Raw genomic sequence first — 56,675 nt, 5'->3', positions numbered from 1 at the left:
CCACAGCTGCTCGCCCGCGCCGCCGGCCAGATGGGCCAGGACGTAGTCGACCAGCAGTGACAAGAAGATGCCGAGGACGATGGCGAGCTGTTGCAGCGACCCGAGCCGGCCGCGGATGTTGGCGGGGGAAGTTTCGGCGATATAGGCGGGCGCGATCACCGAGGCCACGCCGACGCCGAGCCCGCCGATGACGCGGCCGAGCACCAGCACCCACAGGTCGGGGGCGAAGGCTGTGCCGATCGCGCTGATAAGGAACAGCAGGGCGGCGATCTTCATGACCTTGATGCGGCCGATGCGGTCGGCGATGCGCCCCGCTGTCATGGCACCGGCTGCGGCGCCGAGCAGGGCCGAGGCGACGGCGAAGCCGAGCGCGGCGTCGGCGACATCGAATTCGTCCTGAATCGCGGCGACGGCGCCGTTGATCACGGCGCTGTCGTAGCCGAACAGCAAACCGCCGAGCGCCGCTACCGACGCGATGCGGACGACCTGCCCATTACTGGCGGAGTCGCCGTCCGGTAGGTCCGGCCGGTTGGTTGTCGCGCCACCCTCATGCATCGGTCCGATCCTCTCCGCGGCGAGACGTGTGCCTCGCGGGTCAACCGTGAACGCAGGTCACGGCAGGCCATCCGAATGGAACTGTGTACAGGCGGAACTCTCTGCCGATTGTTGCACTCCCGCAGGCGCACCGGCCGTCACGCGCGCCGCGCCCGGGCGAGCCGTCGTCGTATTCGACCGGCCGAATTCGGGTAAAGCGGGCAACGAGGCCCGGATTGCCGGGCCCTTGCGAAGGAAAGGCGAACGATGACGCTACGGAGGAAGGCCTGCGCCACGGCGCTCGCCGTGGTCGCGCTCGGCACGCTCGCGGCAGGATGTGCCGAGGCGGAGAAGGCGGTCAACAAGGGTGGGGACACCCCGTGCAGTGAATTCACCGCGCAGGACACGGACAAGAAGCGCACCACCGTCACCAAGTTCCTCGAGCAGGAACGCGGCGAGGACGCGCAGATCGATCAGAACACCATCGACCTGTCGATCGGCGCGATCGACCTGATGTGCAGTGCCCAGGCCAACCCGGACACGCCCATCAAGGAGGCCGATCTCACGGGTGCGCTGGTCCCGAAGTAGCCGGATGCGGCACAACGCCGGGGCCGCAGTGTGATTCAGGAACGATGGCGCTGCTCGTAGGCGGCCCGGTCGGCATCGGCGCGACGACGAAGCGCTGCGAAGGCGAGTTCGGGATCGAACCCGTGGCTGACCAGCCGGTGCCTGCGATAGACATACACCAGTGCGACGGTGAAGTAGATCAGCGGCAGATACAGCAGCGCCATCATCGACAACCCGATCCACAGCGGCCCCGGCGTCAACAGGAACAGGCACAGCAGCGGCATCACCGGAACCAGGATGCGCAGCAGATAGCGCCGCGTCGCGCCGGGGCCGGTGAGGTCGGCCAGCACCCAGTCCGACATCGACGGCGGCAGGGTGGCGCCGCCGATGTAGCGCAGGCGCTGCCAGAGGTTCGGGGTGGTCATCGGTTCTGCCTCGATTCCTCGGCGCGGCGTGCGGCCGTGTTCACCCGGCCGAGCACATCACGCAGTTCTTCCAGTTCGGCCAGGCTCACGCCGAGTCGTTGCACCACCGCGGGCGGGATGCGTTCGGCCTCGCTGCGCAGTGCGCGCCCGGCCGCGGTGAGGTCGATCAGGAGGGTTCGTTCGTTGTTCGGGTCGCGGCGGCGGGTGATGAGCCCGGCGGACTCGAGCCGTTTGAGCAGCGGTGACAGCGTGGCCGAGTCGAGCTGGACGGCATCGGCGACGGCTTTGACCGACATCGGCGTCTGGCCCCACAGCGCGAGCATCACCAGGTACTGCGGATGGGTCAGACCCATCGGCTCGAGCAGCGGTCGGTAGACGGCAAGGACCGAGCGGTTGGCCACGGCGAGGGCGAAACACACCTGTCGATCCAGCCGCAGCGGGTCGTCGATCTCGGTCACGCAGCCAGGTTAGCCCATGAACAGTTAGTGCACAAAGTGTCTGTTGTTTGGCTCACTCACCTGCGGGTACCGTCCCAGCACGCTCGTTCACGCCGGTGGAGGAGGATCGCCGTGGGTAGGCCCGCACAGGTACCGACCGTCGGAGTCGAAGAGGAGTTCCTGCTCACCGACCCCGTCAGCGGTGCGCCCGCACCGAAGAACACCGAGGTCGCCGCCACCGCCGAGAAGGCGGGCATCGATCTGCAGCTCGAGCTGACAAGTTGTCAGGTGGAGACCAGCACCGGCGTGCACACCGACATCGGTGAGCTGCTCACCGAACTGCGCACTTCCCGTCGGCGGGTCGCCGAATGCGCCGCACAGCACGACGCCTCCCTGCTCGCCGTCGCCGTGCCGCCGACGGTTCCCGAGGGGTACCCGGTCACCGATACACCGCGCTATCAGCGCATCGCCCGCACCTTCGGCATGATCGCCCAGGAGCAGGGGCTGTGCGGGTGCCATGTGCACGTCGGGGTGCCCGACCGGGCGACGGCGGTGCAGGTGAGCAACCATGTGCGTCCGTGGTTGCCGGTGCTGCTCTCGCTCACCGCGAATTCGGCGATCTACCGTGGGCGCGAGACCGGGTACGCAAGCTGGCGCAGCATTCTGTGGCGGCGCTGGCCGAGCGCCGGTCCACCACCGTATTTCTCCTCGCTGGACGAGTACGAGGCGATCGTGGCCATGATGCTCGCCAGCGGAAGCATCCTCGACAACAAGATGGTGTATTGGGACATCCGCCCCTCGGAATCCTTTCCGACCGTGGAGGTCCGGGTGAGTGACGTGCCCGCCACCGCGGAGGAATCGGCGCTGCTCGCCGCGTTGATCCGGGGGATCGTCAGCACCGCGCTCGATGCGATCGAGCGCGACGATCCCGCCACGGCCGTGCCGAGCGAGGTGCTGCGCGCCGCGTACTGGAACGCCGCACACTCCGGCTTCTTCGGTGACGGGCTCGACCCGATCGAGGGCCGGGTGCTGCCGCATCGCGAACTGCTCGCCGAACTCATCGATCGCATCGGACCCGCGTTGCGCGAGGCGGGGGACTTCGATTTCGTCACGGGAGCGGTCGCGGCCCTGGTCGAGCGCGGGAACGGCGCTTTTCGTCAGATGCGTGCTCTACGCTCGCGACACGAAATAGCCGATGTGGTCACAGAATCGGCGAAAGCCACTTTGGAAGGATGCCCATGAGCCGCCACGTGCAGATCACCTTCGACGCGCACGACCCACGAGCGCTGTCGATCTTCTGGCGCGAAGTGCTCGGTTACGTGCACCCCGGCCCGCCCGGTGTCGAACTCCCGGCGGGTGCCGACCCGCTCGCCGCGTGGGACGAGTTCCTCACCCGCATCGGAGTGCCTGCCGAGGAACACAATTCGCGCGCGGCGATCGAGGACCCCGACGGGGAAGGCCCGCGCGTGTTCTTCCAGCGGGTGCCCGAGGACAAGGTGGCCAAGAACCGCGTCCACCTCGACGTGCGGGCCGCGCCCGGCCTCCAGGGCGAGCAGCGCATGACCGCCCTGGAAGCCGAATGCGAGCGCCTCGTCGCCCTCGGAGCCACCCGCCTGCGGCGTTTCGAGCCGGAACCACCCATGAGCGCCGGGTTCATCGTGCTGGCCGATCCCGAGGGCAACGAGTTCTGCCTGGACTGACCTGCTCAGACCAGATCGCGGGGAATGCGGCGGTGCCAGTTCTGTGAGTACACCCGGTTGCGCAGCGAGCGCGGATCGGCGGGGGAGTCCTCCAGTTCGTAGGCGTCGAGCTGGGCATCGATGACGAATTCGTCGGCGGTGCAGCGCAAGACGGTGTCGGTGACCACCTCGGTTCGCCACTCGTCGCGTTCGAGGCGGCGCACTGTGCGGGTCTGTCCGCGCACGGAGGTGACGTCGTTGTCCTGGAAGCTGAACCATTCCGTGGTCGCGCGGCGCACCGAGGTCCCGATGTCGTCGAGCACGATCGTGCCCTGGTCGTTCTCGATCTCCAGGGTCGACACCCCACTGGCCAGGTCGCGCTCGACCTTCCAATGGTGTTGTCCCGGTTCGACATGCGTCGCGGGCGCGGCCGGCGCGGCCTCCGGTTCCTCGAAGGGGCGAAGGGTCGCGTCCTCGGCGCGCGGCGCGCGTTGCGGCAGGGTCAGTGTGCTCGCTCCGGTATTGATCGTGAGCATCACCGGTTCCGGCGACGGCCAGGCCAACGGCCAGTACGACGACGACACCGAAAGCCGGATCCGGTGCCCGGGCGGGAAGGAATGCGCGATCCCGTTGAGCGGCAGGTGAACCCGATAGGTGCGCCCCGGTTCGAGCGGACGTGGTTCGGCGCTGCCGTCGCGGTGGGTGAGGTTGAGCAGGCCGTAGGTGACCCGGGTCGCCTCGCCGTTGGGTGCCACGTCCGAGAGCCGGGCGGCCAGCATCGCGTTCGGGCGGTCCGCCGAGACCTCGAGGTCCAGGGTCGGCAGACCGAGGATCTCGCACGACTCGTCGAGGGCCTCGGTCTCGAATACCAGGGAGCCGCCGTCCTCGTCGCGCTGGTCCGACGGCAGGTCCGGAGTCGCGGCGTAGGACGCCCACTTGCCCGCGAACATGCCGACACTCAGCGGCGACTGCAGGCGCAGGTGACGCGTGGGTGCCGGCTCCTCGCCGAGGGCGTAGCGGCCGAGAACGAACCGGCGCGGTTCGATATTCGGTGAGGGCCAGGTCGGCTCGCCCACCCAGCGGCCGGGGCGGTCTTCATAAGACGGGTGCGGGGACACGCTGTCCTGCAACCACACTCGCAGCATCGGTTCGTCCATGATGGCGGTGTCGCGGCCCTTGAGCCAGTGATCCCACCACCGCACCATCTCCTGCAGGAACCCGATGGCCGGACCGGGTACGCCCAGATGCGGATACTTGTGCCCCCACGGGCCGATCAACCCCAGGCGCGGTACATCGAGGTGCTCGAGCAGGCGGAAGATCGCATTGGTGTACCCGTCGGCCCAGCCGCCGACGGCGAGCACCGGACACTGCACAGCGCTGTAGTCCTCGTTCACCGAGGCGCGCTTCCAATAGTCGTCGCGGCGTTGGTGTTCCAGCCACTGCTCGATCCACAACCCGCTGCCCGAGAGACGTTCGTGCCACATCTCGCGCCACCGGTCACCGACGATCGCCGGGTCCGGCGGGAGGCTGTTGAAAGCGAACATCACCGTCGCCTCGGACAGGTTGTCCGACAGCAGGCACCCGCCCATGTAGTGCATGTTGTCGACGTAGAGATCCTCCGTCGCCGACGCGCTGACGACGGCTTTGAGCGCGGGCGGCCGGTGCGCGGCGACCTGGAGGCTGTTGAAACCGCCCCACGAGATGCCCATCATGCCGACGTTGCCGTCGCACCAGGGCTGTTCGGCCAGCCACGCGATGACGTCGCAGGCGTCGTCGTGCTCGGCGGGCAGGTACTCGTCGTAGAGCACACCGTCGGAGTCGCCGCTGCCGCGCAGATCCACCCGCACCGACACATACCCGTGGCCGGCGAGGTAGGGGTGGTTCAGCGCGTCACGACCGCGGGTCAGGTCCCGCTTGCGGTAGGGGATGTACTCGAACACCGCGGGCAGCGGTTCCTCGGTGACCGGTCGCCAGATGCGCGCCGCCAGCCGGGCGCCGTCGCGCATCGGGATGAAAACGTTCTCGGTGACCCGTACCTCGTACGGGAACGACTCGACCGTGTGCACTCAATCGACCTCCTCGAATTCGAACGGCAGTGCCTCGAGACAGTCCTGGTAGCGCTGCTCCAACTCGTCGTGGTCGGCGGCGCCGAGATAAAGGGTGGCCAGTTTGTAGCGGTAGGGGTCCTGGTTGGGCAGCTCCGAGAGCCGCTCGCCCGCAGCCACGTCGATGGTCACCACCGTGTCGGGGAACCTGCGGCGCAGGGCCTCGATCTGTGATTCGTCGGGGACGCGGGTGACGACACCGTCCTCGTAGCGCGGCACCATGCACTGTGCGGCGACCGCGAAACGCCCCTTGCTGTGGGGCATTTCGGGGGTGCGCCCGAGCGCGACGTCGATGGCGACGGCGTGGTTGGAGGTGCCGTCGACCTTGACGAACAGGTCGCTGTGCGACTGCGAGATGCGGGTGTTCACCTCGATCAACCACAACTTCCCGGTGTCGGCGTCCCACATGAACTCGGAGTTGAAGCAGCCGTTGTCGTAACCGACGTGGCGCAGATAGCGTTCGGTGACCTCGATCATGGTGTCGCGCACCGACTCCGGCACTGTGCGCGCCGGGTAGTCCAGGTGCGCGAAGCTGTGCCCGGTGGCGTCCTTGCGCATGTCGAACACGCCGTGCACCCGGTACTCACCGCCTGCCACCGACCCCTCGGGCGCTGCCTGGGTGCCGGTGACGATCTGCTCGGCCAGGCAGGTGCGGCCCCCGGCCACGCGCACGTCCTCCGGCACCGTCACCCGGGCGAGGGCCTGGTCGAACGGGTCGGCGATGCGGCCGATCTCGGCGCGGATGGTCTCGGTCGCCGCCGCGAATTCCTCGGGGTCGTGCACCTCGAAACCCAGTTGGGAGGAGTGGGCCTTCACGGGCTTGACCCAGAACGGGAAATCGAGATCGATGCTGTCGAGGGCGTTCGGGTCGAAGGGGTCGAACGCGCAGAAATTCGGCACGCATTCGGGCACGGACTCGCGTTGCAACACCCGGCTCCACAGTTTGTGCTCCGAGCGCAGCACACTCTCGAGGCTGGGCGCGGGCAGGCCACGTTCCGCGGCGAGGATGGGCACGATCACGCTCGTGGGGAAATCCCAGTGGGCGATGATGGCGTCCACCGAGCCGTCGAAGGCATCCAGTTCGGTGCGGGCCCGGTCGAGCAACTCGTCGAAATCGAACTCCTCGGCCTTGACCAGCGAGTCGTAGTCGAGCAGTCCGTGCAGTCGCAGACCGCCGGGAATCTCGACCGTGCTGATGTCGGCTCGCTGCAATTCGGTCAGACCAGGTACGAAAACATTCTTCGTCATTGGTGGCGTCTAACCGGAACGGGCGGTCCGAAACAGGGTGTGACCCGGCGATCACCGGTCGTTTCCCGGCGGCGGTTCAGGGAACGCGCGAGCAGTGAGATGTGCACGGCGAGGACAGGTGGTCGGTGGATGACGGAAGTGACGATCGGTGTACTTGCCGACCCCGACCTGCCCACACGGCTCGCCCGCTCGCTACGCGACGACCTCCCGGCGGAACTCGCCCGGGTCGTCGGCGAACAGGTCGAGTGGCGGGTACTCGTCAACGATGATCCGTTCGAGGCGATGTATCCCGACAGCGTCCACCTGATCGACAAGGCCCGCGAATACGTCCGGGAAACCACCTGGGACCTGGCGTTGTGTGTTACCGACCTGCCGTTGCGTGACGGGCGGGCGGTGGTGGTCGCCGATATCGACCCGGCCCATCAGGTCGCCCTCATCTCGCTGCCCGCACTCGGTGGGATGCGGCTGCGGCAGCGGTTGCGTGAGCTCGCGGTGCGGATCGTCGAAGTTCTGCGCTCGCGACGCTCAGGCGCGCTTACCCGACCGAACGCGCGTGGGCTGCGAGTGGTGGAGCGGGGCGGCGAATTGCGGTTGGTACGGGCCGTGCGGTTCGGCTCGCTGTTCCTGCTGGCAGGGATGGTGCGCGCGAACCGGCCGTGGCAGCTGGTCGTCGGGTTGTCCTCGGCGCTGGCCGGTGCGATGGCCGGAACGGCGTTCGGGGTGCTGTACTCCTCGATCTGGTTGCTGGCAACGGCGATGGGGCCGCTGCGCTTGACGGGAATCACGGTGTCGGCGCTGGTTGCCTTGTCGGCGTGGATCATTGCCGGGCACGGGCTGTGGGAGCGACGGATGCACGGCCGGGACGATCGGTATCTGGCATTGCGCAACGCAGGAACCGTGAGCACCGTCGCCGTCGGCACGATCGTGTTCTTCCTCGCGCTGTACTCGATCACCCTGGTGGCGGTGGCCGTCGTCATCCCGCCGGACTACCTGACCAGCACTCTCGGCCGTCCGTGTGGCCCCTCCGACTACCTGACGATCGCCCTGATGGCGACGGTGCTCGGCACGGTGGCAGGCGCGGTCGGCTCCGGCCTCGAAGACGATGTGACCGTGCGCAAAGCCACCTATGGCTACCGCGAACAAGAGCGTCGCCGGGTCGCCGAAGACCAGCGTCGAGCCCAGGAGCCATAGGGACCCAGCATGATCGGGGCCGTTTCGGATCACGGGGCGTCCTGGGCGGCTCACCGGCTTCATCGGTGGGGGCACCGGATATCCTCGATACCGGTGGTGGTGAAGGGGCGCCCACCGGGACGGAGCGCTGGTCGATGGGCGTCAGGGCAGTGGCACGACGGCTGATCGTTGCCGTTGCGGCGGTGGTCGTCGTCGCGGCGTGTGCGAACGAGCAGGCGAGTGCGCCGACTTCACCGATCGCCTCCTCGAGCGCGCCGAGCCGGTCCGAGGGCGTGCCTGATCTCGGAGTGCCCGAAGTGGTCGCGCAGGGCATCGAGGTGCCGTGGGGACTGGCCTTCCTCTCCGACGGGGCCGCGCTGGTGGCCGAACGGGACTCCGGGCGGATTCTGCGGGTGGTACCGGGTCGCACTCCTGAGCTGTTCTCCGAGGTGCCGGGGGTGGTGGCGCGCGGGGAAGGCGGCCTGCTCGGTCTCGCTGTGCGCGATGACTACGTGTACGCCTACTTCACCGCGGCCGACGACAATCGCATCGTCCGATTCCGGCCGGGTGGGCCGGTGGAGGTGGTGTTCCGCGGAATCGCCAAGGCGGGCAACCACAATGGCGGGCGCATCGCGTTCGGGCCCGACGGAATGCTGTATGTCGGCACCGGGGATGCCGGGCAGTCGTCGCTGTCGCAGGATCCCGGCAGTCCGAACGGCAAGATTCTGCGGCTGACAGCCGAGGGTGCGCCCGCGCCGGGAAACCCGACGCCCGGTTCACCGGTGCTGAGCATGGGGCACCGCAATGTGCAGGGGTTGGCCTGGGACCGGACCGGCACGCTGTACGCGGCGGAGTTCGGGCAGAACCGCCTCGACGAGATCAACCGCATCGAGCCCGGCCGCGACTATGGGTGGCCAGACGTCGAAGGCGCAGGCGGCGCCGACCGGGGCTTCACCGATCCGCTGCTCACCTGGTCGACCGACGAGGCCTCACCATCGGGCGTCGCCATCGCGGGCGACACCCTCTACGTTGCCGCCCTGCGCGGCGAAAGGCTCTGGACGGCAACCCTTTCCGGTGCAGCTCTGACCGCACCCCGGGACTACCTGCGTGACACCTACGGCCGCCTGCGCACAGTCGCTGTCGACCCCGACGGCGCCCTCTGGCTCACCACCTCCAACACCGACGGCCGCGGCGACCTCCGTGACGGTGACGATCGGATCCTGCGCTTCCGGGCCCGCTGAGCGACCCATCGATATTTCGATGTCCGATATCGGCAAGCCTATTGGTCAACGGATGCGGCCCGGCCTACCTTCGGGTGGCGGAACCGTTCGACAGGCGGTCTCCCCACCCAGCCCGAAGGAGCTTCGATGGCTAAATTTCTGTTCGTGATGACCGGCGCGGATCACTGGACCCTGGCCGACGGCACCGAGCACCCCACCGGCTACTGGGCCGAGGAATTCGTGGCGCCCTACGAGGCCTTCACGGAGGCCGGCCACCAGATCGTGGTCGCCACCCCGGGTGGTGTCGTGCCGCCCGTCGACACGGGCAGCCTCGAAGCGGAGGTCAACGGCGGCGCCGCCGGTGCGCAACGCGTCAGGGAGGTGATCGAGGGCGCGAAGGAACTGCGCGATCCGGTGCGACTGGAAGATGTCGACCTGGCCGAATTCGATGCCGTCTACTATCCGGGCGGCCACGGGCCGATGGAAGACCTTGCGGTGAACAAGGATTCGGGCGCACTCCTCAACGCCGCCCTCGCCTCGGGCAAGCCGCTGGCGGTCGTCTGCCACGCACCCGCCGCGCTGCTGGCCACCACCGGTGACGCGGGCGTCTCGCCGTTCGCCGGGTACCGCCTCACCGGCTTCAGCAATGCCGAGGAGTCCCAGGCCGGCCTCGCCGACAAGGCGAAATGGTTGCTCGAGGACCGCCTCGTCGCGCTCGGTGCCGACTACACCTCGGGCGAACCGTGGGCGCCGCACGTCGTCACCGATCGCAACCTCTTCACCGGTCAGAACCCCGCCTCCTCGGCCCCGCTGGCCGCCGCGGTCCTCAAAGCTCTCGCCTGAACTCGGTGCGGCCGTGGACGACTCGTCCACGGCCGCGTTTCAGTCCGCGGCGGCGACGGTGACGTCCCAGCGGGCCCGCGACGACATCACCTCGGCCCGGTGCCGCACCGACCATTCGGCGACCACATCGAGGACCGTGAGCAAGCTGCGTCCGACCGGTGTCAGGGTGTACTCCACCTGCACCGGCACCGTCGGATAGATCCGGCGGGCCACCAGGCCGTCGCGTTCGAGACGGCGCAGGGTCACGGTGAGCATGCGCTGGGAGATGCCGGGCACGCTGCGGTGCAGTTGCAGAAAGCGCCGTGCCCCGCCGATCAGCTCGGTGATCACCAGTACCGACCACTTGTCGCCGATCCGGTTCAGCACGTCGCGCACCTCGCACGCCGCGTGGCGCAGATCCGGTGCACACCGGTCGGCGACCAGCATCGTGCCCCCGCCGGTCCGATCGAAATCGTCGTGTCGAAGCATCCAATGTTCCTAACCTCGGGCTGTATCGCACCAGCTTGACGCCGCGAACAGCCCGGAACAACGACGATCTTCTCGCCGCAGCGGTAAGCCGGGCTTACCGATAGGAGGCGGTCTCGGCTGCGGTCGCAGCCTCGAGTACGAGTTCGGTGAACCGGTCCGGATGGATCAGGGGCAGATAGTGTCCGGCACCGGCGACTACGGTCAGGCGGCCGTCGCGGCACTGCCGCAGGAATCGGCGTTCCTGCACGCGGAAGTGATCGTGGCGGCCGTTGACCAGCGATATCGGCCCCGTATAGGAGCCGAGGGCGGCGAGCACGTCGAAGTCGCTGAGTTCGTCGACGACATCGGGGATGGCCTCGGTCGCTATACCCGCAGCTTCGACGGCGCGGGCGACGGCCGGTGGAAGGACGCGGTCGAACACGCGTGAGCTCGCCCGGTGGCCACCGTCGGGCTGCCGCGAAAGCACTCGATGCATCACGGTGAACGGTGTCATCAGAGTTCGCGTGGGCACGCACGTCGAACCCGCGACCACGAGCCCCGCCACCTTCGCCGGAGCCATTTCCGCAGTGGCGATGCCGACGTACCCACCCAGCGAATGTCCGACAACCAGGGCACGCCCGCCGACGGAATCTATTGCCTCGCAGACGGTGTCGGCAGATCCGGCGACGGTGAACCGTTCGCCGCGCCTGTGCCCGTGGCCGGGCAGGTCGACGGCTGTGACAGGTCGCACCCCGCCGACCCGGTCGGCGACCAAAGTCCAGGCCGCCCCGCTCATCCGGATTCCATGGACGAAAACCACCGGTAGACGATCCGGCATAGCTACCCTCCTCAAATATTGCAACGCAACGTTGCGTTGCAAATGTACCTCGACTGTAGGGGCAACGCAACGTTGCGTTGTATTGTTGGGTGGGTGACGACCTCGGGCCCCCGAAAAGCCGAAACCATCTACCACTGTGCTCTGGAGTTGCTGGCCCGAGACGGCTATGACGACCTGACGATGGAGGCGGTCGCCCGGCAGTCCGGCGTCAATAAGACAACGCTCTACCGCTGGTGGCCGTCGAAGGACGCGCTGCTCGCCGCGGCGCTGACTGTGGCCGCGCCCCTGCGCATTTCGATTCCCGACACCGGCAGCTTCGAGGGCGACCTCACCGCGCTCGGGCTCGAGATCGGCCGGCTGCTGACCGCCGAGGACACCTCGCCCATCGTCACAGCGGTCCTGTCCGCATCGGCCTCACGTCCCGAGCTCGCCTCGGTCGGTCATCGCTTCTTCAGTGATCGGCTCGAACGCGAGCAGGTGATTTTCGACCGCGCCGTCGCACGGGGTGAAATCCCGGCCGGACTGGATCCGGCGCTCGTCGTCGACCTGCTCGCGGGTTCGCTGTGGACGCATCTCGTGCTGCGCGGTGAAGGGTTCAGCGAGTCGTATGTGCGCACGGTGGTGGGTGTCATCATGCACGGAACACGCTCGCGTACAGCGTGATCGGCCTGCTTACCGGCCGGTGCGCAGCCGCACGTGTGCTGTATCGCCCTCGGCCAGCTCTTCGGCCCGCAGGACCGGCTTCTTCATGGGCAGGATGTACGTGCCGCGCTTCTTGTCCGGGAACACCGATGTCGACCAGGTGGTCGCGCCGACCGACACCGTGACCGGGACGGCGCCGAAACCGGGTCCGGTGCGGGGATGCCGGTCGGCGATATCGTCCGCGACCGGCTCGGGGAGCGCGACGAAATGCCAGGTGGCGCCTGGTGCCTGCCAGACCTCGGCGGCGAATTCGTACTCCCACGGCTGCATGCGCGCAGGATAGCGCCGGGCGCCGACAGGTTCCGGTCGGCAACGGTGTTGTTGCGGGTTCGACTCGGTGTGGACCCCGGGGAGGGTCGTGGTGTGGGAGCCGGGCGGCGGCGAAGTACTGTCTCGGGCGTTCATCAGCCCAGCAGGAACGACAGAGGAGACGAATGTTCACCCGATATCGTCTGACCGGAGCCGTTGTTCTCGCCACCGCGTCGATCGGGCTCGTCCCGTTCGCCGCACCGGGCATCGCCGCGCCACCCGGTGCGAACCAGGCGGAGCCGATCATCACCTGCACCCAGAACGGCACCGTCACCTGGGCGGGCGACGGGCTCGGGGAGAAGCCGACCCGTGTCGAATGGTCGGCTACCACCGAGTTCACCGACTGTGCCGGGTCCGCCGTCGACGAGGGTGGGCTGTACCCGGTGAGCATGGAGGAGCAGGGCACCGAGGTGGCCTCCTGCGAGGGGAAGGTGACCGTCCACGAGGGCACGGGCACCATCACCTGGTCCGACGGCAGCACGAGCACCACCAGCAGCAAAGCCGCGGGCAACCAGGCCAAGTCCAAGGGCGGTGGCCCGGCCACCTTCCCGATCACCATCGACTCCGGCACGCTCGCCGGGCACTCCGCGACCGACGACAACACGGTGACCACCGAACAAACCTGTCCCGGGGTCACCGAGGCGGCGCTGACCGGCACGTTCACCGTGAGCTGAGACCGCGAGCGTCGCCGGGAATCCTCCGGCGGCGCTCGTCCGTCAGTGGGGTCCGGCGACGATGTCGGCCCACTCGCTCACCAGGTGCCATGCTGTCGCCACGTGTTCGAGGCGGGTCGCGCAGCCCCCGATCGCCACGCGGAGAGCGAACTGCCCGCGAACCACGGTGTGCGACAACAGGACCTGGCCCGTCGCGTTGACAGCGTCCAGCAGGGCCCGGTTGACCTCGTCGGCGGCGCGCAGGCGGAAACAGATCAGCGACAGCGGATGCGGCGCGAGCACGTCGAACCGGGCGTCGGCCTCGACCCACGCCGCGAACCGCTGCGCCGCGGACACGCTGTAGCGAATGTGCTCGCGCAAACCGGACGCGCCGTACCAGCGGATCACCGCCCACAACTTCAGTGCCCGGAACCGGCGGCCCACCGGCAGTTGCCAATCCCGGTAGTCCACCACTGCGCCGGATTCGGTCGCGCTGTTGCGCAGGTATTCCGGCAGTACCGACAGCACGTCCGTCAGCGCCGAGTGGTCGGCGAGGTAGCAGGCGTCGAATTCCAAGGCGGTGAGCAACCATTTGTGCGGATTGGTCGCGTAGGAATCGGCGAAGTCCGCTACGCCGTCGTTGATCCAGCGCAGCTCCGGGCACATCGCGGCCACGCCCGCGTACGCCGCGTCCACATGCAACCAGGCGCCGAATTCGCGACAGACCGGGCCGATGAGGGGAACCGGGTCGACGGCGCCCGTGGAAGTGGTGCCGACCGTCGCCATCACCAGGACGGGTATCCGGCCGGCCGCGGCGTCGTGTGCCATCGCCGTACGCAGCGCCATCGGGTCCATCGACAGATCCGCGCGGGTGTCGACGAAGCGGATGGCGCTGGAGCCGAGACCCGTTATCCGCGTCGCCTTTTCGAAACCGCAGTTCGCTTCGGTCGAGGTGTAGACGACGTAGCGGCCACGCTCGACACCCGCGCGGGCGACCGCTCCGCGCGACGCCCGCTGTAGGGCGGCCAGCAGGGCGATCAGCATCGCGGTGCTCGCACCGTCCTGCACCACACCGCCACCGCCGCCTGCGAAGGTGAAACGCTCGGGTAGCCCGATCAGGCCGGCCAGCCAGTCGAGAACGAGCTGTTCCAGCTCGGTGCACGCCGGTGCGGTCTGCCAGAGCATGCCTTGCATACCGAGACCGGAGATCAGCAGCTCGGCCAGCGCCGACGGGCCCGACGCGCCGCTCGGGTAGTAGGCGAGGAAGCCGGGATGCTGCCACTGTGTCGAGCCCGGCACGACGATCCGATCCATGTCGGCGAGCAGTGCCTCGAACGGTTCGCCGATCTCGGGCGGCTCGGCAGGCAGTTGCGCGCGGACCTCACCGGGTACGACGTTCGACCGCACCGGCCGCGACTCCACCCGCTCCCAGTAGTCGGCCACCCAGTCCACCACGGCCCGGCCGTGGGCCCGGAATTGGGCAGCCGTCATATGCGGGGGAACGGGTGCGAGGACATGCTGGTGTGCTGGAGCAACGCGCGGGGTGGTCGCCACCGATCAGAGGGTAGAGGCCCGCCGCGCCGATCCGCCGCGCGGCGAGGCGTGTCGGCGCAGGTGACGCGGCGCTGAAACGGGTTCTCGTCCGGAAACCCGGGGATCCGGTCTCGTTCAACGGGTGAGTTGAGACACGAAAGTGGTTGTCGGGCAACAGGATTGCTACACTCCTGCCTGGTGGAGCGAGCGGCGGGGACCGCAGACCTCGACGCTCTCTCCACCTCCGATTGTGCTCCCCGGTCAGGGCGCTTTCGTATCGCTCCCGCCCTGTGCGCAGGTCGATGGAATGCCGGTGTTTCGGTGGTTGCCGTCTGGGCAAGCGCACACCATGGCAACTGACGAGCAAAATGGCACCACCCCGTCGCCTGCGAGTGCGGCCGCGGACTTGGTCACCGTCGACATGGTGCGAGATCTGCTCGGCGCCGACGACGCGCAAGCCTGCCTGGTTCTCGAAGGTGGACGGGTACGGGTCGCCCCGGGATCGGAGGACCAGCAGAGCGGGATGGTCGTCGTCAGCCGGGCGGAGGTTCAGCGGCGGCTCGGCGCGCACCCGGACCCGACCGCACTGACCGAACAGGCCGCCCTGCTGGACAGCGAAGTCCGCCTGCTGGGCGCCTGATCGCTGTCGACGGACGCCGGGGATCTGGTCCTCGCCCGCGCGGCGCCGGTGCCCGGCGGATCGGTTCTCAGGCCCGGTACATGCCGTCGATCTCATCGGCGAATCGCTCGGCGACCACGTGCCGCTTCACCTTGAGCGTGGCGGTGAGTTCGCCCGACTCCTCGGTCAGGTCGCGGTCGAGGACGACGAACTTCTTGATGGATTCGGCGTGGGAGACGGTGCTGTTGGCGTCGTCGATCGCCTGCTGCACCTCGGCGAGCAGCGCCGGATCCGTCCGCAGATCGGCGACGGTCGCCTCGGCCGGCCGATCGGCCGCTTCCTTCCATCCGGTGAACGTCTCCGGGTCGATGGTGATGAGCGCGGTGATGAACGAGCGACCGTCGCCGACCACTACGGCCTGCGAGATCAACGCGTGCGAACGGATGCGGTCCTCCATCGGGCCGGGGGAGACGTTCTTGCCGCCCGCTGTGACGAGGAGGTCCTTCTTGCGACCGGTGATCGACAGGAACCCGTCGTCGTCGATGGCGCCGAGGTCGCCGGTGCGCAACCACCCGTCGGGCAGCGCGGCGGCGGTAGCTTCCTCGCCGCGCCAGTACCCGGCGAACACGACGCCACCGGACACCTCGATCTCCCCGTCCTCGGCGATGCGAACGGCGTTGCCGCCCAACGGTTGTCCCACCGTGCCGATCTTCACCGCGCCCGACACGTTCACACAGTGCGCGGCGGTGGATTCGGTCAGGCCGTAGCCCTCGTAGACCGGGACACCGACGCCCCGGAAGAAGTGCCCGAGCCTGGGCGTCAACGCGCCGCCGCCGGAGATGACGAACTCGCAGTCACCACCGAGGGCGGCTCGCAGCGGGGTGTACACCAGCCGGTCGCACAGTGCGTACTCGGCACGCAGCAGCAGCGATGGTCTGCGCGCGAATCCGCCGGTGTGGTCGAGGTTTTCACTCCACCGCACCGCGGTCTGCTCGGCGAACCGGAACACGGCCGCCTTGACCTTGCCGCCGTCGCGGGCCTTCTTCTCCGCGCCGTCGCGCACCTTCTCGAACACCCGAGGCACGCCGAGGATGGTGTGCGGGCGGAAGCGGGTGAACTGCCCGGTGATGGTCTTGAAGTCCGCCCAGTGCGCCTGGGTCATCCCGCCCTCGAACGCGGCCAGCGACACCGCCCTGGCCAGCACGTGCGCGAGCGGCAGGAAAGTGAGCATCCGCTGCCCAGGGCGGGCCACCTCACCGATGCTCGCGGTCAGGATGCCGCGCACTTCCGACAGGAAGTTGCGATGGGTGAGCATGCAACCTTTGGGGCGACCGGTGGTGCCGGAGGTGTACACCAGCGAGGCGAGGCCGTCGGCGCGCAGCCCGTCGAGCCGTTCCCGCAGGCAGTCGTCGGAGCGGTCGGAGCCCTCGGCGATCAGCAGGGTTTCGGCGCCGTCGTCGATGACCAGGGACCGGCGCAGCGTTGCCGGTGCGTTCGCGAGCAGATCTTTGTGCCGGGCGGTCTCCACGATGGCGAGCGCCGCACCGGAATCCTCGAGGATCCACCGCACCTGCTCGGCCGACGACGAGTCGTAGACGGGAACGGTCACCGCACCGGCGGCCCAGATCGCGAAGTCGAACAGGGTCCACTCGAAGCGCGTCGCCGACGCGAGAACCACCCGGTCGCCTGCCTGAATACCGTTGGCGATCAGGCCTTTCGCGACGGCGGACACCAGCCGCGCGAACTCGTCCGCGGCGACGTCGACCCAGTGATCCCCGACGGGACGGGAGAACAGCACCCGCTGCGGGAACTGGTCGGCCTGGGTGTAGACCGAGCCGACGATGGTCTCGTTCTCGGCGATGGTGAACGTGGCCGGCGTGGTGAACTCACGCATGCTCGCCTCCAAGGGGCTGGTCGGGTCGCTGGAATCGTCGTAAGGCGTGCGCGAAGTCGGTGATGTCGGCGGCGGTCCAGTCGCTCATCCGCTCCTCGAGCAGCATGAGGTCGTGTTCGATCGCGGCTCGATGTGCCCGGCGGCCCGACGCGGTGAGCGTCAACGGGTAGCCCGCACGGGAATTTCCGTCGCCCGCCGCCACCCAGCCCGCGTCGACGCAGGTCCGCAGCTGTCGTGACACCGTCGAGCGGTGCACGCCGAACGCTTCGGCCAGCTCGGTGGCACGACAGCCCGGATTCCGTTCGATGTAGGACAACGCCGACCGCTGGGCGAACGACGGTATCCCCTCCGACGCGGGCCGCGCCGCGATGGCTTCGCGGACGATCTGCGTGAGCGCGTCGTGCACCGCGACGAGCTCGGGCGACCATCCACCCGACTGGTGTTGCATGGCGCAACTATATCCCCGGCCGGTGGCTGCCTGTTCGCGGCCCCGGTGTGCATTCCCGATCGATTCTGGGAACGCCGGCGCCGGTGGCCGGAGTACCGGATCATGACTCACGGTGGGCGGCGCGCCGGAGTAGCCGGAGTACTGCCCGTTCCACGATTGCTCGGCGCTCGCTGTCGGTGCCCGCGCGGGCGGCTCTGTCCAGCGCTCGGGAGATCGTGACTCCGTCGGTATACGATTCACCGACCCTCGGGTCGATATAGGAGGCGCGGGCCACGGCGGGCGTATTGCCCAGCGCCGCAGCGACTTCGGCGATCACGGCGCGTTCGGTCCGCTTGCGCGCACGCTCGGAGGTCGGGGGTTCGGCGTGTGCGAAACCCTCGGCGGCCAGCACGGTGGCCTGCCAGGTCCGTAGGTCCTTGACGGTGCAGTCCGTTTCGGTGAGCGCTTTGAAACGGGCGTTGATGTCGTCGGCATGCAGTTCTCGGTAGCCGTTCTTGTCGCGGTAGACCAGTAGCCGGGGCGAATCCGCGCGACTACGCCGCAGGGAAGCAACCGCGCGGGCCAGATCGGCGTCGTGAATCCGGACGCGACGACGCAAGCCGCCCTTGGCGACATAGTCGAACAGCATCTGCTCGCCCTCGACGCGCCCCTGTTCGCGCAGCAGGGTGGCGACGCCACGGGTGCCGTTCTCCTCGGCGTACTCCTCGCCGCCGACCCGGAACACGCCGAGGTCGATCAACCCGATGGCCACGGCCTCGACCCGGTGCCGGTGCAGGCCGGAGCGGCGCACATCGGCGGTCAGCCGGTCGCGCAGCGGAGGCAGACGACCGGCCAGATCGAGGACGCGATCGAACTTCTCCTCGTCGCGCTCCCGTCGCCACTGCTCGTGATACAGGTATTGGCGGCGGCCGGCGGCATCGACACCGACCGCCTGGATATGACCGTTGGCATGCGGGCAGATCCACACCTTGCGCCATGCGGGCGGAATCACCAGGCCGTTGATCCGCTCGAGCAGGTCTTCGTCCGAGACTTGTTCACCGTCGGTGGTCAGGTAGGAGAAACCACGACCCCGGGTGACTCGCCGGATCCCGGGGCCGTAGGGAGTGCTTCGCCGTAAGCGCACGAAACCTCCTGTTCGCTGCCACCGGGTCGGGTCAGGACATCGACGTGTTCAGGATCGGCGCGTCGGGCCGGGATTCCACGCGGAATTCGAGGCCGAAGTTGTCGAGGGTGAGCGGCAAGGGTGTCGACGGATCGAGACGTGGGGTCGAGGTCAGCTCGAACCGCGCCGCGCGCAGCATTTCCCCGAGCAACGTACTGGTGACGAACAGCACCAGGTCCTGCCCGGGGCAGGCGGCGGGTCCGGCGCTGAACGGCACCAACTGCGGGTAGTCCTTCGCACGGCCGTCCAACCAGATGTCGGGAACGAAATCGTCGGCGAACGGAAGCGACCGCTGGTCACGGTGGAACGCGACGGCAGCGATCAGCAGCGCCGCACCGGCCTCGGTGGTGAAACGCTCCTCACCGTCGTGCCAGACGGTGTCCTCGGTGACGTCGCGCAGGATGAGCGGCGTCGTCGGCCACAGCCGCACCGATTCCAGGACACACGCCCGGAGATAGGGGAGCGTGGCCGGGGTCGTGGCGTTCTGTGCCTCGGCGACGGCCGCGGCGCACTGTTCGGGATGGGTGGCCAGCAATGCCACCGTGCGACTCAGTGCCATCCCCGCCGCATCGAAGGCGAACAGCCAATGCGGTACCTGGCCGACGGGATCCGTTGCACCGGAGGCGGATACATCGGTGAGCGCGCCGAGGAGGCTGTCTTCCTCCGCGGATTCGGCATAGCGGTAGAGGCTCTCGGAGAACTTCTCGCCCGAGCGCCGGCGTTGTGGCACGAGAAATGACCAGTTGGCCGCCGAACGCAGCTGCCACAGTCGATCGGTGATGTCGTGGTCCTCGCGCGCAGAGGAGCCGAGGACCAGCCGACGGACCAGCCGCCACCACGCGGTGGTGAACTGTGCGGCGTCCAGCGTGCCGGTCGAGGAGGCCGCCGTCAGCATCCGGGCCGCTTCGTCGGCGACGACCTCGGCGAACGGGGTCGCCAGCCGGTGCAGCGGACGGCCGGTCTCGAGCGCGGCTTCGTTCACCGCCCGGCGCTCCTCGCGGATCGGGCCCTCCGAGATCAGGACACCGTGCGGCTGGAATTGGCGCAATGCGGCGCGCTTCTCCCGATTCGCCGGATCGAACGGTGACGGTGCTTGCGCCAGCACCCTGCCCACATCGGCGGGATCGGTCACCACGACCACCCGTCGACCGGGCAATACCAATTCCACCGGCCCCGAACCGAATTCGTCACGCAGCGAAGACATCCGCCGGACGGCACGACTGTCCGCCTGCGTGCGTTCCAGTATCCCCATCATCCGGCGGCGACGGGCGATGACGCCCGCGGCGAATCCGGCGAACCCCAGGTCCGCCAGCGTCGCCGCCGCGCGGACACCTTTCAACCGATGACCCGGCATGTGACCTCCTGAGCAGCGGAATGCCGGCGTCGGTGTGCCGGCACGCGAGCTACTTGCGGTCATTCCACGCGAAGGACCGTCTAAACGACCCGCCCGATTCCGGGTGGAAACCGGGTACTACGCACGTGAGCCGAAGAACTCCGCTCTCGCGGCGTCGACACGTGCCTGTGCCTGGGCGGCGCCCTGGAAACTGACCGCGGCCGAACCGCCGCCTGCTAGCCCGAGGGCCAGCAGACCGCCGATCACCGAGAGAAGGTTCGGGTCGGGGAGGAGACCGGTGTCGCTGGTGGGTGTGACGTCGTGGGCGGGGACCGCCGGACCGCCGCCGGGTGCGGGAGCAGCGGGAGGATCGGCTGCTCCACCGGGGGCGGGTGCGGGGGCCGAGTCACCGCCGGAACCTGATCCGGCAGGTGGTGCGCCACCACCCCCTGGTGCGCCACCACCGGGCCCGCCGGCGCCGGGAGCGCCGCCGGATTCGCCCGCGTTCGGCTCAGGAGCCTCCGGCTGGGCAGGTGCGGGAGCGTCCGGGGCAGGGGCCGCAGGGGCGGATTGCGGGGCAGGGGCTTGTGGTTCAGGCGGATTCTCGGGGTTGTTGCCTTGGTTGCCGCCGCCGTTGCCTTGGTTGCCGTTCCCGTTGCCGGGGTTCGGGTTGCCGTTGTTGCCTTGGTTCCCGCCGCCATTGCCTTGATTGCCGTTTCCGCTACCGGGGTCCGGGTTGCCGTTGTTGCCTTGGTTCCCGCCCTCGTTGCCTTGATTACCGTTACCAGGGTCGGAGTTGCCCTGGTTGCCGCCTCCGTTGCCCTGGTTACCGTTGCCGCTTCCCGGGTCCGAGTTCCCGTTGCCTCCGCCGTTTCCGTGGTCTCCGGGTTCGGCGACGAACCGGATCGCGGGGCTGTCGGGAAATCGCGAGGTGTCCGTAGGGCCGAGCCCCGCGACGGCGACCTGGCCCCCGGGCGACGGTGTGGGCTGGGCAGCCGCGAGCCCGCAGTAGCCGAGGAGCCCGAGAACACCCGCGGCCCCGGCTGCCACCGCGGTTCGTCTCATCCGACCGGCTGCCACTTGCCCTCCGTCCCGTCGCCCAAAGCCCACCACACACCATTGCGGTCGGATTCAGAGGGCCTGGCGTTACTGCTCCGACCGTCGATCGCTCCCGAGCCGACGATCGTCGACGCCGCCGAACGGGCGTCGGACCATCGGCGCGCTAGTAGGCGAAAGACAGCGGTTCGACAGGTTCGGCGCGGTGTTTGCCGCCACCGCTGCCGTCGTCGGGGCCGGAATCGTCGTGCTGCGACGTGGTCGAATCCGGCGCCGGGCCCGCGACGGTGTACCGATGCATGAGGTAATACCAGACCACCGCGAGCGCACCGTAGAGCGCCGTGAACACGATCAGTGAGAACAGCACGGTGCCCGGTGCGTGGTCCGAGACACCCTGGTCCACGGTCATGCGGATGGTGAGGTCGCCCGCGAGGTCGGGAACGACCACCCAGGGCTGGCGCCCCATCTCGGTGAACACCCAGCCCGCACTGTTGGCCAGGAACGGCGTCGGGATGGCGAGCAGGCTCAGCCAGGCGAACCAGCGCCGGTCGGGGGCGCGACCACCCCGGGTCGCCCAGAAACCGGCGAGCAGCAGCACCATCGGGCCGGCGAGCAGGCCGACCATGGTGCGGAACGACCAGTAGGTGACGAACAGATTCGGCCGGTAATTGCCCGGCCCGTATTGCTCGACATAGGAACGTTGCAGATCCTCGACGCCCTGCAAGGTCACGCCGGTGAACTGATCCTTGGCAAGGAACGACAGCACATACGGAACCTCGATCAGGTGCTCCACGCTGTCGCAGTTGTTGTGTGTGCCGACGGTGAGCACCGAGAACTTCGGGTCCGTCGCCGTGTGACACAGCGATTCCGCCGAGGCCATCTTCATCGGCTGCTGATCGAACATGATCTTGCCCTGGATATCGCCCGTGAGTGCCACCACCACGATCGACGCCGCCACCACATACAGCGAACCGCGGGCCGCGGGACGCCAGAGCGTGGTGGCTTCGGACTGTTTCACCGCGTCACCGCTGCGCATATTGCGCACCATGAACCAGCCGCAGATACCGGCCACGAACACCGACGCGGTGAGGAACGCACCGGCGACCACATGCGGGAACGCCGCCAGCGTCGTGTTGTTGGTGAGCAACGTCCAGATGCTGTCCAGTTCGGCCCGGCCGGTCTCGGGATTGAATCGCGCACCGACCGGATGCTGCATGAACGAGTTGGCCGCGATGATGAAATAGGCCGACGCGTTCACCCCGATGGCCACCAACCAGATCGTGGCCAGGTGAACGAGTTTGGGCAGCCGGGACCAGCCGAAGATCCACAGTCCGATGAAGGTCGATTCGAGGAAGAAGGCGACCAACGCTTCCAAAGCCAAAGGGGCGCCGAAGATATCGCCCACGAAACGGGAGTACTCGCTCCAGTTCATCCCGAACTGGAACTCCTGCACGATGCCGGTTGCCACGCCGATCGCGAAATTGATCAGGAACAATCTGCCGAAGAATTTGGTGAGCCGATACCATTTCTCGTCGCCGGTGACGACCCACGCGGTCTGCATTCCCGCGACGATGGGAGCAAGACCGATGGTGAGCGGTACGAAGATGAAGTGATACACCGTGGTGATACCGAATTGCCACCTCGAGATATCGACGGTGCTCATCGCCAGCGTACTCATCGTCGGTCTCCTGCCGTCGTTATGAACTGTCGCCGAAGCAGACGCCTGTGCGCCGTTGTCCAGAGGAGCGTCGAACGTGGTGTTCTCGGCGGTCGGGGTTCAGGACCCGAGCGATACCGCCGCTTCGGAGGTCTCGACCAGGAAGGTGAAGGTCTCCTGGAAATACAGCTGGACGGTCTCGGCGTCGTGGCTGAGGTAGCCGATAGAGAGGTCTTGGCCGATGGCGAGTTCGAAGTCGCCGCCGCGGGTGGTGAGGGCGAATCCGCCGGTGATGGCCGGTGCCCAGATGATCTCGCCGTCGATGAGCCGCTCGATGTGGGTGCGGATCGGGTGGCCGTGGTCGGAGGTTTCGCTGACCTTGGTGTAGAGGTCGGCGCTGAGCAGTACCGAATACGGTCCCTGGACACCGGCCAGGCGCAACTCGGTGAGGGCATGGGAAACGGCGTCGGGGATGTCGACCACATTGCCGGGCAGGGCGACGGGGGAATTGGAGGCGGCGGCGCGGATGCCGGTGATGCCGGCGGCGGCATAGCCTTCGAAGATCGCGCGGTCTTCGGCGAAGGCGATTTTCTGGGCGGCGTCTTTGAGGTTGTCGAGGTCGGCGTCGGGGGCGCCGCGTTCGATGTCGTCGAGTTCGGAGCGTCGCAGGGTGAAGGGCACCCGCAGTTCCACGAGCGGCTGCACCACGCGCTGGTGTGCCTGCACACCGTCGTCGGGGGAGTCGGCCGGGGTGAGCCTGCCCCGATTGAGCGCCGAATAGGCCACACCTCGGGGGCCGGACACGTCGACGACCCGGCGTCCGGCGATATTGCGCTTGAACGTGCGGGTGGCTTCTTCTTCGATCTGTGTCCAGGCCTCGTCGGTGATCGGCGCGAGTTCGCGATGCAGGTTGTTCATTCAGTTACTCCCTTTCATGGACCCGATGGAGAGCGAACCGTCCGAGACCACCGGGGCCGCCTCGGCGGCGATGACCGGAGCGAACTCGGGAACGTCGATATCGGCGTCTTCGTCGGCGACGGATGAAGGTGCATCAGGCAGATCGCCGAGGAAATCGGCGGACGGAGCGAAGAACAGACTGCCGGTGACAGCGGTCGAGAAGTCGAGAATACGGTCGTAGGGGGCTTCGTCGGTGCCGAGGAACATGCGCTCGAGCATCTTCTCCGGTACGGACGGCGTGGCGCAATAGGCGATGTAGTACGTGCCCAGTTGGCCGTCTCCGACGGTGCCGAACGGCATATTCGCGCGCACGATATCGTGCTCAACCCCGTCGGCATCGACGATCGTGTTCATGGTGACATGGGAGCTGGGTGGCTTCACATCGTCGGGCAATTCGTAATCGCTGAGTTTGGTCCGCCCGATGATGAGCTCCTGCTCCTCGATCGTCAGGGCATTCCATTCGTCGAGTGGGTGCAGGTATTTCTGCACGATCACGTAACTGCCACCGGCGAAGGCCGGATCCTCGTCGCCGACGAGAACTGCCGCCTCGGCCGCGCCGCCCTCCGGATTCGCGGTCCCGTCGACGAAGCCGAGCAGGTCGCGCTGTTCGAAGTAGCGGAACCCCGATGTCTCATCGACAACGGTCGCCGCGTCGCGCAGCCTGGTCGCGATCGCCATCGCCAATTCGTAACAGGTGCCCGTCATCTCGCTCCTGATGTGGAACAGCAGGTCGCCGGGGGTGGCGGGGCAGGAGTGCACCGGCCCGGCATAGCCGGGGAATTCGTGCAGCTCGGCGGGTACGGGACCGGTGAACAACCGGCCCCAGGCGCGGTGCCCGATACCGATGACACAGCTGAGGTTCTGATCCGGGGTGCGGAAACCGACCGACTTGCGCAGGTCGTCGACCTCGGCCAGGAGCTCGCGGACCGCAGCCTCACCGCCCTCATCGATGGTGGCGACGAGAAAGATCGCTGCCTGTGTGAGTGGAACGAGGACCCGCTGTGGCTCACCCATGGCGGTCAGCCTACGGCCCACCGATGTTCGGGATGTGCTTCATCGGTGCGTGTCAGGCAGTGTGTCCCCTTCGCCGGAATACGGCAATATCTGCCCCATGTTCGCTCGTCATACCAGCCGATCAGTTCTGCTCGTGCTCGGCGCGATCGCTGTGTTGTCCTTGGGCACCGGCGCGGCCGGGCCCGGCTGGGGGCCGCTGGCCGGGCCGAATCCGTTTCTCGGACCGACGGGTACGGCGACCATGCACGGCGACGCGGGATCGTCGGACGCGGTGCCGCACGCGGGACCCGGGCCGGGCGCGCGAGGTATCGGCGGGTACCCACTCGGGGCGGCCTGCCCGACCCTGCTGCAGGGCGCCGACGGGCTCGTCGTGGCGCTGTGTACGGCGGTGGCCGATCGCGCGCCGGTAGTGCACTTGATCGACCCGTCCGCCCGGGGAATTCCGGATACCGGGTCGGCGATGTCCGGCTCGCTCGCACAGTTGACTTTGGCCAAAGGTGGCCTGCTCGGCGGGGTGTACGCCTATCTCGACCACGCCGACCGGCTGGTCGTGGTCGACGGCAACCGCGCGCTCCTGCGGATCGCCCACGAACGCGGCGCCAGGGGATGGGAATTGCGGGTGGTGGAAGCCGTCGACCTGACCACGGCCATTCCGGCGGACGACGGTGTCACCGGCCTGGTGCCCGACTGGTCGGGCACCGTGTGGTTCGCGACGGAGAACGGCATCGTCGGCACAGTCACCGCGGCAGGCGTGATCGCCACGCTGACTCTGCCCGCCGAGGAGAAAGTGGCCAACAGCATCTCCTCCGCGCCGAGCGGCCGGGTAGCGGTCGCGACCACGCACGCGCTCTACGAATTCGGCACCGATGCTTCGGACAAGCCGGTGCGGCTGTGGCGCGCGGCCTACGACCGGGGCCCGGCCCGCAAACCGGGGCAGCTGTCGTGGGGCACCGGGTCGACGCCGACGTATTTCGGCCCGGATACCGGCGCCGACTATCTCACCATCGTCGACAACGCCGCCGATCAGGTGAAGGTGCTCGTATTCCGTTCCGGCAGTGGCGAACTCGTCTGTACCCGGCCGGTGCTCACCGAAGGCGGTGCGGGCAGCGAGAATTCGCCGATCGGCATCGGCGGCTCGGTCTTCGTGGCCTCCACCTACGGTTATCCGTACCCGGCGGTGCCGGAGGGTGCGGGTCCGGCGCAACCCGCAACGGCGCCGTTCACCGGCGGCATGACGCGCGTCGATGTGGACCGCGACGGCTGCCGAACGGTTTGGGAGAACACGGCGCGCAGTGCCGCGGTACCGCACATCTCGACAGCGGACGGGCTGATCTACACGGTCACCCGCGACGGCATACCGAACACGACACCCCTCGACGCCTACTCGTTCACTGTCATCGATCCCGAGGACGGCGCAGTGGTGGGCCGAAACGACCTGCCACCCACCATGCTCGCCGACCCGCTGCAAACCTCGCCGTTGATCCTGCGCAACGGCGAGGTACTCCAGGGAGTAACCACCGGCATCGTCCGAATCGGTCGCTGAATTCCGTCGGTGACGGGCTTCAGGCCGAGCGGGTGATGGTGACCTTCACGTTCTTCATGATCGGCTGATCGCTTTGGGTGCTGATGTCGCCGATCGCGCACAACACATTGAGTTCGGGCATGTATCCGGCCGCGCAACCGCGGGGGATGTCGTAGGGGATGACCTTGTAGTTGTGGACCGACCGGGTGCTGCCGTCGCGGGCGATGCTGGTGATATCCACGTCGTCGAATTGCGACAGGCCGCGTTCGCGCATGTCGTCGTCGTTCATGAAAACGAGGGTGCGCAGATTCTTGATGCCGCGGTAGCGGTCGTTGTCGGAATAGATGGTGGTGTTCCACTGGTCGTGTGAACGCAGCGTCGCCAGGCGCAGAATGCCGGGCTCCTGGGTCAGGTCGGGCAGATCGGCGGAGGAGAACTCGGCTTTGCCCGAGGGCGTGAGGAAGATCAGTTCCCGGGCCGGTTGCTTGATGCGGAAGCCGAGCGGCAGACGCACTCGCCGGTTGAAATCCTCGAATCCGTCGAGCACCTGCGACATGGTGTCGCGGATGCGGTCGTAGTCGGCGACATAGTAGTCCCACGGCGTCTTGCTCTGTGGCAGCGCGGCTTTCGCGATTCCGGCGATGATGGCCGGTTCGGACAGCAGATGCCGGGAGGCAGGCTTCTTCATGCCCTTGGACAGGTGGACCATCGCCATCGAGTCCTCGACCGAAGTCCGCTGTTCCCCGCCGCGCTGGATGTCTTTTTCCGTGCGCCCAAGGCACGGCAGGATCAGAGCTTCGGTGCCGTGCACGAGGTGGCTGCGGTTGAGTTTGGTGCTCACCTGGATGGTGAGGTCGCATTTGCGCAGGGCTTCGTAGGTGTAGGCGGTGTCGGGTGCGGCTAGCGCGAAATTGCCGCCCATCGCCATGAACACCTTCAGTTTCCCGGCCTGCATCGCCTCGATGGTGGCGACGACGTCGTAGCCGTCGGCACGCGGTGAGGTGATGCCGCAGGCCGCATCGAGCCGATCGAGGAACTGCGCCGCCGGCTTGTTGGCGATGCCGCAGGTGCGGTTGCCCTGCACATTGCTGTGCCCGCGCACCGGCGACGGCCCGGCACCCTCGCGCCCGAGATTGCCGCGCAACAGCAGCACGTTCACGATCTCGCGAACGGTGTCGACGCCGTGCTCGTGCTGGGTCACCCCGAGGCACCAGCTGATGATGCTTCGATCGGCCTCGCAGTACACGCGCGCGGCCTTGCGGACATCGTCCTCGGTGAGCCCGGACTGTTCCTCGATCGTCGACCAGGGCGTGGCCTCGACGACGGCGCGGTATTCCTCGAAGCCGTGGGTGTGGCGCTCGATGAACTGGTGATCGAGCGCCTTGGGATCGGATTCGGATTCCTCGAACACGGCCTTGGCGATGCCACGCATCAGGGCGAAGTCACCGCCGATGCGCGGCTGCAGGTTCAGTGTCGAGGTATCGGTCGTGCGGAACGTCGCCATCCGCAGGATCTCGTGCGGGATGATCGTGCGGGTCGCACCGGCTTCGACGAGTGGGTTGATGTGCACGATCTGCGCGCCCCGCCGGTCGGCCTCGGCGAGGGCGGTCAGCATGCGTGGTGCGTTGGAGGCGGCGTTGACGCCGAGGATGAACAGCGCGTCGGTGGTTTCCCAGTCCTCGAGGTCGCAGGTGCCCTTACCGGTCCCGAGGGCGGCTTGGAGCGCGCGTCCACTCGCCTCGTGGCACATGTTCGAGCAGTCGGGCAGATTGTTGGTGCCGAGTTCGCGGCCCATCAGCTGATAGAGGAATGTCGCCTCGTTGCCGAGCCGGCCCGAGGTGTAGTAGGCCGCCTGATTCGGGTCGTCGAGTTCGCGTAAGGCCTTGCCCGCCATCTCGAACGCGTCGTCCCAGCTGATCGGGACGTAATGGTCGGTGACCGGGTCGTAGCGCATCGGCTCGGTGAGCCTGCCCTGATTCTCGAGGTCGTGGTCGCTCCAGGTGGACAGTTCCGCCACCGAATGCTCGGCGAAGAATTCCCGTGTCACCCGTTTGTGCGTCATCTCCCACGTGACATGTTTGATGCCGTTCTCGCAGATGTCGAGATGAATGCCCTTGATCGAATCCGGCCACGCGCATCCCGGGCAGTCGAAACCACCGTTCTCGTGATTCATCTTCATGATCGCGCGGGTGCCGAGCAGCGGCTCTTTCTCCTGGCCGATCATGAATTCGGTGACCGCCTTCGCGGCGCCCCACCCGGCGGCCGGATGATGGTACGGCTTGAATTCCGGGGTCGCCGCGCGGTCGCGAGCACCGCTCGGGCCGTCGTCGGGGTCGAACTCTCCAAACGCATCGGTCATGACAGTCCCTTCGACGATTGCGAAGCCGGTCTTCCCGTCCGCCGGAATTCTCTCCCCGGAGAGCCACGATTCGAGGTAGGCGGGCCGTCACTATCGTCGCCGTTGCGCGCGGCCATGGCCAAGATCGACTTCCGACTGCTCGATAGGTGTGGCTTATCGTCGCCGCGTACGCCGTGAATTCGCCCGATGTGCCCGATTTCGGCCGGTTGACGCCCCCGGAGCGATTCATGCACCGTGGTCCGACGGGCGTGCCCGCGACCGACCCTCGGAGGAATCTTGCGCACCATGCTGAACCAGGCGCGCGCGGTGTTTCGGCGATTCGTCACCGAGATCGATCATCTGCCCGCCGCCCGCGTCTTCGTCGGCTTGGCGATCCCCGGTCTGATGCTCGTCGCCGCCGGACGCACCGACCTGCTCATCTACGCGGTATTCGGTTCCTTCACCGGCATGTACGGGTTCGCCGAAGCGCCGAGGCAACGACTCGCCCACCAGTGCGAGGCCGCCGTGATGCTGGTCGGCGCGGTGGGGGCGGGCATTCTGCTCGGTCGGCTGCACGCTCCGCCCGCGGTGCTGGTCGCGGCCGTCGCCGTGTTCGCCGCGGTGGCTTCGCCGGTCACCGACCGCCTCGGGTTGCGACCGGAGGGCCCGTTCTTCGGGATCTTCGCTTTCGGCGCGATCGCGATGGTGGCCGACACTCAGCGTCATCCGGTCACCGCGCTGCTGGTCTGCGCCGGCACCGCGATCCTGTGCGTCGCCGTCGGATACCTCGAATCCACCCGCAGAGTGCGGCGCGGTACGGCCACCGACGTGCCGACCCGGTGTCCACCGCACCGCCGTGGCATCGACTCGACGACCCAGGCGGGCCGCTACGCATTGGCGATCTCGGTGTCCGGCGGCATCGGTCTGCTGCTCGGTGTCGGGCATGCCAACTGGGCCATGGCCGGTGCGGCCGTGCCGTTGGCGGCGGCGACCTCACGCGACCGGATGACCAGGGGGATGCACCGGGTGATCGGCACCTTCCTCGGCCTGCTCGTGGCGACACCGCTGCTGATCCCGGGACCGAGCCCGGCGGTGCTCGGGCTCGCGATCATCGCGCTGCTGTATCCGACCGAGCTGTTCATGGCCCGCCACTACGCGCTGGCGCTCGGCTTCTTCACCCCGCTGATCATGGCGATGACCGAGCTCGCCGACCCGACCGATCCGCTCACCATGCTCACCGAGCGCGGTCTCGACACGGTGATCGGCGTGGCCGTGGGATTAGCTGTCGCATTGCTGATCCGGGATCCGGCCCCGCATACTGTCGTCATGGGACCGAACCCGGACAAGGCGCTCGAGATCGCCCCGGCGCGTAATGCGGCGGCCGACGCCCGAGACAACTAGGCAGACGTGCTCTTCCGTCAGCTCGAATACTTCGTGGCGCTCGCCAGGGAACGTCACTTCGCCCGTGCGGCCAAGTCCTGCTACGTATCCCAACCCGCGCTGTCCGAAGCGCTGCGCAAACTCGAGCACGAGCTCGGCGTGCCGCTGGTCCGGCGGGGACATACCTTCGAGGGGCTCACCCCGGAAGGGGAGCGGCTGGTCCTGTGGGCCCGGCGGATCCTGGCCGACCGCGACGCGCTCGAACACGAAGTCGCCGCCCTGCAAACCGGTTTGACCGGTGAATTGCGGATCGGTGTGATTCCGGCGGCGTCGAGCACCGTCGCCCTGCTCACCGACCCGTTCTGCGTCGAACATCCGCTGGTTCGGGTGCGGCTGGAAACCAAACTGCGCTCACTCGACATCGTCGAGCGCATCCGCCGGTACGAACTCGACGCGGGCATCATCTACGCGCAAGGGATCGATACCGGCGGGCTCACCCGCACCCCGCTCTACACCGAACGGCACGTGCTGCTCGCAGGCACCGAACTCCTGGCGGGACGCACCGGAACGATCACCTGGGCCGAGGCGCTGGAAATGCCGATGTGCCTGCTGCACAAGGAAATGCGGGGACGACAGCTCCTCGACGAGGCGCTCGCCGGGCACGGACTGCGCGCTACGCCGCAGGTCGAGACCGATTCCGTGGTCGCGTTGCTCGCGCATGTGAGCACCGGTCGCTGGGCGTGTGTCGTGCCGCAGCCCTGGCTGCGAACCTTGCCCGCGCCCGCCGGAGTTCGGGCACTCGCTCTCGCCGACCCGGTCGTCTCCGCCGAGATCGTGCTGGTCACGGCGGCGGGGGAGCCCGGCTCGGTACTGGCCAGGGCGCTGGTCACGACCGCTGGCGCCGCTCACCTGGACGCTGTGCTCGGCGAGCCCGCACCGGGCTGACCGACGATCACGCGATCGTCGAGGACCGTTGGGTACGCTGCACCGCCATGAGCAGTCCGTTGCTGTTGTCGGCGGTCACCCGCCTGCTCGGTTCTGTCGTGCTCGGTGCCGCGGCGGGAGCGGCCGTCGGTATCGGCAGCGGACCGGCACTCGGTGTGCTGACCGGTATCGCCACCGCCGCGTCGATTTTCGTCGTGGCCGGCTGGTTCGTGCTCTGGCCGATGGATGCCGAGCGGACCAGATCCAATGCCCGGCGCGAGGACTTCCAGCCGTTGATCGAGGAGACGTCGGTCGTCGTCGCCGCGCTCAGTGGGCTCGTCGCCATCGTCCTCATCCTCGTGCTCGGCAGATCCGCGCAAGGCCATATCGCGGCCGCGACGGCCCTGGGCGGAGTGTTCGCGGCATGGGCGGCCGTGCACCTGATGTACGTCGCCCGCTATGCCTACCTCTACTACGAAACGCCAACGGGCGGAATCGATTTCAATTCCGACGCACCGCCTGCCTATCGGGACTTCTTCTATTTCAGCTACAACCTCGGCATGACCTATCAGGTCTCCGACACCAACGTCACGAAGGCGGGGATCCGCTCCATCGTGCTCCGGCACTGTCTGCTGTCCTACGCCTTCGGCACCGTCATCCTCGCGACGACGATCAACCTGGTCGCGGGCATCGTCAGCGAATGAGCATCCGATGGCGGTGGACCGTCGCCAGTCGCTGCGCACCGGCGTAGACGTTCATCGAATCGCCGCGCAGGAACCCGACCAGGGTCAACCCGTTGTCGGCAGCGAGGTCCACCGCCAGCGACGACGGTGCGGATACCGCCGCCAATACCGGAATGCCCGCCATGAGCGCCTTCTGTACCAGTTCGAAGGATGCCCGTCCGCTCACCATCAGAACGGTTTCGCGCAACGGCAGCAGTGCGGCCCGCACGGCGGCGCCGATCACCTTGTCGACCGCGTTGTGTCTGCCGACGTCCTCACGCAGGTACAGCATCGATCCGTCGGCGGTGAACAGCCCGGCCGCGTGCAATCCGCCGGTGGTGTCGAACACCTTCTGCGCGTCGCGAAGCCGGTCCGGCAGGGTCGCCAGGAGTTCGGGCGGGCAGCGCACGGGATCGTCTGCCACCGACCAGGTCGCAGCGGTGCGCACCGCATCGAGGCTGGCTTTGCCGCACAGTCCGCAGGAGGACGTCGTGTAGAAGTTGCGTTCCAGCGACGGGTCAGGGGCGGCGACACCGGGTGCCAGGACCACGTCGACGATGTTGTAGGTGTTGGTGCCCTCGGCGGTCGCGCCCGCGCAGTAGCGGATTCCGGCGATCTGATCCGGCGATCGAACGACCCCCTCGCTCACCAGAAAGCCTGCCGCGAGGTCGAAATCGTTTCCCGGCGTCCGCATGGTCACGGTCAGCGGGCGGCCGCCTACCCGGATCTCGAGGGGTTCCTCGCTCACCAGGGTGTCGGGACGTTCGCTGTGGACGCCGTCCCTGATGCGCAGTACAGGTCGTCGCACGGTCACTCGTCCCACTGTGTTCTCCGCTTCTCTGGTCGGATCGCAGGCACTGCTCACCGGACAGTCAAGGGTGCCGGGCGATCCGCGTCAAAGTCGCCTCTCCGATCGGTCGACAACCGTGACTTATCGTCCCCGGACACCGGTTACGTGGTCTGCTTCCCGTCGAGAATGTCGGCGAGCACCGTCGCCTCGCTCATGTCGACGAGGATGCGTCGACCGTCGGCCGGTTCGGGGTCTTCGTAGATCCTGCGCACGCGAACATTCCGAGGCTTCGTCATGTGCTCTCTTTCGCCGGACGATGTAGGCGGAAGCTGCCGGTCACTGTATAGCGGGGGGCATCCCCCAGGACGGGATCGCGGCTGCACCGGATCTGTCGGCGAGTCGGGGCGGAACCGGATCCGGCGCTCTATGCTGCGGATATGGTGCTGCGCCATGGGGTGTACCTGCCGCCGTTCGGTGAGCTCGCCGATCCGCGGGTGCTGGCGGAAATCGCTGCCGAAGCGGAATCGGCGGGATTCGACGGCGTCTTCGTCTGGGACCACGTGGCGCGGGCCGATGAACCCGACCTCGCCGTGGGCGACTGCTGGATCGGTCTGGCCGCCGTCGCGGCCGCGACGACCAGGGTGGTGTTCGGGCCGAGGGTCACGCCGCTCTCGCGCAGGCGACCACACGATGTCGCCCGGGAGAGCGTCGCGCTCGACTTGCTCAGCGGTGGTCGACTGGTGCTCGGGGTCGGCCTCGGCTCCGACGCGACCGGCGAATTCTCCCGTCTCGGTGAGGTCGGTGGCGCACGTGAACGCGCGCGGTTGCTCGACGAATCGCTCGCGGTGATCACCGCGCTGTGGTCAGGGGAATCCGTGCACCACCACGGACCCGCCTACGAGGTGGACGGCCTGCGGTTCCTGCCACGACCGGTGCAACAGCCCCGCATACCGATCTGGGTTGCCGCGCAGTCGGTGCGGCAAGCGCCCCTGCGCCGCGCCGCGAGATACGACGGTCTGTGCCCGGAGGCGAGCCCGGCGCAACTGGCCGACATGCTCGACATCATCGCCGAACACCGCGGCGACTTGACCGGCTTCGACGTGGCGGTGGCCGCGAACGAGAACCGCGATGCCTACGAACGCGCGGGTGCCACTTGGTGGTTGCGTTCGCTGCCGATGATCGTCTCCCGCGCCGAGGCGCTGTCGGTCGTGCGGCGGGGGCCGTGACGAGAAGGGCGATGAGACAGCAGGGCTCGGCTACCCGCCAACGGCGGGTAGCACCGCATCGCAGGGAGTAGGGTCGATAGCTGTGGATTCGCGCGAGATCGATTCTTCGGTTCGGGTGCGTGGCGCCCGGGTCCACAATCTGCGCGATGTCGATGTCGACCTGCCGCGTAATGCCTTGGTCGCGTTCACCGGTGTGTCGGGCTCGGGGAAGTCCTCGCTGGCCTTCGGGACGCTCTATGCCGAATCGCAGCGCCGGTACCTGGAGTCGGTCGCACCGTATGCCCGTCGGTTGCTGAATCAGGTCGAAGCGCCCGACGTGGACGAGGTTTCGGGGATGCCGCCGACGGTGGCGCTGGCCCAGCGCCGGTCCACGCCGTCGTCCCGGTCCACCGTCGGCACGGTGAGCGCCCTGTCGAACACGCTGCGGCTGTTGATGTCGCGCGAAGGCGACTACCCGGAGGGGCCCGCGCGGACCGGGCCCGGGCACTATCCGGCGGGAACCAATCGACTGTACTCGGATGCCTTCTCGCCCAACACCGTCGAGGGCGCGTGTCCGCGCTGCCACGGGCAGGGCGTGATCCACGAAGCCACCGAGGAATCGATGGTGCCCGACCCGTCGCTGAGCATCAGGGAGGGGGCGATCGCGTCGTGGCCCGGCGCCTGGCAGGGCAAGAATCTGCGCGATGTGGTCGCCGCGCTCGGTTACGACATCGACCGCCCCTGGCGCGAACTCGACGCGGCCGACCGTGAGTGGATCCTGTTCAGCGACGAACAGCCGGTCGTCACCGTGCATCCCGAGCGTGAGGCCCACCGCATCCACCGCCCCTACCAGGGCACCTTCAGCAGCGCCCGCCGGCTTTTGCTCAAAGCGCACGCCGAATCCAAGAGCGACAAGACCCGGGCCAAGGCCGCTGAATTCCTGCACACCACCGTGTGCCCGCTGTGCCACGGACACCGGCTCAAGCCCGAATCACTTGCGGTGACCTTCGCCGGTTACAACATCGCCGAACTCGGTGAATTGCCGTTGCACGAACTGGCCGAGGTACTCCGGCCCTACACCACCGGCACCGGCGCGGTGGCCGTACTCACCCAGGACCTCACCTCCCGGCTGGACGTGCTGATCGAGCTCGGCCTCGGCTACCTCGGCATCGACCGGGAAAGTCCCACCCTCTCGGGTGGCGAACTGCAGCGCCTGCGGTTGGCAGGGCAGTTGCGGTCGGGGCTGTTCGGCGTCGTCTATGTGCTGGACGAACCCTCGGCCGGGTTGCACCCCGCCGACACCGCCGCTCTCACCACGGTCCTGCGCAGACTCGAAAAGTCCGGCAACAGTGTCCTTCTCGTCGAACACGACATGGATGTGGTGCGCCACGCCGACTGGGTGGTGGATGTCGGTCCGGGAGCAGGCGTCAACGGGGGACAGGTGCTCTACAGCGGGGAGGTGGCCGGTCTGCGTGCGGTGCCCGATTCGGTGACCCGGCGCTACCTGTTCGACGAGGTGTCGCGCGAACCGCGGGTGCCGCGCGTGCGCAGTGGCACGCTGGAGTTGCGTGGGATCGAGATCAACAACGTGCGCGGTGTCGATGTCGACCTGCCGCTCGGGGTCTTCACCGCCGTGACGGGGGTGTCGGGTGCGGGCAAAACCAGTCTGCTGCGGGCGATTTCGGCGGGTGCCGAAGCCGACCCGGTGGTCAACCGGGTGGTCGAGGTGGATCAGGCACCGATCGGTCGCACCCCGCGTTCGAACCTGGCCACCTACACCGGGCTGTTCGACACCGTCCGGTCCCTCTTCGCCGATACCGCCGCGGCGCGGGCGCGTGGTTACGGCATCGGCCGCTTCTCCTTCAACGTCGCCGAAGGACGCTGCCCCACCTGTCAGGGCGAGGGGTACATCACCGTGGAACTGCTCTTCCTGCCCAGCACCTACACCCCGTGCCCGGACTGCCACGGCGCCCGCTACAACCCCGAAACCCTCGAGATCACCTACCGCGACACGACGATCGCCGAAGTGCTCGACATGACCGTCGAGCAGGCCGAACCGTTCTTCGCCGACGTGCCCGCGGTGCACCGCGCGCTGCACACGCTCCTCGATGTCGGGCTCGGCTACCTGCGGCTCGGCCAGCCCGCCACCGAACTGTCCGGTGGCGAAGCCCAGCGGGTGAAGCTGGCGACCGAGCTGCAACGCACCCGGCGCGCGGGCACGCTGTACCTGCTGGACGAGCCGACCACCGGGCTGCACCCCGCCGACACCGAAGTGCTGCTCGCCCAACTCGATTCGCTCGTCGACTCCGGCGCGACCGTGGTGGTCGCCGAACACGACATGATCGTGGTCGCACAGTCCGATCACGTGATCGACATGGGCCCCGACGGCGGCGCCCGCGGCGGCCGGATCGTCGCCGAGGGCACCCCGAAGCACGTCGCGGCCGCGCCGGACAGCCGAACCGCCCCCTACCTGGCGCAGGTGCTGTGACCGCTCAGCTGAGGGTCTTCTGGGCGGCGGGGTCGAAGGGCTTCAGCTCGTCGAAGCGCCCGTCGAGAACCTTGCGGGCCCACTCGGGATCCTGGAGCAGCGCACGTCCGACGGCGACCATGTCGACCTCGTCGCGTTCCATTCGTTCGAGCAGATTGTCCAGGCTGCCCAGTTCGGCGCCGTGCCCACGGAAGGCGTTCAGGAAGTCGCCGTCGAGGCCGACCGAACCGACGGTGATCACCGGCTTGCCGGTGAGCTTCTTGGTCCAACCGGCCAGATTCAGGTCGGAGCCGTCGAATTCGGGGAGCCAGTAGCGGCGGGTCGAGGCGTGGAAGACATCGACGCCTGCCTCGGTGAGCGGGGCGAGGATCGCCTCCAGCTCCTGGGGTGTCTGCGCCAGGCGCCCGTCGTAGGCGTCCTGCTTCCACTGCGAATAGCGCAGGATCACCGGGAAGGTCGGCGAGACGACAGCGCGCACGGCCCGGACGACCTCGGCGACGAACCTGGTCCTGGCCACCGCGTCTCCGCCGTAGGCGTCGGTGCGGCGATTCGTGCGTGACCACAGGAACTGGTCGAGGAGATAGCCGTGGGCGCCGTGGAGTTCCACCCCGTCGAATCCGAGGCGTTCGGCGGCCGCGGCGGCGTCGGCGAACGCGGCGATCACGTCGTCGAGGTCGCGCTGGGTCATGGCGTGGCCCGCGCCCTCGGTGCCGTCGACGCGAATGCCGGAGGGGCCCATGGCCGGGGCGTCGGGGTAGGGCGCTTCACCGTGGTTGCGCACCATGCCGATATGCCACAGTTGCGGGACGATGGTGCCGCCTGCCGCGTGCACGTCGGCGGCGACCTTCGCCCATCCGGCCAGCTGGGCCTCGCCGTGGAAGCGCGGGACGCGATCGCTCTGTCCGGCCGACTCGTGCCCGACGTAGGTGCCCTCGGTGACGATCAGGCCGACCCCTGCCGCGGCCCGGCGGGCGTAGTAGGAGGCCACGTCGTCGCCGGGGATGCCGCCGGGAGAGAACATCCGGGTCATCGGGGCCATGGCGATCCGGTTGGGGACGGTCAGGCCGTTCAGGGTGACGGGTCGTGACAGGGCCTGCGTCGCACGGGCGGCGTCGGACACGGTGACGGTCATGAATTCTCCTGCTTACTTGAGAAGGTCGAAGGTTGAGAACTTCAAGCAATGTCGCCACCGTAGGTGGAGATATTTGAGGTCGTCAAGTTTCTGGCGCTAGGCTCGACTCATGTCAGACGTTTCCCGCGACGACCCCGACCAGCTCATGGAGCTGTTGTCGGTGTCGCTCGGCGCGTATTACGGAGACTTCACCGCGGCCGCGGCCAGCGAGCAGCTCACCGCCATCCAGGCCAAGACCCTCACCGTGCTGCGCCGTGGGCCCATCGCCATGCGAAGGCTGGCCGAGACCATGTACTGCGATGCCTCCAACATCACCGGCATCATCAACCGGCTCGAGAAGCGTGGGCTCGTGCGCCGGGAGACCAGCGCCGCCGATCGGCGCGTCACCCACCTCGTCATCACCCCGGAGGGTGAGCAGATCACCGACGCGATCCGCGCGAAGATGCACCTCACGCGGGCTGGTCTCGAGCGGCTCGACGCGGAACAACGCCGGACGCTGTCGGCGCTGCTTTCAGAGGTCTTCCGGACGTAGGGGACCTCAGTTGGCGTCGGCGCCGCGGGTGGCGACCCAGGTGGCGATCTGGGCTCGGTTCGACGAGCCGAGCTTGGTGAGAATGTTGCCCACGTGCGTGTCGGCGGTGCGGGGTGCGATGACGAGCCGGGCGGCGATCTCCTTGTTCGTCAGCCCGGTGGCGATCAGGGTCGCCACCTCGTACTCACGCGGGGTCAGCGGCGCGATGTCGACAGGATGCCGAGTCGCGGGTTCACGGTGCGGGGTCAGCGCGAACTCGAAGGCATCGGCGACCGGCATGGCCTGCCCGGCCAGGAACGCGGTTTCGAAACGGTCGTCGCCGAGTGCCTGGATCGACGCGTCGCGAAAGAGGGTGTGCGGGCGCACGAGGATGACGTCGGGGTCGGAACCCAGCTGCTCCCACGCGGCCGCGGCGACACCGAACAGGGTGGCGGCGCGCAGGTGCTGGTTGCGTGCCGAGGCCACCCACGCCAGCGTTTCCACGTGATAGGCGTCGCCGAATCTGCTGCCCCACCGGCGCGAGATCCGCAGGGCGGTGTGGCCGGCTCGCTCGGCCGCGTCGGGATTGCCGAGCATCACCTCGATCAGCGAAATGGCGAACAGGTAGAGCCCGCGATAGTAGTAATCGCCGTGCTCCTCGCAGAGCCGCACTGCCTCGCGTAGCTCCTGGAGGCGACCGGCGGGGTCGGCGGCGGCGGTCGCCAGCGCGTAGATGTTCCACGCCCCCATCGACTCACGCAGGTGTCCGTGGCTGCGCAGGGTGTGAGTGGCCTCCGAGGCGAGGGCGGCCGCCTGCTCGTTGTCCAGGTCGATCTTGGCCGCGGCGGACCGGGCGGCCTTCGCGAGGGCGATCACGACCGGATCGCCGGAGCGCGCCGCCTCCCGATCGGCCTGGTCGAGTTCGCGATAGGCGCTGTCGCGGTCGGTCATCCAGATCGAATGCAGGGCGAGCACCGCCCAGCCGCGTGCAGCGTGCGGCGAATGCGGCACCGCGTGCAACGCACGCTGCAACCAGACCTTCACGAGCTGATCCGAGCCCGCCATCCGCCAGAACTCGTCCAGGCAGGCCGCCATCTCGAGCGCGGTCTCGGCCTCGCCCGGCGTCTCGAGCGACCATTCCAGCGCCAATCGCAGATCGAGTTGGCAGACCTGCAACCGACGCACGTGTTCGTACTGCTTCTTGCTGAAGAATTCCCGGTCGGCCAGCAGGATCACGTCCCGGAACCAGTCCCGGTGCCGACGGGCGACGACCTCGGTCCTACCTTCCTCGGTCAGCTTCTCGGCGCCGAACTCGCGCACCGGCCGCAGCAGGCGGTAGTGCGTGATGTCGTCGCCGCGCCGTTCCAGGATCGACTTGTCGACCAGCGAATCGACGACGGAAACCACGGGCGCGGCCGAACGCGTGTCGGCGCAGACGTATTCGGCGGCTTCCAGCTCGAACCAGTCCTGGAAGATCGACAGCCGCGCCCACACCTGCTTCTCGTCGTCGGTGCACAACCGGTAGCTCCAGTCGACCGTGTTGCGCAGCGTCTGGTGCCGGTCGGGCATCCCGTGTGTCCAGGCCGTCGGCAGCGTCAACCCGCACGACCAGCGGGCGATGACCTGCGCGGGCGACAGCGAGCGATGCCGGGCCGCCGCCAGTTCGATGGCCAAGGGGATCCCGTCGAGCAGTCGGCACAGGTGGGCGATGTCGGCGGCGTTCGACTCGGTGATCCGGAAATCGGCGCGCACCGCTCTGGCCCGGTCCACCAGCAGGGCCGCCGCCGGGTACGCGGCGATCCGGGCGGGATCGTCGAGCCCCGGTGGCGGTACGGGCAGCGGCGGCAGCCGGTAGACCTGCTCGCCCGCCACGCTGAGTGTCTGCCTGCTGGTGACGAGCAGGGTCACCCCGGGGCAGGTCGCGAGCACCTGGATGACGAGGTCGGCGCAGCCGTCGAGCAGATGTTCGCAGTTGTCGAGGACCAGCAGCGGTGCCCGGCGAACCAGATGGTCGAGTACCCGTTCGGTCGCCGACTCGCCGGTCTTGATCCGCAACCTGAGTGCGGCCGCCACCGCTGTGCCGACCTCGTCGTCGTGGCGCAGCCCGGACAGTTCCACGAAGTAGACACCGTCGTCGTAATCGGCGGCGAGCTGCCCGGCGACCTTGCGGGCCAGGCGGGTCTTGCCGAGTCCGCCCTGGCCGGTGATGGAGACCAGGCAGCCGTCGTCGAGCAGGGCACGCACCGCGGCTACCTCGGCATCGCGGCCGAGGTAGCTGGTCGCCGCCGGGTCGAGCGTGCTTCGAACCATCTGCCGTTCCGGGTCGTACCGGACGACACGTGCTGTCGATCCGGCTCACGAGTGTGATCGGTTTCGGCGATCGTACTCAGCCGTCGTCCCGGGAGCGGCACGAATTCACCGATGTCCGCACTCAGCTCAGCGCTTGCGCCTTCGCGTTGTGCAGAACCCTCGTCCACGCGGCGTCGGTGCACAGGCCGCAGTCGGCACCGAGGAACCGGGCCTTCGCGGCGGTGTCACCGAGCAGTTGGTACTTCAGCCAGTCGGCCATCACCTCGGCGTATCGTCCCCAGACCAGGTGGCCGGCACCACCGAGTTCGGCGAAGATCGCGGGTACCTGGTCGGCCTTCTCGAACAGGGGCATGACGATGCCGTCGGCGTCGACGATACGGTCGGCCTCCCCGGCCAGGAACAGCGCGGGGCCGACCATCTTCCCCGGAGCCGCCAGCGGGCCGGGCTGCAGGGCGAGCACGGTGCGCACCATCGTGTCGGCGCCCGCGTTGATCGCGCCCGCGCCGCCCTGGGAATGACCCGCGGCCGCCACCTGGTCGGTGGCCACCTTGCCGGTGTACGCGTTGCCCGGTGTGTCGTTGCGCCGCAGCAGTTCCCGTCCGCCCGCCAGCATCTCCGCGCCCGAGTTCGCCATCGTGGTGTTCGCGGCGACGACGATGAAACCCGCTGCGGCCCAGGGCTTCAGGAGCGTGTCGGCGTAGACGCCCGGCCCGGCGCCGGTGCCGTTGCCCCAGAGCACCACCGGATGGCGGGTCGTGCCGAGATCGGCGGGACGGTACACCGTGTGGTCGGCCCACTTGTCGACCGTCACGGCACCCACCGGGTCGGCCACCTGCGACGAACCGGCCGACCCGGCCGACGGAGGGCTCGCCACAGCGGGCGCGGCCGCCAGCAGGCCGGTCACCGCGACCGCCGCCAGGGTTGTGCATCGGAAAAACATCGTTGTCCTTTCCTACGGTGCCGCGGTACTACGCGGCCGGATCGTGCAATCCCGACACCACGAGCGCGGAGCGCAGGTACCACAGATCGGCGCACCGGGTGGCGTCGTAGCCGGTGAGTTCGGCGATGCGCTTGATGCGGTAGTCGATCGAGTTGGTGTGCAGGTGCAGCATGGTTGCGGTGCGACGCCGGTTCAGGTTGTTGGCGACGTGGCAGCGCAGCGTTTCGAGGAGTTCGGGGTGTCCGGTCAGCGGCTCGAGCACGGTCGCGAGGTGGTCGCGGGCCGGACCGGGCCGGGTGAGCTGGTATTCGAGCGCGTAGTCGCTGAACCGGTGCACGCCGCCCCTGCGGCCGAGCCGCCGGACGATCTCGAGCAGTTCGTGCGCGCACTCGGTCGCGTCGGCCACCTCGTCGAGGTCGGACAGCACGACCGCCACGGTGACCTGACGACCGGCGGCGCGGGTGAGCGCGGCCGCCACGACGTCGATGTCGGCGTCGATGTGGCCCGGCACCAAGGCGGTGCCCCCGCGCGTGGACAGCGCGACCAGGCACTCACCGTCGCATCGGCGGTCGAGTTCGGCGCGCATGCGGGTGATGGCGCGCCGGGCGCGCACCCGCTCGTCGACCCCGTCGACGGGCCCGTCCGTCGGTTCGCCCGCGATACTCAGCGCCAGCACCCAGTACTCGTCGGCCAGTTCGACGCCGCAGTCGCGGGCCACGGCACGCGAGTGGGTACCCGCGATGACCTGGTTGGCCAGTGCGTCTTTGGCGTGTTCGGAGCGGCCCGCCAGTTCCAGGGTGTACCGCACGTAGGCGCTCGCGACCGTCGTGGCGGTGTGCTTGAGCAGGTCGACCACGTCGACCTGCGCTCCGGTCAGATCGACGGCGATGCGCGCACAGCGGTGCACGGCGTGCAGGATCGCCTCCACCCCGATGCCGTCGCGTGCCCATTCGACGGTGGAGTGTTCGAGGCGAGCGAGCGGGACGGTCGTGGCCGACCCGGAGCTCGTGGCCGCGATCAGATCGAGGCACACCAGCCCGATGTTCCGGATCTGCTGTGGGCGCAACATATTCCGTCCTGCGCGGCCATCGGTGAAGGCCGTCCGTACCAGGCGGTCGATCGTCGATTCCGCCGCGGTGTGCGCCGTTGCCGATCTGCTCAGGACGGCGGTTCCGGAGGGTGTCCGATGTGGCATTCGTCGAGCGTGCCGGGTGGAGCACGCCGGGACATCGGTAGAACTGCGTATCTCTGCGCACCGAGGTGCGTATTCGGCTCCGCCCACGAATCGACGGGGTTCACCGGGAGGCCTTCCGTTCGCCGGCGACCGCGGCTTCGGGGCCGTCGATGAGGGTGCCGGGAATGACCACGATGGCGCGCACCCCGCCGTACGGTGACTCGGCCAACCGCACCGACACCGCGTGGGTGCTCGCGAGCTGGGCCACCACGAACAAACCCATGCGCGAATCGTGCGACAGTGCCGCGAACCCGAAATCCGGTGGAGCGGCGAGCAGGGAGTTGTACCGCTCGAATTCGGCTTCGGTGAGGCCGATCCCCTGATCGGCGACCTCGACCGCCAGGCCCTTGCCGACGACACCCGCGCTCACCTCGACCATCGTCGCGGGCGGGGAGAAGGCGGTGGCGTTGTCGACGAGTTCGGCGATCAGGTGGATCAGGTCGGCTACCGCCGCTCCGTACAGCCGCGCGTCGGGCACGCCGCCGACCCGCACGCGCACATACTCTTTCGTCTCACCCACCGCGCTGCGCAGCACATCCACCAGCGGCACCGGTGTGCTCCACCGTCGCCCGGGCCTGCTGCCACCGAGGATCAGCAGATTCTCGGCATTGCGTCGTGCGCGGGTCGCCAGGTGATCGAGCTGAAAGTACACCTCGAGCAGGGCCGGGTCCTGTTGCTTGCTTTCGGCCTCGTCGAGGATCTCGAGCTGGCGGTGTACCACCACCTGACTGCGATGGGCGATATTGACGAATACCGAGCGCACCCCCTCCCTGGTGCGTGCCTCCTCGACCGCCGCCCCGACCGCTACGGTCGCCGCCTGTTCGAAAGCGGTTGCGACTTCACCGATCTCGTCGGTGCCGAAGTCGAGGATCGGGGCGAGTTCGGTGCGCTCACCGGCTTTCGCCCGCCGGATGGCCTTGGGCAGTTCGGTGTCGGCCACCTCGAGCGTGGCGTCGCGCAACCGCCGCAATCTGCGGATGATGCGGTCGGCCAGCACCACCGCGATCAGCATGGCGACCACACTGCCCACCAGCACGACGGCCCCCGCCACCCACGCGGACCGTTCGGTGCGTCGGGCGGCCTCGACGGCACTGCCACGGGCGCGGTCGAGATGATCGGAATAGGCGGCGAAGAGTTTCGTATTCACCTCGGCGGCGGCATCCTGCCACTGTTGCAGCGAGAGCGGCAGGTCCGGTGTCCGGGTCCGCTCGTGGGACGCGAGCCGTTCGGCGAGCGCCGCCTCCATCGTCGAAATCTGTTGCCACGCCCCGGAAGCCACGATCTCGGCGAGCAGCCGGTTGCGTGGCTCGCCGAATTCGGCGATCAGGTTGGTGATCTCGGCCTTGTAGAAGCCCACCTGGGTGGTGAAGTCCTCGAGCGGGAATGCCCGCCCGTCCGAACCCCAGAGCGCGACTCCGATCGCATTGCCCCGCGACATCGCCTCGGTCGCGGCGAGCAACCGCACGGCCTCGGCGATCCGCGTGGCGAACAGCGGGTCCGGCGCCACCTGCTGTGCGCGCCGGAAACCGGTGTGGAACAACGCGAACGGGCCGTTGAAGTACTGGTACACCTCGACCGGGCCGAGCGCGCGCCCATCGATACCGGCCCGTACCTTCGTGATGGTCTCCTGGAACTTCGCGTGCGCGGCCGGGATGTACGGTGACGGTTCGTGCCTGCGCGCATCCGCGCGCACCAGTGCCTCGAACCCGCGGTCGACCCGCGCCCGCGCCGAGACCAGCTCCGGCACGATCTCGCCGGTGGTGAGCTTGCGCAGCGAGAGCATCCGCTCGACCTGGGCGGCGGCGCCGAGTTCGGATGCGGCGGGCCGGATCTGCTCCAGGTCGTCGATCCACTGCCGGACCTGAGCGCTGTCGCGCACCAGGTCGCCTGCGGTGAACATGCCGAGACCGAGCAGGGTGAGACTGGGAATGAGCGCGATCGCGAGAATTCTGGTGCGAACGCCGAGCCGTGCCGGGAACATCGAGCGAACGTAGGCGCGCGCCCCGCACCCGGTACGGCCTATGTTCCGCTTTTTGTGCCGGAATCCCATCCGCACTGTGGTAGTTCACGAAACACCTCAGGCATTGGTGACCGTGTGCCGCCAGGCCTCGATCTCCCGGCCGATCTCGGTCACCGGCGGTTCGTCGTAGAGCCATTCGCGGGCCAGGTCGTGCCAGTTCCGGGTCGCCTCGAGCTGGCCGAGCGCGGTGAGGGTGAAAAGGTCGGCGCGGCGGGAGAAGACGTGCTCGGGCGGCAGCAGCAGGTGGCGGACCTCGCGCCGCTGCGCCGCACGCGGGTCGGTGGCGAGCACGACCGCGCTGGTGGCGATCTCCGGGGTGAGGGTGATCTCCTCGTCGAGCAGATGCCAGCCCGAGGCGGCCCACACGTATTCGAGCACCGACCGGGGCGTCACCGGTGAGTCGGGGGTGATGATGCCGCGCTCGAACCAGCGGCGGAACACCTCGTCACTGTCGAAGCGGTGAGCCGCGCGGATCACCTGCCGTTCGAAATCCAGGTCGGCGCGCTCGATCGTGTTGTACAGCCCGAAATCGACGAAACCGACCCGGCCGTCGTCGGCGAGCAGCACGTTGCCCGGATGCGGGTCGGCGCAGTACTCGCCGTCGCGGAACATTCCGGTGATGTAGAAGCGATACACCAGCTCACCGATGTGATCGCGGCGCGCGGCGGGCAGGCGGCGGATGTCGTCGAACGAGATGCCTTCGACGAATTCGGTGACCAGTACGTTGTCGGCGCAGAACTCCCCGACGGCATCGGGGACCAGGATGAACGGGTGGCCTCGGTAGCGTGCGGCGACCCGATGCTGGTTGGCCGCTTCGCGCCGGTAGTCCAGTTCGGCGACGATATTGCCGGAGATCTCGGCGAGCACCTCGGTATCGGCGGCCGAGGGCAGAAACGATTTCCACAGGCCGCTGAAGAATTCGAGATTGCGCATATCGGCGTGCACCGCCCGATCCACGCCGGGATACTTCACCTTCACCGCGACCACCCGCCCGTCGCGCAACCGGGCGCGATACACCTGGCCGATCGAGGCCGCCGCCACCGGTTCCGGGTCGAAGTCGCCGAACACCCGGCTCATGCGCCCGAGATCCTGTTCGATCACCGCGCGCATCTGCGCGAACGGCACTTCGGGTGCGCTGTCGCGCAGCTTCGCCAGTTTTGTGCGGAACATCTCGCGGTGCTCCTCCGGGATCATGTCCAGATCCAGCACCGAGGCCATCTGCCCCAATTTCATGGCCGCGCCCTTCATCCCACCGAGCACGGTGACGATCTGCTGTGCGGCTTGCAGTGTCGAGCGTTCGGCGAGTGTGCGGCGCGCCTGTTCGGTTCGCCCGATCATCGCCAGCCGGGTACCGAGTCCGCGGGCCGCCTGTCCCGCGGCCAACCGGCCGAGCCGTGCGCTGCGTGACAGCCGTCCGGTCGGTACCTGCTTGTCTGCCATGGGTGCCTCTTTCCCGCGATGCGCTCATGGGCATTCTCGGCCTGCGTTGCCGTATTCACAGGCCGACCGGCCGGGACTTGTGCCGCATCACCAATGCCGTCGTGGCAGAGCACGAAGACCTCGCCGGTGCGGTCGTTGTCAGTCCTCGGTATCGCGGCTCAGTTCCTGGAACCAGCCGAGATAGGCCGTCGTCGTCTCGCGCAGTGCGTCGATCGCCCAGTCGGCGGGCAGCAGTTCGGTGGGTAGCGCGGGGTCGGTGGTGAGCAGGTCGAGACCCGCGCACACCGCCGTGAACCGGGCACCGGGGTCGGCGGTTTCGATGGCTTCGAGCAATCCACGTGCGCGGTGGTCGATTTCGGTGAGCGGCCACAGCCGAGCGCACAGGGCGAGCGGGTCGTCCACGGCGCGGGTGCGCAGGGCGATCGTGGTGTCGCCGAGGTCGTCGGGCAGATCGCGTGCCAGGTTGGCCGGGCGCATCCACACACCTTCACGGAGTTCGGCCAGGCGCAGCGAGAGCAGTGTTGCGCGCAGTGCCGCGCGGTCGGCGGCGGGTCGTCCCGTCGCGATGATGACGACCTGTTCCCAATCCCCTTGCCAAGGCAGCGTGTGGGACGCGAGGAGGTCTCGGCGGCGGGCACGCAGGTGTGGGGCGAGGGTGTAGACGCGACGCGCGCGCACGAGCTCACCGGCCGCGACCATCCGCGACACCGCTACGCGCACGGTCGCCTCGGGGTAACCCGCCGCGGTCGTGGCGGCGCAGATCTGCTGTGACGTCATCGTCGGCGAGTCGGCCGCGATGAGAATCCGGATCAGCGCCGACCGCGCCGACACCGGACGCACCAACACGCCGGAAGCGGTGACCGTGGACTTCACGGGTCGAGTGTACATATTTCACTATTGCTACGGCTGTTCAATATCTGTAATGTCGCCGGGCATGACGACATCTACCTCACCGTTGGCCGGGCGCACGATGATCATGTCGGGCGGCAGCCGCGGCATCGGGCTGGCCATCGCGCTCGCCACCGCGCGTCAGGGCGCCAATATCGCGCTGCTGGCCAAGACCGATGTTCCCGACCCACGGCTGCCCGGCACCATCCACACGGCCGCCGCCGAGATCGAGGCCGCGGGCGGTCAGGCGCTGGCGGTGGTCGGCGACGTCCGCGACGAGGCATCGGTCACCGAGGCCGTGCGCCGGACCGTCGAACGGTTCGGTGGCATCGACTACTGCGTCAACAACGCGTCGGCCATCGCGCTCGCCCCGACCGAGGAGCTGCCCGTCAAACGGTTCGATCTCATGCAGCAGATCCAGCTGCGCGGTACCTATCTGCTCACCAGCACCTGCCTGCCGCACCTGCGCCGCAGCGACAACGCCCACATCCTGAGCCTGTCGCCCCCGCTGAACCTCGCGCCCGCGTGGCTGGGTGTCCACCCCGCCTACATGGTGGCGAAGTACGGGATGTCCCTGTTGACGCTCGGCTGGGCCGCCGAGTACGCCGAGCACGGTGTCGCCGCCAACTGCCTGTGGCCCGAGACGCTCATCGCGACCGCCGCGGTGCAGAACCTGCTCGGCGGCGACGAGGCGACCGCGAAGGCCCGCACCCCGCAGATCGTGGCCGACGCCGCGATCGCGATCCTCGAGAAGGACGCCCGGACGGTCACCGGCAACACCTTCCTCGACGTGGAAGTCCTGCGAGCCGAAGGCCGGACCGACTTCTCCGCCTACGGCGGCAGCGACGACCTCGAATACGACATCTTCGTCGACCCGCCCCAGGCCTGAGCTCGCTCGGACCCGGGCCGCGCCGACGGATCACGGGTCAGGGGGTGACGATGGCGAAGTCGGGGTCCGGGGCGTCGAGGTAGCCGACCAATTCGGTCAGCTTGCCCGCGTCGCCTTCGACAGTGACTCGGCCGGCTGCGATCATCGCCGCGAGATCGCCGCCGGCGAGGAGCGCCGAGCGCAGATCGGCGGCACTGAGCGTGAAGGTGGTCGTAGCGGGTGGGAGGTCCCCGTCGACGTCGAAGTGGACCAGCAGGCCGTTGCGCAAATGGGTGCGGTGCACCACGGCGGTGTCGCTGATCCGCCAGTCGATCACGATGTCGGCCGACCAGGCTCGCGGTCCGTCGATCCGCAGTGCGATCGCGTCGAAGACCTGCTCGACCGTCAGCTGACTCATGATGTCCGGTGCCGCCGCGACCGTCGGGGTGCCGATCGTGCCGTTGCGCAATTCGTAGGCGCCCATCAGGAAGAAGTTGCGCCAGGTCCCGTTCTCGCAACCGTAGCCGAGCTGTTCGAGGGTGTCGGCCTGCAGCGCCTTGGCTTCGGCATGGTCCGGGTCGGCGAAGATCACGTAGTTCAATACCTGCGCGACCCACCGGAAGTCACCGTCGGCGAAGGACTTTCGCGCCTTGGCGACGACTTCGTCGGCGCCGCCCATGAACTCCACGTGCCGGACGGCGGCGTCGGCGGTGCGGTGCTGCCACAGATTCGCCGGGTTGCCGTCGAACCAGCCCATGTAGCGCTGATAGATGGCTTTGACGTTGTGGCTGATCGAACCGTAGTACCCGTGGGCCGACCAGTTGTCCGCCAGCGCGGGCGGTATCGGGAAGTCCTCGGCGATCTCGGTTCCGGTGGCGCCCTTGTTGATCCAGCGCAGCGTCTGATCGTGCAGGTAGCCGTAGAGGTCGCGCTGGATCGACAGGTACTCGGTGAGCCGCTCGGTGCCCCAGGTGGGCCAGTGATGCGAGGCGAACACCACGTCGGTTCGCGCGGCGTAGCGGTTGATCGCCTCGGTGAGGTACTTCGACCACACGTGCGGGTCACGCACCAGGGCGCCGCGCAGAGTGAGCAGGTTGTGCAGGGTGTGGGTGGCGTTCTCGGCCATGCACAGCGCGCGCCGGGCGGGGAAGTAGAAGTTCATCTCCGAGGGCGCCTCGGTGCCGGGGGTCATCTGGAACTCGATCGCCACACCGTCGACGGTGACGGCCTGACCGGTGTGGTCGATCGACACGGTGGGAGTGATCAGACTCGGCTGACCGATCGAGGTGGTCGGTCCGAGTCCCGCGCCGACGGCGCCGAGGGGCCCGCGCGGCAGTGCGGCGCCGTACATGTAGGCCGCGCGCCGGGCCATGGCGGTGCCCGCGTAGACGTTCTCCTCGACGGCGTGCTCGGTGAAGCCGGCGGGTGCGATGATCACACAGCGTTGCGCGTCGACGTCTTCCTGAGTCGTCACCCCCTTCACCCCACCGAAGTGGTCGATATGGGAGTGCGAGTAGATGACCGCGACCACCGGACGATCACCACGATGTTCGCGATACAGGGCGAGCCCGGCGGCCGCGGTTTCCACCGAGATCAGGGGGTCGATCACGATCACCCCGGTGTCGCCCTCGATCAGCGTCATGTTCGACAGGTCGAGCCCGCGGATCTGGTAGATGCCGTCGGTGACCTCGTACAGCCCTTGCTTCACGGTCAGTTTCGACTGCCGCCACAGGCTCGGGTTCACCGTGGCGGGGCACTCGTCGTCGAGGAAGGAGAACGACCCGCTGTCCCACACCACGTCGCCGTCGGCACTGCGCACCACGGGCGGGGTGAGCGCGGCGATGAACCCGCGGTCGGCGTCCGCGAAATCCTGGTCGTCGCCGAAGGGCATCGTGCGCAGCACCTCGGCATTGCCTGCCTCGATGGTCTCGGAAGCTTCCTGCGGACTGGTCATCGAATCCCTTTCCACTGTGCTCGGTTTCCCTGCGGCGACCGTGCCGGACGGCCCGCTCCCGCAGCATCACATCGGACGAGGTGACGGCGCCTCACCCGCTCCGGGTGAAATTCCTGTCGTCACCGGCTCGGCCATTTGCCGCCGATATTGCGCGACGGCGGTTCGTCCGCTTCCGGTTCGATGCCGAGCCGCTCGGCGAACAGCCGACGTTGAACGAGCCACCCACAGACCGACAACCCGACCCAGGCCAGGGTCGCGGCGATCTGCTGCCAACCCGGTTCGGGATCGCGCAGGAACTCGAGGCCGGTCATCCGACCGAGTCCGGACAGGATCATGCTCGCGCCGCCGATCGAAGTCAGCCACAGCAGTGCGCGCGCCCGGAACTTGTCGGCCAGGAAGGCACCGGCCACACAGACCGCGGCGGCGACGATCATGCTCAGTGCCCAGTTCTTGTCGCCCGGTTGCAGCACCGTGGCGAGTTTGGTGCCGATCATCGCGCCGGTGAGGCCGCCGACGAAATAGGCCGCGAAGCGGAAGATCAGCGAGGTCACCACCCAGGCAGATACCGCGCCGATCAGGGCGATCAGCAGCAGCCACCAGAAGGAGGCGTTGCACAGGTCGGCGATGAGCCAGCCGAGGCCGAACCCGATGGCGAGGATCCCGAGGTGCACCGAGCGGACTCCATAGAAGCACAGCAGGGCACCGACCAGTGCGACGATGATGCCGTTCATGGGTGTTCCTTTCCGGAATCGGGTAGGTCGGCGGCGGCCTCGGTGACCGTCGGATACACCTGGATGGGGGTCGCGCCCGTCACGGCGGAACCCAGTTCGGCCCCGAACTGCGCCACCGAGCGGGCGATGCGGAAGTCGATGCGCTTGCGGGCCAGTTCTTTTCGCAGGTCGAGCAGCATGTCGGCGGCGGACACGTCCAGCGACGGCGAGGTTTCCGCGTCCAGGACCACCAGCCGGGTGTTCTCGGTACACAGGGCTTCGATGCGTTCGCGGACGAAGTCGGCGTTGCCGAAGAACAGCCCGGCTTCGACGCGCACCACCAGCAGGTCGGGGCGCGTCGGCACGTCGGGGTGTCGTGCTTTGTCCACCCAGAGCGGACCGTCCTTGCCGAGCTCGGCGACGTGCGGTTGGGAGGTGCGGTAGACCAGCAGCAGCAACGCGGCCCCGATGCCGATGAGCAGTCCGGGCAGCGTGTCGAAGACCAGCACGCCGAGCAGGGCGGCCATCGCACCGACGAAATCGGCCCGGGCAGCGTGCCCGTAGATGCTGCCGAGCAGACTGTTCCACACTCCGTAGAGCCTGCGCAGCGCGGCGAAGTCGACGAGTTCGAGCACCGCGGCGATCACCACAGCCGCGAGGGTGGCCTCGGGCAGCTTTTCGAACAGGCCGGTGAGAAACAGCAGCGTGACGACGGTCAGTGCGGCCACTACCAGGCCACTGAGCTGCGTTTTCGCTCCAGCGCCGCCGTTGACCGCGGTCTTGGACAGGCTGCCGTTGACCACCATCCCCGCGCTGAGCCCCGACCCGATATTGGCGGCGCCGAGTCCGAGCAGCTCCCGATCGGGATCGACCTTGTACCCGGCTTTGGCGGCATAGGTCTTGGCGGCGCCGAGACCTTCGGCGAAGCCGATCAGTACCACACCGACCGCGGGACCGAGCAGGTCGAGATAGTCGCCGAAGTCGAGTCCGCCGGGTAGGCCGAGGCGGGGGAGACCCGCGTCGATGTGCCCGACGATCGGCACACCCTTGTCGTCGAGACCGAGAACGTGCACGGCGGCGATGCCGACCACCACAGCCAGCAGGGCACCTGGCACCATCGGCAACCAACGTCGGAACACCAGTACGAGGGCCAAGCTGACCAAACCGACAACCATTGTGCGCCAATCGATCTCACCGAGATCGCGCAGAATGCCCCAGGCCTGTTCGAAGAAGTTGCCCTCGTGCTTGTGCAGCCCGAGCAGCTTGGGCACCTGGCCGATGATGATGACGAGGGCCAACCCGACGATGAACCCCTTCAGAACCGGTTCGGAGATGAAGCTCGCGATGAATCCCAGCCGGATCAACCCGGCCAGCAGGCCGACGACACCGGTGCAGATGGCCAGGGCCGCAGTCAGGGCGAGGTAGCGGCCGCCGTCGGCGCCGGCCAGCGGGGTGACGATCGCCGCCGACAGCGCCGCGGTCGCCGACATCGGACCGACCACCAGGTGCCGGGAACTGCCTGCCAGCGCGTAGAGCACCAGGGCGGGCACGGCCGCGTACAGGCCGACCACCGGCGGCACCCCGGCGATGGAGGCGTAGGCCAGCGCCTCGGGTACCAGCACCGCCCACACCGTGAGCCCGGCGATCACATCGGGACGCACCCAGTCGCCGCGGTAGCCACGCAGGGAGGTGAACACCGGTACCGACATCCGCCTCACCCCAATCCGCCCAGCCCCTTACCGAGGACCACCGCGCCCATGACCAGCAGCACGATGGCCATGACGGCGTGATTGTTGTCCTGCAACCACATCCGGAGCCGGTCGAGTGCCGGGCCGAGCCGTTCGGCCGCCACGAGATAGCCCAGCACTACGGTCAGGACCGTGGCCGAGGCGAGCACCGTGAACACCACGATTGCGCCGAGCGTGCCGCCGGTGTCGAGGCCTGCCGCCCCGATCGCGACACCCGCCGAGACGCACAGCAGCAGATTCTTCGGGTTGACCCCGGACAGCAGTGCCCCGAGCCCGGTCGCCTTCACCGGGGTGAGGGTGTCGATCGCGCGCATCCAGCCCGGCACCTCGGTCTGCGAGCGCGCCTGCCACTGTTTCACCGCCAATCCCACGAGCAGCACCCCGAGGACGATCTTGATCCACGCCGCCGCGGCACCGGGTTCGCTGTCGTCGGACCCGCCCAGGTTGCCGGCGAACAGCGTCACCACCCCGGTGACCACCAGGATGCCGAGCACCCACCCGGTGGCGAATCCGATCGCCGCGCCCTTTCCGCGCGCCGACAGAATCATGAGAATCGTCGCCACGATCGGTATCGGCGACAGCGCGACACCGACGGCGAGCGGAAGCAGATCTCCGATGACCGGACCCATAGCGCGACCGTAAGTGCACAGGTAGGCGCCCCGCCTCACACGTGACGGATGAGATTCGCGCACCGCACGCGCATGGCACGGAAATCAGGCCAGCGCTTTGGCCTTGAGCTGCTGGAATTCGGCCTCGGTGATGGCGCCCGAGTCCAGCAGCTTCTTGGCGTCCGCGATCTCGGCGGCCGAACTGGTACCGGCGGTCTCCCTGATGTATTGGTCGGTCGCGGCTTTGGCCTGCTGCTCGGCTTCGGCGGTGCGTTCGCCCATTCCGTCACCGCGCACGATCAAATACACCAGCCCGGTGATCAACGGGAAGAGGAACAGGCACAGCACCCAGATCGCCTTCACCCAGCCCGAGGTTTTCCGGTCCCGGAAGAGATCGGTCAGGATGACGAAGATCAGCAGCAGATAGGCGATGAACGCGAAACTTACGACAATGGCCCAGATGACGTCCCAGAAATCCATTGTTGATCCCTCACTTTCGTGCTGAGCGCCCACCGGTCGGTGAACACGTCGGGTGTCGCGGCGACGTCGGTGTCACCGTGGTCGCACCCGGCCCCCGACGTTGTGCACGACCACGACGTCGGGGTGCCAGGGCACGAGATCGTCGACCCGGCGCTGCAATTCGGCCAGATCGGGCAGCTGTTGCGGACCGAGGACGGTGATGGTGGCGGTGTCGCTGTGCAGAGTCACGTCCACCACCTGGGCGCCGGGCTGCTCGCGCAGCCAGTCGCGGGCGACGTCGGAGATCTGCCCGGCCCACAGCGTCGACAGCGAATTGATCACCATCGGCACCGCCACCAGGATCAGCGCCGCGCCGAGCACCACGTAGGCGCGACCGCGACCACCGGTCGGTGCCTCGGCGTCGCGCCCGTATCCGGCCAGCAGCAGCACCGTGGTGGTGGTGATGATCATCGCCAGCATGTTGGAGGCGAACAGCACGAACGCACCCAGTGCCAGGGCGGGCGCCTGCGAACCGAGGCACACCCCGACCACGCCGAGCGGCGGCACCAGTGAAATCGCGATGGCGACACCGGGCAGCACGTCACCCACATCACGGCGAGTGATCGCCACCGCCGCGACGAGACCGGTGGCCAGCGCTGCGGTCAGATCCATCAGTTTGGGTGAGGTCCGCCCGACGACCTGCGCGTTCGACAGCACATTCACCGGATTCGGCAGCAGCTGCGCGAACAGGAAACCGAGCACGACCACCACCGCGATACCGGCGACCACCAGCAGCGCGCTGCGGCCCACCAGCGCCGCGCGCCCGGTCGCCACACCGAGAGCGACCCCGAGGATCGGGATCGACAGCGGGGCGACGATCATCGCGCCGATCACGGTGGCCGTGGAATCACCGATCACACCCGAGATCGCGATGACCGCCGAGAGCACGAGCATGATCCAGAACGCCGAGCGCTTCGCCGCCACCGCGCCCACCGACAGGTCGAGTTTGTCGGTCAGTTCGTCGAGGGTGCGGCGCTGATCGGTGGGGACGAGAAAGCCGAGCATCGCGATCCTTTCGCCATGTCCGGCCAAGCGTAGAAAGCGGCGGCGCCCACGAAATCACCCGTAATGGATGAATTCCGCACCGCCCGCGCGGCGAATTCACCCCGAACGGGTGATCCGGAGGCAGGGCGCACGGGATTAGCGTCGTCGCATGCACACCACGGACACGGTCCGGCAGTCTCCCGGCGCGGGTGGGTGGTCCATTCCCCGCGGTCTCGTCGTGCTGTTGTCGATAGCCGCGATCATCATCTGCGTCACCGGGTTGAAAGCCTTCGCCGGTGTGGTGGGTCCGACATTTCTGGCCTTGATGCTCACCATCGCTGTGCAACCGATCCAGACCAGGGTGCAGCAGCGTGGTGGTCCGGCCTGGCTCGGTATGTTGCTCGCCTTCGGCGCGGTGTTGCTCATTCTGGTGGGTTTCGGTGGGGCGCTTGCGCTTTCGGCTGCGCAATTGGCTTCGCGGCTACCGCAGTACACCGGCAGTCTCGACAATCTGCTCGACACCGTTCGTGGCTGGCTCGACGCCGCTGGATTGAGTCACGACCAGACCCAGAAGGCCTTGCAGGACATCGACCTCGGCAAACTCGTCGGGTTGCTCGACAACCTGCTCGGCGGTGTCGTCGGGGTGTTCTCGAATCTGTTCTTCGTGGCCGCGCTGTTGCTGTTCATGGCGGTCGACGGGATGAGCATGCGGCCGAGAATGGCCGTGGTCGCCGCCGAACGGCCCGCCATCGCTCAGGCACTCGGCAGTTTCGCGGCGGGCACCCGCAAATATCTGGTCGTTTCGACAGTGTTCGGTGCGATCGTGGCGGTGATCGACGGCGGTGCACTGTGGTTGCTCGGAGTGCCGCTACCGCTGCTGTGGGCGCTGCTGTCGTTCATCACCAACTACATCCCGAACGTCGGATTCATCATCGGCGTGATCCCACCCGCGCTGCTGGCTCTGCTCGACAGCGGACCGGTTCTGATGGTGTGGGTGATCGTGGTCTACAGCGCGATCAATTTCGTGATCCAGTCGATCATCCAACCCAAATTCGTCGGCGACGCCGTAGGACTCAGCGTCACCATCACCTTCCTGTCCCTGGTGTTCTGGTCCTGGGTGCTGGGCGGCCTCGGCGCCATCCTCGCCATCCCCCTCACGCTCCTGGTGAAAGCCCTCTTGCTCGACATCGACCCGTCCACCCGCTGGGCCGACGTCCTCATCGGCGGCCCGCTCCCGGCGAAAAGGAACAGCGCTGCCGACAAATCCACCTGAGGCGCTCATTCGCGGCACAGTCGTCCGATCTCCTCGTCCGGATACGGCGTGCGGCGAGTCGCCTGCTGGAACGCGCGCATGAACGCCGACATGGCGGCGGCGACCGGCGCGTGCCGGGTGATGATTGTGGCGGCTCCGTCCGGAATTCCCGTCGCAGGTTCGCCGTCGGCGATGCCGCGCACCATCGCGAGGCGCTTCTCCCGGTCTTCCCGTCGGAGCCCGTACAGCGCGGTGAGCAGCCAGTTCACCAGGTAGGTCGCGGTGAAACCGCGGTCGTAGCTCTGGTTCTGGTCGAAGAACGCGGCTTCCTGCGGCGAGAGGTCGAACCCGGAGGCGAGCGCGAGACCGTAGTCGGCGAAGTAGAGGCGTCGACCGTCGGTCAGGATGTTGTGGAAGTGCGCGTCGAGGTGCAGCAGTCCACGGCTGTTCATGAACGCGGTGCCGGCGGCCAGTTCCCGTTCCACCATGGCACTGGCCTGATCGGTGGCGTCGTCGCCGGCCGCGACCCGGGCGTCGAGCCACTCGTGCAGGGTGTGCGGGATGTACTCCAGGAACAGCGCGATGCTCGCCGAAGAGTCCCGGACAGCCTCGATCCGCCGACGCACCTGCGGCCGGTCGCTCCAGTAGGCGACGACGCGATCGATGTCGGCGAGCTCGTCCGGCAGTGGAGTGGTGTCGGGCAGTACTCGCCAGTGGTACATCAACGGGAAGCCCTCGTGTTCGGCGGCCAGCACCCAGTTGGTCGTCATGATGTGCACGGCGAGCTCGCGCCAGGCCCCGAACCCCGCCCCACCGATGAGGCCGACGCCGTAGTGGTAGAACTGCGGCAGCTCGAACAGATTCGCCGTGGATCGGACGTGCTCCGGCTGCCGTTCCAGGTCGGTGAGTGGCACTCGCTTCACGAAAACCGGTGTCCCGGCAACCTCGAGCAGCGCCGACTTCCCGCCGATCCCGGTGCCGACCGGCGTGGCCGCGTCGACGAGTTCGCGCAAGGCGTGATCGCTGTGCAGGGCGAGGGCGGTGGCGACGGCGCTGTGGGCGTGGAGCCGTGCTGGGCGCGACATGTCCGGATACCTCGGCCTAGGTTTACCTTCGCCCACGTGCCTTGGCCGGATCGATATAGAGACGAATACCCTTGTACACCACCGTATTCGGCAGACCGTCGTCGTTGTCCGGGTCGCCGGAGTCCGCTGGATCCGGCAGCTCCGCGAGCTCCTCGATCACGACCTGCGCTCGCGCCGCGCCAGGGTCGAACATCTCCTGAAACGGGCCGACGAACGATCCGCCGAGGCCGAGATTCTTCGCACGGACAGCCGC

General features: G+C 68.0%; 53 protein-coding genes (2 of these 53 only partly in view). 18 read left to right on the top strand and 35 right to left on the bottom strand.

Annotated elements, in window-relative coordinates:
* On the bottom strand, positions 1–555 hold the 5' portion of the coding sequence (locus tag AB0F86_RS11440; RefSeq protein ID WP_181698651.1) for a sugar porter family MFS transporter. The gene continues 924 nt to the left of window position 1, outside the view; 555 of the gene's 1,479 nt are visible here — the first part of the coding sequence; the start codon lies at positions 553–555; the stop codon falls past the left edge of the window.
* Between the two features lie 246 nt (positions 556–801).
* Here AB0F86_RS11440 and AB0F86_RS11435 point away from each other — a divergent pair, with 246 nt between their 5' ends.
* Positions 802–1,122 carry a hypothetical protein gene (locus AB0F86_RS11435; RefSeq protein ID WP_356983675.1) on the top strand — a complete coding sequence of 107 codons (321 nt, stop codon included), beginning with the start codon at positions 802–804 and terminating at the stop codon, positions 1,120–1,122.
* Between the two features lie 35 nt (positions 1,123–1,157).
* Here AB0F86_RS11435 and AB0F86_RS11430 read toward each other — a convergent pair whose 3' ends face one another.
* Both AB0F86_RS11430 and AB0F86_RS11425 read right to left on the bottom strand, forming a co-directional pair.
* Positions 1,158–1,526, bottom strand: a complete 369-nt coding sequence (locus AB0F86_RS11430) for a DUF5313 family protein (protein WP_356983673.1) — start codon at positions 1,524–1,526, stop codon at positions 1,158–1,160.
* A complete protein-coding gene (locus AB0F86_RS11425) occupies positions 1,523–1,984 on the bottom strand; it encodes a MarR family transcriptional regulator (RefSeq protein ID WP_356983671.1) in 462 nt (153 codons plus the stop codon). The genes AB0F86_RS11430 and AB0F86_RS11425 overlap by 4 nt, the downstream gene beginning before the upstream one ends.
* 111 nt (positions 1,985–2,095) lie before the next feature.
* On the opposite strand from AB0F86_RS11425, the gene AB0F86_RS11420 reads away from it, so the two are divergent.
* Together AB0F86_RS11420 and AB0F86_RS11415 are read left to right on the top strand one after the other, a co-directional pair.
* Complete coding sequence (locus AB0F86_RS11420) at positions 2,096–3,205, top strand: glutamate--cysteine ligase (protein ID WP_356983669.1); 1,110 nt, start codon at positions 2,096–2,098, stop codon at positions 3,203–3,205.
* The gene (locus tag AB0F86_RS11415; protein ID WP_356983668.1) at positions 3,202–3,663 is read left to right on the top strand and encodes a VOC family protein; all 462 of its coding nucleotides are present in this window, start codon (positions 3,202–3,204) and stop codon (positions 3,661–3,663) included. The genes AB0F86_RS11420 and AB0F86_RS11415 overlap by 4 nt, the downstream gene beginning before the upstream one ends.
* A 5-nt stretch (positions 3,664–3,668) precedes the next feature.
* On the opposite strand, the gene AB0F86_RS11410 is transcribed toward AB0F86_RS11415, so the two are convergent.
* Positions 3,669–5,708 carry a CocE/NonD family hydrolase gene (locus AB0F86_RS11410; RefSeq protein ID WP_356983666.1) on the bottom strand — a complete coding sequence of 680 codons (2,040 nt, stop codon included), beginning with the start codon at positions 5,706–5,708 and terminating at the stop codon, positions 3,669–3,671.
* Positions 5,709–6,995, bottom strand: a complete 1,287-nt coding sequence (locus AB0F86_RS11405; protein ID WP_356983665.1) for an ATP-grasp domain-containing protein — start codon at positions 6,993–6,995, stop codon at positions 5,709–5,711.
* A gap of 129 nt (positions 6,996–7,124) precedes the next feature.
* Between AB0F86_RS11405 and AB0F86_RS11400 the strand changes: the two genes are divergently transcribed.
* From AB0F86_RS11400 to AB0F86_RS11390, 3 genes are all read left to right on the top strand, one after another.
* Complete coding sequence (locus AB0F86_RS11400) at positions 7,125–8,186, top strand: hypothetical protein (protein WP_181698658.1); 1,062 nt, start codon at positions 7,125–7,127, stop codon at positions 8,184–8,186.
* A gap of 134 nt (positions 8,187–8,320) precedes the next feature.
* Positions 8,321–9,406: a PQQ-dependent sugar dehydrogenase gene (locus tag AB0F86_RS11395; RefSeq protein WP_356983663.1), complete on the top strand. Its 1,086-nt coding sequence runs from the start codon at positions 8,321–8,323 to the stop codon at positions 9,404–9,406.
* A gap of 126 nt (positions 9,407–9,532) precedes the next feature.
* Entirely contained in the window at positions 9,533–10,228 is a 696-nt protein-coding gene (locus AB0F86_RS11390) for a type 1 glutamine amidotransferase domain-containing protein (protein WP_181698660.1), read from the top strand.
* A gap of 39 nt (positions 10,229–10,267) precedes the next feature.
* Here the strand turns inward: AB0F86_RS11390 and AB0F86_RS11385 are convergent, their stop codons facing one another.
* Positions 10,268–10,696 carry a helix-turn-helix domain-containing protein gene (locus tag AB0F86_RS11385; protein WP_225279289.1) on the bottom strand — a complete coding sequence of 143 codons (429 nt, stop codon included), beginning with the start codon at positions 10,694–10,696 and terminating at the stop codon, positions 10,268–10,270.
* Between the two features lie 94 nt (positions 10,697–10,790).
* Positions 10,791–11,513: an alpha/beta hydrolase gene (locus tag AB0F86_RS11380; protein ID WP_356983661.1), complete on the bottom strand. Its 723-nt coding sequence runs from the start codon at positions 11,511–11,513 to the stop codon at positions 10,791–10,793.
* A 93-nt stretch (positions 11,514–11,606) separates the two neighbouring features.
* Here AB0F86_RS11380 and AB0F86_RS11375 point away from each other — a divergent pair, with 93 nt between their 5' ends.
* On the top strand, positions 11,607–12,176 hold the full coding sequence (locus AB0F86_RS11375; protein WP_356983659.1) for a TetR/AcrR family transcriptional regulator: 570 nt from the start codon (positions 11,607–11,609) through the stop codon (positions 12,174–12,176).
* Positions 12,177–12,185: 9 nt separating this feature from the next.
* Here the strand turns inward: AB0F86_RS11375 and AB0F86_RS11370 are convergent, their stop codons facing one another.
* Positions 12,186–12,485, bottom strand: a complete 300-nt coding sequence (locus tag AB0F86_RS11370) for a DUF1905 domain-containing protein (protein WP_356983658.1) — start codon at positions 12,483–12,485, stop codon at positions 12,186–12,188.
* A gap of 164 nt (positions 12,486–12,649) precedes the next feature.
* On the opposite strand from AB0F86_RS11370, the gene AB0F86_RS11365 reads away from it, so the two are divergent.
* Complete coding sequence (locus tag AB0F86_RS11365; protein ID WP_356983656.1) at positions 12,650–13,198, top strand: hypothetical protein; 549 nt, start codon at positions 12,650–12,652, stop codon at positions 13,196–13,198.
* 42 nt (positions 13,199–13,240) lie between these two features.
* Here AB0F86_RS11365 and AB0F86_RS11360 read toward each other — a convergent pair whose 3' ends face one another.
* Positions 13,241–14,731: an aminotransferase class V-fold PLP-dependent enzyme gene (locus AB0F86_RS11360; RefSeq protein WP_356983655.1), complete on the bottom strand. Its 1,491-nt coding sequence runs from the start codon at positions 14,729–14,731 to the stop codon at positions 13,241–13,243.
* 328 nt (positions 14,732–15,059) lie between these two features.
* Here AB0F86_RS11360 and AB0F86_RS11355 point away from each other — a divergent pair, with 328 nt between their 5' ends.
* The gene (locus AB0F86_RS11355; protein ID WP_356983654.1) at positions 15,060–15,350 is read left to right on the top strand and encodes a hypothetical protein; all 291 of its coding nucleotides are present in this window, start codon (positions 15,060–15,062) and stop codon (positions 15,348–15,350) included.
* A gap of 67 nt (positions 15,351–15,417) precedes the next feature.
* Here the strand turns inward: AB0F86_RS11355 and AB0F86_RS11350 are convergent, their stop codons facing one another.
* From AB0F86_RS11350 to AB0F86_RS11315, 8 genes are all read right to left on the bottom strand, one after another.
* Positions 15,418–17,223, bottom strand: a complete 1,806-nt coding sequence (locus tag AB0F86_RS11350; RefSeq protein WP_356983652.1) for a long-chain fatty acid--CoA ligase — start codon at positions 17,221–17,223, stop codon at positions 15,418–15,420.
* A complete protein-coding gene (locus AB0F86_RS11345) occupies positions 17,216–17,671 on the bottom strand; it encodes a MarR family transcriptional regulator (protein WP_356983651.1) in 456 nt (151 codons plus the stop codon). The genes AB0F86_RS11350 and AB0F86_RS11345 overlap by 8 nt, the downstream gene beginning before the upstream one ends.
* 100 nt (positions 17,672–17,771) lie before the next feature.
* Positions 17,772–18,794 (bottom strand): DNA topoisomerase IB, encoded by a 1,023-nt coding sequence (locus AB0F86_RS11340; RefSeq protein WP_356983650.1) that lies wholly within the window; start codon positions 18,792–18,794, stop codon positions 17,772–17,774.
* 31 nt (positions 18,795–18,825) lie between these two features.
* A complete protein-coding gene (locus AB0F86_RS11335; protein ID WP_356983648.1) occupies positions 18,826–20,187 on the bottom strand; it encodes a cytochrome P450 in 1,362 nt (453 codons plus the stop codon).
* 117 nt (positions 20,188–20,304) lie between these two features.
* A complete protein-coding gene (locus tag AB0F86_RS11330; protein WP_356983647.1) occupies positions 20,305–21,216 on the bottom strand; it encodes a hypothetical protein in 912 nt (303 codons plus the stop codon).
* Between the two features lie 172 nt (positions 21,217–21,388).
* Entirely contained in the window at positions 21,389–22,885 is a 1,497-nt protein-coding gene (locus AB0F86_RS11325; protein ID WP_356983786.1) for a cytochrome ubiquinol oxidase subunit I, read from the bottom strand.
* Between the two features lie 114 nt (positions 22,886–22,999).
* A complete protein-coding gene (locus tag AB0F86_RS11320) occupies positions 23,000–23,797 on the bottom strand; it encodes a family 1 encapsulin nanocompartment shell protein (protein ID WP_356983646.1) in 798 nt (265 codons plus the stop codon).
* A complete protein-coding gene (locus AB0F86_RS11315; RefSeq protein ID WP_356983643.1) occupies positions 23,798–24,850 on the bottom strand; it encodes a Dyp-type peroxidase in 1,053 nt (350 codons plus the stop codon). It lies immediately after the preceding gene.
* Positions 24,851–24,947: 97 nt separating this feature from the next.
* On the opposite strand from AB0F86_RS11315, the gene AB0F86_RS11310 reads away from it, so the two are divergent.
* Positions 24,948–26,393, top strand: a complete 1,446-nt coding sequence (locus AB0F86_RS11310) for a hypothetical protein (protein ID WP_356983642.1) — start codon at positions 24,948–24,950, stop codon at positions 26,391–26,393.
* A 19-nt stretch (positions 26,394–26,412) separates the two neighbouring features.
* On the opposite strand, the gene AB0F86_RS11305 is transcribed toward AB0F86_RS11310, so the two are convergent.
* Positions 26,413–28,731 (bottom strand): FdhF/YdeP family oxidoreductase, encoded by a 2,319-nt coding sequence (locus AB0F86_RS11305; RefSeq protein ID WP_356983640.1) that lies wholly within the window; start codon positions 28,729–28,731, stop codon positions 26,413–26,415.
* Positions 28,732–29,016: 285 nt separating this feature from the next.
* On the opposite strand from AB0F86_RS11305, the gene AB0F86_RS11300 reads away from it, so the two are divergent.
* The 3 genes from AB0F86_RS11300 to AB0F86_RS11290 are packed head-to-tail and all read left to right on the top strand — an operon-like array spanning position 29,017 to position 31,718.
* Positions 29,017–30,111, top strand: a complete 1,095-nt coding sequence (locus tag AB0F86_RS11300; RefSeq protein WP_181698693.1) for an FUSC family protein — start codon at positions 29,017–29,019, stop codon at positions 30,109–30,111.
* 6 nt (positions 30,112–30,117) lie between these two features.
* Positions 30,118–31,035 (top strand): LysR family transcriptional regulator, encoded by a 918-nt coding sequence (locus AB0F86_RS11295; protein WP_356983638.1) that lies wholly within the window; start codon positions 30,118–30,120, stop codon positions 31,033–31,035.
* A gap of 47 nt (positions 31,036–31,082) precedes the next feature.
* Positions 31,083–31,718 carry a DUF1345 domain-containing protein gene (locus AB0F86_RS11290; RefSeq protein WP_356983636.1) on the top strand — a complete coding sequence of 212 codons (636 nt, stop codon included), beginning with the start codon at positions 31,083–31,085 and terminating at the stop codon, positions 31,716–31,718.
* Here the strand turns inward: AB0F86_RS11290 and fdhD are convergent.
* Entirely contained in the window at positions 31,708–32,559 is an 852-nt protein-coding gene (gene fdhD / locus AB0F86_RS11285; RefSeq protein WP_356983634.1) for a formate dehydrogenase accessory sulfurtransferase FdhD, read from the bottom strand. The genes AB0F86_RS11290 and fdhD overlap by 11 nt on opposite strands.
* Before the next feature lie 128 nt (positions 32,560–32,687).
* Positions 32,688–32,822, bottom strand: a complete 135-nt coding sequence (locus tag AB0F86_RS11280; RefSeq protein ID WP_356983632.1) for a hypothetical protein — start codon at positions 32,820–32,822, stop codon at positions 32,688–32,690.
* A 141-nt stretch (positions 32,823–32,963) separates the two neighbouring features.
* Here AB0F86_RS11280 and AB0F86_RS11275 point away from each other — a divergent pair, with 141 nt between their 5' ends.
* On the top strand, positions 32,964–33,752 hold the full coding sequence (locus AB0F86_RS11275) for an LLM class flavin-dependent oxidoreductase (RefSeq protein ID WP_356983631.1): 789 nt from the start codon (positions 32,964–32,966) through the stop codon (positions 33,750–33,752).
* Positions 33,753–33,834: 82 nt separating this feature from the next.
* Positions 33,835–36,219, top strand: coding sequence for an excinuclease ABC subunit UvrA (locus tag AB0F86_RS11270; RefSeq protein WP_356983630.1), 2,385 nt, complete (start codon positions 33,835–33,837; stop codon positions 36,217–36,219).
* A 4-nt stretch (positions 36,220–36,223) separates the two neighbouring features.
* Here the strand turns inward: AB0F86_RS11270 and AB0F86_RS11265 are convergent, their stop codons facing one another.
* The gene (locus AB0F86_RS11265) at positions 36,224–37,351 is read right to left on the bottom strand and encodes an NADH:flavin oxidoreductase (protein WP_356983628.1); all 1,128 of its coding nucleotides are present in this window, start codon (positions 37,349–37,351) and stop codon (positions 36,224–36,226) included.
* Between the two features lie 109 nt (positions 37,352–37,460).
* Between AB0F86_RS11265 and AB0F86_RS11260 the strand changes: the two genes are divergently transcribed.
* Positions 37,461–37,883, top strand: a complete 423-nt coding sequence (locus AB0F86_RS11260) for a MarR family transcriptional regulator (protein WP_356983626.1) — start codon at positions 37,461–37,463, stop codon at positions 37,881–37,883.
* 6 nt (positions 37,884–37,889) lie between these two features.
* Here the strand turns inward: AB0F86_RS11260 and AB0F86_RS11255 are convergent, their stop codons facing one another.
* From AB0F86_RS11255 to AB0F86_RS11230, 6 genes are all read right to left on the bottom strand, one after another.
* The gene (locus AB0F86_RS11255) at positions 37,890–40,172 is read right to left on the bottom strand and encodes a LuxR C-terminal-related transcriptional regulator (protein ID WP_356983624.1); all 2,283 of its coding nucleotides are present in this window, start codon (positions 40,170–40,172) and stop codon (positions 37,890–37,892) included.
* 121 nt (positions 40,173–40,293) lie between these two features.
* Complete coding sequence (locus tag AB0F86_RS11250; protein WP_356983622.1) at positions 40,294–41,112, bottom strand: acetylxylan esterase; 819 nt, start codon at positions 41,110–41,112, stop codon at positions 40,294–40,296.
* 28 nt (positions 41,113–41,140) lie between these two features.
* Complete coding sequence (locus AB0F86_RS11245; protein ID WP_356983621.1) at positions 41,141–42,181, bottom strand: helix-turn-helix domain-containing protein; 1,041 nt, start codon at positions 42,179–42,181, stop codon at positions 41,141–41,143.
* Between the two features lie 226 nt (positions 42,182–42,407).
* Complete coding sequence (locus AB0F86_RS11240; protein WP_356983619.1) at positions 42,408–44,327, bottom strand: nitrate- and nitrite sensing domain-containing protein; 1,920 nt, start codon at positions 44,325–44,327, stop codon at positions 42,408–42,410.
* Between the two features lie 96 nt (positions 44,328–44,423).
* Positions 44,424–45,806: an AarF/ABC1/UbiB kinase family protein gene (locus AB0F86_RS11235; protein ID WP_225279314.1), complete on the bottom strand. Its 1,383-nt coding sequence runs from the start codon at positions 45,804–45,806 to the stop codon at positions 44,424–44,426.
* Between the two features lie 138 nt (positions 45,807–45,944).
* Positions 45,945–46,679: a PaaX domain-containing protein, C- domain protein gene (locus AB0F86_RS11230; protein ID WP_356983618.1), complete on the bottom strand. Its 735-nt coding sequence runs from the start codon at positions 46,677–46,679 to the stop codon at positions 45,945–45,947.
* Positions 46,680–46,740: 61 nt separating this feature from the next.
* Between AB0F86_RS11230 and AB0F86_RS11225 the strand changes: the two genes are divergently transcribed.
* Positions 46,741–47,583: an NAD(P)-dependent oxidoreductase gene (locus tag AB0F86_RS11225; protein ID WP_356983617.1), complete on the top strand. Its 843-nt coding sequence runs from the start codon at positions 46,741–46,743 to the stop codon at positions 47,581–47,583.
* Between the two features lie 37 nt (positions 47,584–47,620).
* On the opposite strand, the gene AB0F86_RS11220 is transcribed toward AB0F86_RS11225, so the two are convergent.
* From AB0F86_RS11220 to AB0F86_RS11195, 6 genes are all read right to left on the bottom strand, one after another.
* Positions 47,621–49,516 (bottom strand): alkyl sulfatase dimerization domain-containing protein, encoded by a 1,896-nt coding sequence (locus AB0F86_RS11220; protein WP_356983616.1) that lies wholly within the window; start codon positions 49,514–49,516, stop codon positions 47,621–47,623.
* A gap of 119 nt (positions 49,517–49,635) precedes the next feature.
* The gene (locus AB0F86_RS11215) at positions 49,636–50,247 is read right to left on the bottom strand and encodes a DUF4203 domain-containing protein (RefSeq protein WP_356983615.1); all 612 of its coding nucleotides are present in this window, start codon (positions 50,245–50,247) and stop codon (positions 49,636–49,638) included.
* On the bottom strand, positions 50,244–51,935 hold the full coding sequence (locus AB0F86_RS11210) for a SulP family inorganic anion transporter (protein ID WP_356983613.1): 1,692 nt from the start codon (positions 51,933–51,935) through the stop codon (positions 50,244–50,246). Before AB0F86_RS11210 ends, AB0F86_RS11215 begins: the two co-directional genes overlap by 4 nt.
* 5 nt (positions 51,936–51,940) lie before the next feature.
* Positions 51,941–52,603, bottom strand: coding sequence for a GAP family protein (locus tag AB0F86_RS11205; protein WP_225279320.1), 663 nt, complete (start codon positions 52,601–52,603; stop codon positions 51,941–51,943).
* Positions 52,604–52,687: 84 nt separating this feature from the next.
* A complete protein-coding gene (locus AB0F86_RS11200; protein ID WP_356983611.1) occupies positions 52,688–53,062 on the bottom strand; it encodes an SHOCT domain-containing protein in 375 nt (124 codons plus the stop codon).
* A 72-nt stretch (positions 53,063–53,134) separates the two neighbouring features.
* Complete coding sequence (locus AB0F86_RS11195) at positions 53,135–54,106, bottom strand: DUF389 domain-containing protein (protein WP_356983609.1); 972 nt, start codon at positions 54,104–54,106, stop codon at positions 53,135–53,137.
* 148 nt (positions 54,107–54,254) lie between these two features.
* Between AB0F86_RS11195 and AB0F86_RS11190 the strand changes: the two genes are divergently transcribed.
* Positions 54,255–55,358: an AI-2E family transporter gene (locus AB0F86_RS11190; RefSeq protein ID WP_181698236.1), complete on the top strand. Its 1,104-nt coding sequence runs from the start codon at positions 54,255–54,257 to the stop codon at positions 55,356–55,358.
* A gap of 5 nt (positions 55,359–55,363) precedes the next feature.
* On the opposite strand, the gene AB0F86_RS11185 is transcribed toward AB0F86_RS11190, so the two are convergent.
* A complete protein-coding gene (locus AB0F86_RS11185) occupies positions 55,364–56,422 on the bottom strand; it encodes a protein kinase family protein (RefSeq protein ID WP_356983607.1) in 1,059 nt (352 codons plus the stop codon).
* 22 nt (positions 56,423–56,444) lie between these two features.
* On the bottom strand, positions 56,445–56,675 hold the 3' portion of the coding sequence (locus AB0F86_RS11180) for a hypothetical protein (RefSeq protein ID WP_356983605.1). It continues 60 nt past the right edge of the window; the window shows 231 of its 291 coding nt (coding positions 61–291); the start codon falls outside the window, past its right edge — the gene reads right to left on this strand; its stop codon occupies positions 56,445–56,447.

It is taken from the genome of Nocardia sp. NPDC023733 (assembly GCF_040639775.1).
GTDB lineage: Bacteria > Actinomycetota > Actinomycetes > Mycobacteriales > Mycobacteriaceae > Nocardia > Nocardia rosealba.
This window is presented reverse-complemented; position numbering and strand designations above follow the sequence as displayed.

Coding starts and splice junctions, on each gene's coding strand:
- AB0F86_RS11435 (WP_356983675.1), top strand. CDS start 802: ATGACGCTACGGAGGAAGGCCTGCGCCACGGCGCTCGCCGTGGTCGCG.
- AB0F86_RS11430 (WP_356983673.1), bottom strand. CDS start 1,526: ATGACCACCCCGAACCTCTGGCAGCGCCTGCGCTACATCGGCGGCGCC.
- AB0F86_RS11415 (WP_356983668.1), top strand. CDS start 3,202: ATGAGCCGCCACGTGCAGATCACCTTCGACGCGCACGACCCACGAGCG.
- AB0F86_RS11405 (WP_356983665.1), bottom strand. CDS start 6,995: ATGACGAAGAATGTTTTCGTACCTGGTCTGACCGAATTGCAGCGAGCC.
- AB0F86_RS11400 (WP_181698658.1), top strand. CDS start 7,125: ATGACGGAAGTGACGATCGGTGTACTTGCCGACCCCGACCTGCCCACA.
- AB0F86_RS11395 (WP_356983663.1), top strand. CDS start 8,321: ATGGGCGTCAGGGCAGTGGCACGACGGCTGATCGTTGCCGTTGCGGCG.
- AB0F86_RS11390 (WP_181698660.1), top strand. CDS start 9,533: ATGGCTAAATTTCTGTTCGTGATGACCGGCGCGGATCACTGGACCCTG.
- AB0F86_RS11385 (WP_225279289.1), bottom strand. CDS start 10,696: ATGCTTCGACACGACGATTTCGATCGGACCGGCGGGGGCACGATGCTG.
- AB0F86_RS11380 (WP_356983661.1), bottom strand. CDS start 11,513: ATGCCGGATCGTCTACCGGTGGTTTTCGTCCATGGAATCCGGATGAGC.
- AB0F86_RS11370 (WP_356983658.1), bottom strand. CDS start 12,485: ATGCAGCCGTGGGAGTACGAATTCGCCGCCGAGGTCTGGCAGGCACCA.
- AB0F86_RS11365 (WP_356983656.1), top strand. CDS start 12,650: ATGTTCACCCGATATCGTCTGACCGGAGCCGTTGTTCTCGCCACCGCG.
- AB0F86_RS11355 (WP_356983654.1), top strand. CDS start 15,060: ATGGCAACTGACGAGCAAAATGGCACCACCCCGTCGCCTGCGAGTGCG.
- AB0F86_RS11350 (WP_356983652.1), bottom strand. CDS start 17,223: ATGCGTGAGTTCACCACGCCGGCCACGTTCACCATCGCCGAGAACGAG.
- AB0F86_RS11345 (WP_356983651.1), bottom strand. CDS start 17,671: ATGCAACACCAGTCGGGTGGATGGTCGCCCGAGCTCGTCGCGGTGCAC.
- AB0F86_RS11335 (WP_356983648.1), bottom strand. CDS start 20,187: ATGCCGGGTCATCGGTTGAAAGGTGTCCGCGCGGCGGCGACGCTGGCG.
- AB0F86_RS11325 (WP_356983786.1), bottom strand. CDS start 22,885: ATGAGCACCGTCGATATCTCGAGGTGGCAATTCGGTATCACCACGGTG.
- AB0F86_RS11320 (WP_356983646.1), bottom strand. CDS start 23,797: ATGAACAACCTGCATCGCGAACTCGCGCCGATCACCGACGAGGCCTGG.
- AB0F86_RS11315 (WP_356983643.1), bottom strand. CDS start 24,850: ATGGGTGAGCCACAGCGGGTCCTCGTTCCACTCACACAGGCAGCGATC.
- AB0F86_RS11310 (WP_356983642.1), top strand. CDS start 24,948: ATGTTCGCTCGTCATACCAGCCGATCAGTTCTGCTCGTGCTCGGCGCG.
- AB0F86_RS11305 (WP_356983640.1), bottom strand. CDS start 28,731: ATGACCGATGCGTTTGGAGAGTTCGACCCCGACGACGGCCCGAGCGGT.
- AB0F86_RS11300 (WP_181698693.1), top strand. CDS start 29,017: ATGCTGAACCAGGCGCGCGCGGTGTTTCGGCGATTCGTCACCGAGATC.
- AB0F86_RS11290 (WP_356983636.1), top strand. CDS start 31,083: ATGAGCAGTCCGTTGCTGTTGTCGGCGGTCACCCGCCTGCTCGGTTCT.
- AB0F86_RS11280 (WP_356983632.1), bottom strand. CDS start 32,822: ATGACGAAGCCTCGGAATGTTCGCGTGCGCAGGATCTACGAAGACCCC.
- AB0F86_RS11275 (WP_356983631.1), top strand. CDS start 32,964: ATGGTGCTGCGCCATGGGGTGTACCTGCCGCCGTTCGGTGAGCTCGCC.
- AB0F86_RS11265 (WP_356983628.1), bottom strand. CDS start 37,351: ATGACCGTCACCGTGTCCGACGCCGCCCGTGCGACGCAGGCCCTGTCA.
- AB0F86_RS11260 (WP_356983626.1), top strand. CDS start 37,461: ATGTCAGACGTTTCCCGCGACGACCCCGACCAGCTCATGGAGCTGTTG.
- AB0F86_RS11255 (WP_356983624.1), bottom strand. CDS start 40,172: ATGGTTCGAAGCACGCTCGACCCGGCGGCGACCAGCTACCTCGGCCGC.
- AB0F86_RS11250 (WP_356983622.1), bottom strand. CDS start 41,112: ATGTTTTTCCGATGCACAACCCTGGCGGCGGTCGCGGTGACCGGCCTG.
- AB0F86_RS11245 (WP_356983621.1), bottom strand. CDS start 42,181: ATGTTGCGCCCACAGCAGATCCGGAACATCGGGCTGGTGTGCCTCGAT.
- AB0F86_RS11240 (WP_356983619.1), bottom strand. CDS start 44,327: ATGTTCCCGGCACGGCTCGGCGTTCGCACCAGAATTCTCGCGATCGCG.
- AB0F86_RS11235 (WP_225279314.1), bottom strand. CDS start 45,806: ATGGCAGACAAGCAGGTACCGACCGGACGGCTGTCACGCAGCGCACGG.
- AB0F86_RS11225 (WP_356983617.1), top strand. CDS start 46,741: ATGACGACATCTACCTCACCGTTGGCCGGGCGCACGATGATCATGTCG.
- AB0F86_RS11220 (WP_356983616.1), bottom strand. CDS start 49,516: ATGACCAGTCCGCAGGAAGCTTCCGAGACCATCGAGGCAGGCAATGCC.
- AB0F86_RS11215 (WP_356983615.1), bottom strand. CDS start 50,247: ATGAACGGCATCATCGTCGCACTGGTCGGTGCCCTGCTGTGCTTCTAT.
- AB0F86_RS11210 (WP_356983613.1), bottom strand. CDS start 51,935: ATGTCGGTACCGGTGTTCACCTCCCTGCGTGGCTACCGCGGCGACTGG.
- AB0F86_RS11205 (WP_225279320.1), bottom strand. CDS start 52,603: ATGGGTCCGGTCATCGGAGATCTGCTTCCGCTCGCCGTCGGTGTCGCG.
- AB0F86_RS11200 (WP_356983611.1), bottom strand. CDS start 53,062: ATGGATTTCTGGGACGTCATCTGGGCCATTGTCGTAAGTTTCGCGTTC.
- AB0F86_RS11195 (WP_356983609.1), bottom strand. CDS start 54,106: ATGCTCGGCTTTCTCGTCCCCACCGATCAGCGCCGCACCCTCGACGAA.
- AB0F86_RS11190 (WP_181698236.1), top strand. CDS start 54,255: ATGCACACCACGGACACGGTCCGGCAGTCTCCCGGCGCGGGTGGGTGG.
- AB0F86_RS11185 (WP_356983607.1), bottom strand. CDS start 56,422: ATGTCGCGCCCAGCACGGCTCCACGCCCACAGCGCCGTCGCCACCGCC.